The sequence below is a fragment of the Staphylococcus sp. SM3655 genome (genome assembly GCF_016917315.1).
In the GTDB taxonomy this organism is placed as follows: domain Bacteria; phylum Bacillota; class Bacilli; order Staphylococcales; family Staphylococcaceae; genus Staphylococcus; species Staphylococcus aureus.
The window spans coordinates 2191513-2249183 of record NZ_CP070305.1 but is presented as its reverse complement, the minus strand read 5'-3'; the positions used below and the strand labels follow the sequence as shown (position 1 = coordinate 2249183).

The 57671-nt window shown below is 34.1% G+C and carries 32 protein-coding genes (2 of these 32 only partly in view); 28 read left to right on the top strand and 4 right to left on the bottom strand.

Features of this window, described 5'->3' with window-relative positions:
* Positions 1 to 29857: the 3' portion of a hyperosmolarity resistance protein Ebh gene (ebh, locus tag JQN76_RS10935; protein WP_205397774.1), read on the top strand. Its footprint begins 1550 nt before the window's first position; only the last 29857 of its 31407 coding nucleotides appear in the window; its start codon lies off the left edge, out of view; the stop codon is at positions 29855 to 29857.
* A gap of 58 nt (positions 29858 to 29915) precedes the next feature.
* Here the strand turns inward: ebh and JQN76_RS10930 are convergent, their stop codons facing one another.
* The gene (locus tag JQN76_RS10930) at positions 29916 to 30317 is read right to left on the bottom strand and encodes a ribonuclease HI family protein (RefSeq protein WP_205397773.1); all 402 of its coding nucleotides are present in this window, start codon (positions 30315 to 30317) and stop codon (positions 29916 to 29918) included.
* A 330-nt stretch (positions 30318 to 30647) separates the two neighbouring features.
* On the opposite strand from JQN76_RS10930, the gene JQN76_RS10925 reads away from it, so the two are divergent.
* The gene (locus JQN76_RS10925; RefSeq protein ID WP_001263731.1) at positions 30648 to 30851 is read left to right on the top strand and encodes a hypothetical protein; all 204 of its coding nucleotides are present in this window, start codon (positions 30648 to 30650) and stop codon (positions 30849 to 30851) included.
* A gap of 64 nt (positions 30852 to 30915) precedes the next feature.
* Here the strand turns inward: JQN76_RS10925 and JQN76_RS10920 are convergent, their stop codons facing one another.
* Positions 30916 to 31620 carry a queuosine precursor transporter gene (locus JQN76_RS10920; protein ID WP_000282171.1) on the bottom strand — a complete coding sequence of 235 codons (705 nt, stop codon included), beginning with the start codon at positions 31618 to 31620 and terminating at the stop codon, positions 30916 to 30918.
* Positions 31621 to 31864: 244 nt separating this feature from the next.
* Between JQN76_RS10920 and JQN76_RS10915 the strand changes: the two genes are divergently transcribed.
* The 26 genes from JQN76_RS10915 to brnQ3 all read left to right on the top strand — a co-directional run bounded on the left by JQN76_RS10915 (position 31865) and on the right by brnQ3 (position 56150).
* The gene (locus JQN76_RS10915) at positions 31865 to 32059 is read left to right on the top strand and encodes a zinc-finger domain-containing protein (RefSeq protein ID WP_001795441.1); all 195 of its coding nucleotides are present in this window, start codon (positions 31865 to 31867) and stop codon (positions 32057 to 32059) included.
* Positions 32060 to 32070: 11 nt separating this feature from the next.
* Positions 32071 to 32322: a NifU N-terminal domain-containing protein gene (locus JQN76_RS10910; RefSeq protein WP_000691943.1), complete on the top strand. Its 252-nt coding sequence runs from the start codon at positions 32071 to 32073 to the stop codon at positions 32320 to 32322.
* 37 nt (positions 32323 to 32359) lie between these two features.
* Positions 32360 to 33484, top strand: a complete 1125-nt coding sequence (locus JQN76_RS10905; protein ID WP_000404641.1) for a virulence factor — start codon at positions 32360 to 32362, stop codon at positions 33482 to 33484.
* Positions 33485 to 33499: 15 nt separating this feature from the next.
* Positions 33500 to 33937: a bacilliredoxin BrxA gene (brxA, locus tag JQN76_RS10900; protein ID WP_000995287.1), complete on the top strand. Its 438-nt coding sequence runs from the start codon at positions 33500 to 33502 to the stop codon at positions 33935 to 33937.
* A 423-nt stretch (positions 33938 to 34360) separates the two neighbouring features.
* Positions 34361 to 35317, top strand: coding sequence for a thymidylate synthase (locus tag JQN76_RS10895; RefSeq protein WP_000934885.1), 957 nt, complete (start codon positions 34361 to 34363; stop codon positions 35315 to 35317).
* A 199-nt stretch (positions 35318 to 35516) separates the two neighbouring features.
* Positions 35517 to 35996, top strand: a complete 480-nt coding sequence (locus JQN76_RS10890; RefSeq protein WP_000175746.1) for a dihydrofolate reductase — start codon at positions 35517 to 35519, stop codon at positions 35994 to 35996.
* 14 nt (positions 35997 to 36010) lie between these two features.
* Positions 36011 to 36850 (top strand): fatty acid kinase binding subunit FakB2, encoded by an 840-nt coding sequence (gene fakB2, locus JQN76_RS10885; protein WP_000166059.1) that lies wholly within the window; start codon positions 36011 to 36013, stop codon positions 36848 to 36850.
* A gap of 85 nt (positions 36851 to 36935) precedes the next feature.
* Positions 36936 to 37469: a peptide-methionine (S)-S-oxide reductase MsrA gene (msrA, locus tag JQN76_RS10880; protein ID WP_000159902.1), complete on the top strand. Its 534-nt coding sequence runs from the start codon at positions 36936 to 36938 to the stop codon at positions 37467 to 37469.
* Positions 37462 to 37890, top strand: a complete 429-nt coding sequence (gene msrB, locus JQN76_RS10875; protein WP_000913315.1) for a peptide-methionine (R)-S-oxide reductase MsrB — start codon at positions 37462 to 37464, stop codon at positions 37888 to 37890. Before msrA ends, msrB begins: the two co-directional genes overlap by 8 nt.
* Before the next feature lie 11 nt (positions 37891 to 37901).
* The gene (locus JQN76_RS10870; protein ID WP_000473652.1) at positions 37902 to 38402 is read left to right on the top strand and encodes a PTS sugar transporter subunit IIA; all 501 of its coding nucleotides are present in this window, start codon (positions 37902 to 37904) and stop codon (positions 38400 to 38402) included.
* Positions 38402 to 38623: a YozE family protein gene (locus tag JQN76_RS10865; RefSeq protein ID WP_000801007.1), complete on the top strand. Its 222-nt coding sequence runs from the start codon at positions 38402 to 38404 to the stop codon at positions 38621 to 38623. Before JQN76_RS10870 ends, JQN76_RS10865 begins: the two co-directional genes overlap by 1 nt.
* A 191-nt stretch (positions 38624 to 38814) precedes the next feature.
* Positions 38815 to 40305: a S41 family peptidase gene (locus JQN76_RS10860; RefSeq protein WP_000342125.1), complete on the top strand. Its 1491-nt coding sequence runs from the start codon at positions 38815 to 38817 to the stop codon at positions 40303 to 40305.
* A 399-nt stretch (positions 40306 to 40704) separates the two neighbouring features.
* Entirely contained in the window at positions 40705 to 41214 is a 510-nt protein-coding gene (locus JQN76_RS10855) for a GNAT family N-acetyltransferase (RefSeq protein WP_000620194.1), read from the top strand.
* Between the two features lie 11 nt (positions 41215 to 41225).
* Positions 41226 to 42296 carry an undecaprenyldiphospho-muramoylpentapeptide beta-N-acetylglucosaminyltransferase gene (locus tag JQN76_RS10850; protein WP_000160904.1) on the top strand — a complete coding sequence of 357 codons (1071 nt, stop codon included), beginning with the start codon at positions 41226 to 41228 and terminating at the stop codon, positions 42294 to 42296.
* A gap of 16 nt (positions 42297 to 42312) precedes the next feature.
* Positions 42313 to 42927: a phosphatase PAP2 family protein gene (locus JQN76_RS10845; protein WP_000084780.1), complete on the top strand. Its 615-nt coding sequence runs from the start codon at positions 42313 to 42315 to the stop codon at positions 42925 to 42927.
* A 116-nt stretch (positions 42928 to 43043) separates the two neighbouring features.
* The gene (locus tag JQN76_RS10840; RefSeq protein WP_000184336.1) at positions 43044 to 43244 is read left to right on the top strand and encodes a hypothetical protein; all 201 of its coding nucleotides are present in this window, start codon (positions 43044 to 43046) and stop codon (positions 43242 to 43244) included.
* A 76-nt stretch (positions 43245 to 43320) separates the two neighbouring features.
* Positions 43321 to 43452 (top strand): hypothetical protein, encoded by a 132-nt coding sequence (locus JQN76_RS10835; protein WP_001788795.1) that lies wholly within the window; start codon positions 43321 to 43323, stop codon positions 43450 to 43452.
* A gap of 261 nt (positions 43453 to 43713) precedes the next feature.
* Positions 43714 to 44373: a response regulator transcription factor ArlR gene (arlR, locus tag JQN76_RS10830; RefSeq protein WP_000192137.1), complete on the top strand. Its 660-nt coding sequence runs from the start codon at positions 43714 to 43716 to the stop codon at positions 44371 to 44373.
* Entirely contained in the window at positions 44370 to 45725 is a 1356-nt protein-coding gene (gene arlS / locus JQN76_RS10825; protein ID WP_000166802.1) for a sensor histidine kinase ArlS, read from the top strand. Before arlR ends, arlS begins: the two co-directional genes overlap by 4 nt.
* Before the next feature lie 283 nt (positions 45726 to 46008).
* On the top strand, positions 46009 to 48807 hold the full coding sequence (locus JQN76_RS10820; RefSeq protein ID WP_000180679.1) for a 2-oxoglutarate dehydrogenase E1 component: 2799 nt from the start codon (positions 46009 to 46011) through the stop codon (positions 48805 to 48807).
* Between the two features lie 13 nt (positions 48808 to 48820).
* Complete coding sequence (sucB, locus tag JQN76_RS10815; protein WP_001115439.1) at positions 48821 to 50089, top strand: dihydrolipoyllysine-residue succinyltransferase; 1269 nt, start codon at positions 48821 to 48823, stop codon at positions 50087 to 50089.
* Positions 50090 to 50668: 579 nt separating this feature from the next.
* A complete protein-coding gene (locus JQN76_RS10810; protein WP_000334518.1) occupies positions 50669 to 51478 on the top strand; it encodes a VOC family protein in 810 nt (269 codons plus the stop codon).
* A gap of 28 nt (positions 51479 to 51506) precedes the next feature.
* Positions 51507 to 51710 (top strand): DUF6501 family protein, encoded by a 204-nt coding sequence (locus tag JQN76_RS10805; RefSeq protein WP_000902175.1) that lies wholly within the window; start codon positions 51507 to 51509, stop codon positions 51708 to 51710.
* A 180-nt stretch (positions 51711 to 51890) separates the two neighbouring features.
* Positions 51891 to 52682: an ATP-binding protein gene (locus JQN76_RS10800; RefSeq protein WP_001185421.1), complete on the top strand. Its 792-nt coding sequence runs from the start codon at positions 51891 to 51893 to the stop codon at positions 52680 to 52682.
* A 13-nt stretch (positions 52683 to 52695) separates the two neighbouring features.
* On the top strand, positions 52696 to 54582 hold the full coding sequence (locus JQN76_RS10795) for a nitric oxide reductase activation protein NorD (RefSeq protein ID WP_001283685.1): 1887 nt from the start codon (positions 52696 to 52698) through the stop codon (positions 54580 to 54582).
* Between the two features lie 224 nt (positions 54583 to 54806).
* Positions 54807 to 56150, top strand: coding sequence for a branched-chain amino acid-like transporter carrier protein BrnQ3 (gene brnQ3, locus JQN76_RS10790; RefSeq protein ID WP_001039275.1), 1344 nt, complete (start codon positions 54807 to 54809; stop codon positions 56148 to 56150).
* A gap of 72 nt (positions 56151 to 56222) precedes the next feature.
* On the opposite strand, the gene JQN76_RS10785 is transcribed toward brnQ3, so the two are convergent.
* Positions 56223 to 57359 carry a toxic anion resistance protein gene (locus tag JQN76_RS10785; protein ID WP_000138420.1) on the bottom strand — a complete coding sequence of 379 codons (1137 nt, stop codon included), beginning with the start codon at positions 57357 to 57359 and terminating at the stop codon, positions 56223 to 56225.
* Between the two features lie 31 nt (positions 57360 to 57390).
* Positions 57391 to 57671 carry the 3' end of a 5-bromo-4-chloroindolyl phosphate hydrolysis family protein gene (locus JQN76_RS10780; protein WP_001788788.1) on the bottom strand. It continues 349 nt past the right edge of the window, so only the last 281 of its 630 coding nucleotides appear in the window; its start codon lies beyond the right edge, outside the window; the stop codon is at positions 57391 to 57393.

Here is a 57671-nt window from a genome sequence, read left to right as displayed (position 1 = left end):
CAATCAATTATTTATGTACAGTCAACTATACGTCGAATCAACGCAAGACCATCAACAACGTCTTAATGGTTTAAGACAAGTGGTTAATCGTACATATCGCATAGGTACAACTAAACGTGTAGAAGTGAGTCAAGGAAATGTACAAACGAAAAAGGTATTAGAAAGTACAAACCTAAATATAGATGATTTTGTTGATGATCCATTAAGTTATGTTAAGACGCCGAGTAATAAAGTGTTAGGTTTTTACCCAACTAATGCAACTACTAACGCTTTTAGACCGGGGGGCGTTCAGGAATTAAATGAATATCAATTAAGTCAATTATTTACTGATCAAAAATTACAAGAAGCAGCAAGAACTAGAAACCCAATAAGATTAATGATTGGTTTCGACTATCCTGATGGTTATGGTAATAGTGAAACTTTAGTTCCTGTTAACTTAACGGTATTACCTGAAATCCAACATAATATTAAATTCTTTAAAAATGACGATACTCAAAATATTGCTGAAAAACCATTTTCAAAACAAGCTGGGCATCCAGTTTTCTATGTATATGCAGGTAACCAAGGGAATGCTTCCGTGAATTTAGGTGGTAGCGTAACATCTATTCAACCATTACGTATTAATTTAACAAGTAATGAGAACTTTACAGATAAAGATTGGCAAATTACAGGTATTCCGCGTACATTACACATTGAAAATTCGACAAATAGACCTAATAATGCCAGAGAACGCAATATTGAACTTGTTGGTAACTTATTACCAGGGGATTACTTTGGTACGATACGTTTTGGACGTAAAGAACAATTATTCGAAATTCGTGTTAAACCACATACACCAACAATTACAACGACAGCTGAGCAATTAAGAGGTACAGCATTACAAAAAGTGCCTGTTAATATTTCGGGAATACCGTTGGATCCATCGGCATTGGTTTATTTAGTTGCACCAACAAATCAAACTACGAATGGTGGTAGTGAGGCAGATCAAATACCATCTGGTTATACGATACTTGCGACTGGTACACCTGATGGGGTGCATAATACAATTACTATACGACCGCAAGATTATGTTGTATTCATACCACCTGTAGGTAAACAAATTAGAGCAGTAGTTTATTATAATAAAGTAGTTGCATCTAATATGAGTAATGCTGTTACTATTTTGCCAGATGACATTCCACCAACAATCAATAATCCTGTTGGAATAAATGCCAAATACTATCGAGGCGACGAAGTCAACTTTACAATGGGAGTCTCTGATAGACATTCTGGTATAAAAAATACAACTATTACTACTTTGCCGAATGGTTGGACATCAAATTTAACTAAATCCGACAACAAAAACGGCTCATTAGCTATTACAGGTAGAGTCTCTATGAATCAGGCGTTTAACAGTGATATTACATTTAAAGTATCAGCGACAGATAATGTCAATAATACGACAAATGATAGTCAATCTAAACATGTGTCAATTCATGTAGGTAAAATTAGTGAAGATGCTCATCCGATTGTATTAGGAAATACTGAGAAAGTTGTAGTAGTCAATCCGACTGCTGTATCTAATGATGAAAAGCAAAGAATAATTACTGCCTTTATGAATAAAAACCAAAATATAAGAGGATATTTAGCATCAACTGATCCAGTAACTGTCGATAATAATGGTAATGTCACATTACATTACCGTGATGGCTCATCGACAACGCTTGATGCTACAAATGTGATGACATACGAACCAGTTGTGAAACCTGAATACCAAACTGTCAATGCTGCTAAAACAGCAACGGTAACGATTGCTAAAGGACAATCATTTAATATTGGTGATATTAAACAATATTTTACTTTAAGTAATGGACAAGCTATTCCAAATGGCACATTTACAAATATTACATCTGATAGAACTATTCCAACTGCACAAGAAGTTAGTCAAATGAATGCAGGTACGCAGTTATATCATATAGTTGCTTCAAATGCATATCATAAAGACACTGAAGATTTCTATATTAGTTTAAAAATCGTTGATGTGAAACAACCTGAAGGCGATCAACGTGTATATCGTACGTCAACATATGATTTAACTACTGATGAAATCTCAAAAGTAAAACAAGCATTTATTAATGCAAATAGAGATGTAATTACGCTTGCCGAAGGTGATATTTCAGTTACAAATACACCTAATGGTGCTAATGTAAGTACTATTACAGTAAATATTAATAAAGGTCGATTAACGAAATCATTCGCGTCAAACCTAGCTAATATGAATTTCTTGCGTTGGGTTAATTTCCCACAAGATTATACAGTGACATGGACGAATGCAAAAATTGCAAACAGACCAACAGATGGTGGTTTATCATGGTCTGATGACCATAAATCTTTAATTTATCGTTATGATGCTACATTAGGTACTCAAATTACGACGAATGACATTTTAACAATGTTAAAAGCAACAACTACAGTGCCTGGATTGCGAAATAACATTACTGGTAATGAAAAATCACAAGCAGAAGCTGGCGGAAGACCTAACTTTAGAACGACTGGTTATTCACAATCAAATGCGACAACTGATGGTCAACGTCAATTTACGTTGAATGGTCAAGTGATTCAAGTGTTAGACATCATCAACCCTTCAAACGGTTATGGTGGGCAACCTGTTACAAATTCAAATACTCGTGCAAACCATAGTAATTCAACTGTTGTTAACGTAAACGAACCGGCAGCTAATGGTGCTGGCGCATTTACAATTGACCACGTTGTAAAAAGTAATTCTACACATAATGCAAGTGATGCAGTTTATAAAGCACAGTTATACTTAACGCCATATGGTCCAAAACAATATGTTGAACATTTAAATCAAAATACAGGAAATACTACTGACGCTATTAACATTTATTTTGTACCAAGTGATTTAGTGAATCCAACAATTTCAGTAGGTAATTACACTAATCATCAAGTGTTCTCAGGTGAAACATTTACAAATACGATTACAGCGAATGATAACTTTGGTGTGCAATCTGTAACTGTACCAAATACATCACAAATTACAGGTACTGTTGATAATAACCATCAACATGTTTCTGCAACGGCACCAAATGTGACATCAGCAACTAGTAAGACAATCAATTTATTAGCAACTGATACAAGTGGTAATACAGCTACAACTTCATTCAATGTAACAGTGAAACCTTTGCGTGATAAATATCGAGTTGGTACTTCATCAACGGCTGCTAATCCTGTGAGAATTGCCAATATTTCGAATAATGCGACAGTATCACAAGCTGATCAAACGGCAATTATTAATTCATTAACGTTTACTGAAACAGTACCAAATAGAAGTTATGCAAGAGCAAGTGCGAATGAAATCACTAGTAAAACAGTTAGTAATGTCAGTCGTACTGGAAATAATGCCAATGTTACAGTAACTGTTACTTATCAAGATGGAACAACATCAACAGTGACTGTACCTGTAAAGCATGTCATTCCAGAAATCGTTGCACATTCGCATTACACTGTACAAGGCCAAGACTTCCCAGCAGGTAATGGTTCTAGTGCATCAGATTACTTTAAGTTATCTAATGGTAGTGCCATTCCAGATGCGACGATTACTTGGGTAAGTGGTCAAGCGCCAAATAAAGATAATACACGTATTGGTGAAGATATAACAGTAACTGCACATATCTTAATTGATGGTGAAACAACGCCGATTACGAAAACAGCAACATATAAAGTAGTAAGAACTGTACCGAAACATGTCTTTGAAACAGCCAGAGGTGTTTTATACCCAGGTGTTTCAGATATGTATGATGCGAAACAATATGTTAAGCCAGTAAATAATTCTTGGTCGACAAATGCGCAACATATGAATTTCCAATTTGTTGGAACATATGGTCCTAACAAAGATGTTGTAGGCATATCTACTCGTCTTATTAGAGTGACATATGATAATAGACAAACTGAAGATTTAACTATTTTATCTAAAGTTAAACCTGACCCACCAAGAATTGACGCAAACTCTGTGACATATAAAGCAGGTCTTACAAACCAAGAAATTAAAGTTAATAACGTATTAAATAACTCGTCAGTAAAATTATTTAAAGCAGATAATACACCATTAAATGTCACAAATATTACTCATGGTAGTGGTTTTAGTTCGGTTGTGACAGTAAGTGACGCGTTACCAAATGGCGGAATTAAAGCAAAATCTTCAATTTCAATGAACAATGTGACGTATACGACGCAAGACGAACATGGTCAAGTTGTTACAGTAACAAGAAATGAATCTGTTGATTCAAATGACAGTGCAACAGTAACAGTGACACCACAATTACAAGCAACTACTGAAGGCGCTGTATTTATTAAAGGTGGCGACGGTTTTGATTTCGGACACGTAGAAAGATTTATTCAAAACCCGCCACATGGGGCAACGGTTGCATGGCATGATAGTCCAGATACATGGAAGAATACAGTCGGTAACACTCATAAAACTGCGGTTGTAACATTACCTAATGGTCAAGGTACGCGTAATGTTGAAGTTCCAGTCAAAGTTTATCCAGTTGCTAATGCTAAGGCGCCATCACGTGATGTGAAAGGTCAAAATTTGACTAGTGGAACGGATGCGATAAACTACATTACATTTGATCCAAATACTAACACGAATGGTATTACAGCGGCTTGGGCAAATAGACAACAACCAAATAATCAACAAGCTGGCGTTCAAAACTTAAATGTCGATGTAACATATCCAGGCATTTCAGCTGCGAAACGTGTTCCTGTAACTGTAAACGTATATCAATTTGAATTCCCTCAAACTAGTTATACGACAACAGTTGGTGGCACTTTAGCAAGTGGTACACAAGCCTCTGGTTATGCACATATGCAAAATGCTACAGGTTTACCAACAGATGGATTTACGTATAAATGGAATAATGCAGCAACAGGTACAAATGACGCAAACTGGGCAGCTATGAATAAACCGAATGTGGCTAAAGTCGTTAATGCAAAATATGACGTCATCTATAACGGACATACATTTGCAACATCTTTACCAGCGAAATTTGTAGTAAAAGATGTCCAACCGTCGAAACCAACTGTGACTGAAACAGCGGCAGGAGCGATTACTATTGCACCTGGTGCGAACCAAACAGTCAATACACATGCTGGTAATGTTACGACATATGCTGACAAATTAGTTATTAAACGTAATGGAAGTGTTGTAACGACATTTACACGTCGTAATAATACGAGCCCATGGGTGAAAGAAGCATCAGCAGCTAATGTAACAGGTATTGTTGGAACTAATAATGGTATTACTGTTGCAGCAGGTACTTTCAATCCTGCTGATACAATTCAAGTTGTTGCAACACAAGGTAGTGGCGAAACAATCAGTGACGAGCAACGTAGTGATGATTTCACAGTTGTCGCACCACAACCGAACCAAGCGACTACGAAAATTTGGCAAAATGGTAATATTGATATCACGCCTAATAACCCATCAGGTCATTTAATTAATCCAACTCAAGCAATGGATATTGCTTACACTGAAAAAGTGGGTAATGGTGCAGAACATAGTAAGACACTTAGTGTTGTTCGTGGTCAAAATAATCAATGGACAATAGCTAATAAACCTGACTATGTAACGTTAGATGCACAAACTGGTAAAGTGACGTTTAATGCCAACACTATCAAGCCGAATTCAACAATCACAATTACACCGAAAGCAGGTACTGGTCACTCAGCAAGCAGTAATCCAAGTACATTAACTGCACCGGCAACACATACTGTCAATACAACTGAAATTGTGAAAGATTATGGTTCAAATGTAACAGCTGCTGAAATCAACAATGCAGTTCAAGTATCAGAAAAACGCAATGCAACGATTAAAAACGGCACAGCAATGCCTACAAATTTAGCTGGTGGTAGTACAACGACGATTCCTGTAACAGTAACTTACAATGATGGCAGTACTGAAGAAGTGCAAGAGTCAATTTATACAAAAGCGGATAAACGTGAGTTAATCACAGCTAAAAATCATTTAGATGATCCAGTAAGCACTGAAGGTAAAAAGCCAGGTACAATTACGCAGTACAATAATGCAATGCATAATGCGCAACAACAAATCAATACTGCGAAAACAGAAGCACAACAAGTGATTAATAATGAGCGTGCAACACCACAACAAGTTTCTGACGCACTAACTAAAGTTCGTGCAGCACAAACTAAGATTGATCAAGCTAAAGCATTACTTCAAAATAAAGAAGATAATAGCCAATTAGTAACGTCTAAAAATAACTTACAAAGTTCTGTGAACCAAGTACCATCAACTGCTGGTATGACGCAACAAAGTATTGATAACTATAATGCGAAGAAGCGTGAAGCAGAAACTGAAATAACTGCAGCTCAACGTGTTATTGACAATGGCGATGCAACTGCACAACAAATTTCAGATGAAAAACATCGTGTCGATAACGCATTAACAGCATTAAACCAAGCGAAACATGATTTAACTGCAGATACACATGCCTTAGAGCAAGCAGTGCAACAATTGAATCGCACAGGTACAACGACTGGTAAGAAGCCGGCAAGTATTACTGCTTACAATAATTCGATTCGTGCACTTCAAAGTGACTTAACAAGTGCTAAAAATAGCGCTAATGCTATCATTCAGAAGCCAATAAGAACAGTGCAAGAGGTACAATCTGCGTTAACAAATGTAAATCGTGTCAATGAGCGATTAACGCAAGCAATTAATCAATTAGTACCTTTAGCTGATAATAGTGCTTTAAGAACTGCTAAGACGAAACTTGATAAAGAAATCAATAAATCAGTAACTACTGATGGTATGACACAATCATCAATCCAAGCATATGAAAATGCTAAACGTGCGGGTCAAACAGAATCAACAAATGCACAAAATGTTATTAACAATGGTGACGCGACAGACCAACAAATTGCCACAGAAAAAACAAAAGTAGAAGAAAAATATAATAGCTTAAAACAAGCAATTGCTGGATTAACTCCAGACTTGGCACCATTACAAACTGCGAAAACTCAGTTGCAAAATGATATTGATCAGCCAACGAGTACGACTGGTATGACAAGCACATCTGTTGCTACATTTAATGAAAAACTTTCAGCAGCTAGAACTAAAATACAAGAAATTGATCGCGTACTGGCATCTCATCCAGATGTTGCAACGATTCGTCAAAACGTGACAGCAACAAATGCTGCTAAAACAGCACTTGATCAAGCACGTAATGGCTTAACAGTCGATAAAGCACCTTTAGAAAATGCGAAAAATCAACTACAACATAGTATTGACACGCAAACAAGTACAACTGGTATGACACAAGACTCTGTAAATGCTTATAATGCGAAGTTAACGGCTGCACGTAATAAGGTTCAACAAATCAGTCAAGTATTAGCAGGTTCACCGACTGTAGATCAAATTAATACAAATACGTCTGCAGCAAATCAAGCTAAATCTGATTTGGATAATGCACGTCAAGCTTTAACACCAGATAAAGCGCCGCTTCAAAATGCGAAAACGCAATTAGAACAAAGCATTAATCAGCCAACAGATACAACAGGTATGACGACCGCTTCGTTAAATGCGTACAACCAAAAATTACAAGCAGCGCGTCAAAAGTTAACTGAAATTAATCAAGTGTTGAATGGCAATCCAACGGTCCAAAATATCAATGATAAAGTGGCAGAGGCAAACCAAGCTAAGGATCAATTAAATACAGCACGTCAAGGTTTAACATTAGATAGACAACCAGCGTTAACAACATTACATGGTGCATCTAACTTAAACCAAGCACAACAAAATAATTTCACGCAACAAATTAATGCTGCTCAAAATCATGCTGCGCTTGAAACAATTAAGTCTAACATTACGGCTTTAAATACTGCGATGACGAAATTAAAAGACAGTGTTGCGGATAATAATACAATTAAATCAGGTCAAAATTACACTGACGCAACACCAGCTAATAAACAAGCGTATGATAATGCAGTTAATGCGGCTAAAGGTGTCATTGGAGAAACGACTAATCCAACGATGGATGTTAACACAGTGAACCAAAAAGCAGCATCTGTTAAATCGACGAAAGATGCTTTAGATGGTCAACAAAACTTACAACGTGCGAAAACAGAAGCAACAAATGCGATTACGCATGCAAGTGATTTAAACCAAGCGCAAAAGAATGCATTAACACAACAAGTGAATAGTGCGCAAAATGTTCAAGCAGTAAATAATATTAAACAAACAACTCAAAGCTTAAACACTGCAATGACAGGTCTAAAACGTGGCGTTGCTAATCATAACCAAGTCGTACAAAGTGATAATTATGTCAACGCAGATACTAACAAGAAAAATGATTATAACAATGCATACAACCATGCGAATGACATTATTAATGGTAATGCACAACATCCAGTTATAACACCAAGTGATGTTAACAATGCCTTATCAAATGTCACAAGTAAAGAACATGCATTGAATGGTGAAGCTAAGTTAAATACTGCGAAACAAGAAGCGAACACTGCATTAGGTCAATTAAATAACTTGAATAATGCACAACGTCAAAACTTACAATCGCAAATTAATGGTGCGCATCAAATCGAGACAGTTAATACGATTAAGCAAAATGCAACAAACTTAAATAGTGCAATGGGTAATTTAAAACATGCTGTTGCAGATAAAGATCAAGTCAAACGTACAGAAGATTATGCGGATGCAGATTCATCTAAACAAAATGCATATAATAGTGCCGTTTCAAGTGCCGAAACAATCATTAATCAAACAACAAATCCAACGATGTCTGTTGATGATGTTAATCGTGCAACTTCAGCTGTTACTACTAATAAAAATGCATTAAATGGTGATGAAAAATTAGCACAATCTAAAACAGATGCTGCAAGTGCAATAGATGCATTACCACATTTAAATAATGCACAAAAAGCAGATGTTAAATCTAAAATTAATGCTGCATCAAATATTGCTGGCGTAAATACTGTTAAACAACAAGGTACAGATTTAAATACTGCGATGGGTAACTTGCAAGGTGCGATCAACGATGAACAAACGACATTAAATAGTCAAAATTATCAAGATGCGACACCAAGTAAGAAAACAGCATACACAAATGCGGTACAAGCTGCGAAAGATATTTTAAATAAATCAAATGGTCAAAATAAAACGAAAGATCAAGTTACTGAAGCGATGAATCAAGTGAATTCGGCTAAAAATAACTTAGATGGTACGCGTTTATTAGATCAAGCGAAGCAAACAGCGAAACAGCAGTTAAATAATATGACGCATTTAACAACTGCACAAAAAACGAATTTAACAAACCAAATTAATAGTGGTACTACTGTCGCTGGTGTTCATACGGTTCAATCAAATGCCAATACATTAGATCAAGCCATGAATACGTTAAGACAAAGTATTGCCAACAAAGATGCGACTAAAGCAAGTGAAGATTACGTAGATGCTAATAATGATAAGCAAACAGCATATAACAACGCAGTAGCTGCTGCTGAAACGATTATTAATGCAAATAGTAATCCAGAAATGAATCCAAGTACGATTACACAAAAAGCAGAGCAAGTGAATAGTTCTAAAACGGCACTTAACGGGGATGAAAACTTAGCTACGGCAAAACAAAATGCGAAAACGTACTTAAACACATTAACGAGTATTACAGATGCTCAAAAGAACAATTTGATTAGTCAAATTACTAGTGCGACAAGAGTGAGTGGTGTTGATACTGTAAAACAAAATGCACAACATCTAGATCAAGCTATGACTAACTTACAAAATGGTATTAACAACGAATCTCAAGTGAAATCATCTGAGAAATATCGTGATGCTGATACAAATAAACAACAAGAGTATGATAATGCTATTACTGCAGCGAAAGCGATTTTAAATAAACAACATGGTCCAAACACTGCGCAAAATGATGTTGAAGCAGCATTACGACGTGTGAATACTGCGAAAAATGCATTGAATGGCGATGCAAAATTAATTGCAGCTCAAAACGCAGCGAAACAACATCTAGGTACTTTAACGCATATCACTACAGCACAACGTAATGATTTAACAAATCAAATTTCACAAGCTACAAACTTAGCTGGTGTTGAATCTGTTAAACAAAGTGCGAATAGTTTAGATGGTGCAATGGGTAACTTACAAACTGCTATCAACGATAAATCTGGAACATTAGCAAGCCAAAACTTCTTGGATGCTGATGAGCAAAAACGTAATGCTTACAATCAAGCTGTATCGGCTGCCGAAACCATTTTAAATAAACAAACTGGACCGAATACAGCGAAAACTGCAGTCGAACAAGCACTTAATAATGTTAATAGTGCGAAACATGCATTAAATGGTACGCAAAACTTAAATAATGCAAAACAAGCTGCGATTACAACAATCAATGGGGCATCTGATTTAAATCAAAAACAAAAAGATACATTAAAAGCACAAGCTAATGGTGCTCAACGCGTTTCTAATGCACAAGATGTACAGCGCAATGCGACTGAACTGAACACAGCAATGGTCTCATTAAAACAAGCCATCGCAGATAAGACGAATACGTTAGCAAGCAGTAAATATGTTAACGCCGATAGCACAAAACAAAATGCATACACAACTAAAGTTACCAATGCTGAACATATTATTAGCGGTACGCCAACGGTTGTTACAACTCCTTCAGAAGTAACAGCTGCAGCTAATCAAGTAAACAGCGCGAAACAAGAATTAAATGGTGACGAAAGATTACGTGAAGCAAAACAAAACGCCAATACTGCTATTGATGCATTAACACAATTAAATACACCTCAAAAAGCTAAATTAAAAGAACAAGTGGGACAAGCCAATAGATTAGAAGACGTACAAACTGTTCAAACAAATGGACAAGCATTGAACAATGCAATGAAAGGCTTAAGAGATAGTATTGCTAACGAAACAACAGTCAAAGCAAGTCAAAACTATACAGACGCAAGTTCGAATAACCAATCAACATATAATAGCGCTGTGTCAAATGCGAAAGGTATCATTAATCAAACTAACAATCCGACTATGGATGCTAGTGCGATTACCCAAGCTACAACACAAGTGAATAATGCTAAAAATGGTTTAAACGGTGCTGAAAACTTAAGAAATGCACAAAACACTGCTAAGCAAAACTTAAATACATTATCACACTTAACAAATAACCAAAAATCTGCAATCTCAACACAAATTGATCGCGCAGGTCATGTGAGTGAGGTAACAGCTGCTAAAAATGCAGCAACTGAGTTAAATACGCAAATGGGCAACTTGGAACAAGCTATCCATGATCAAAACACAGTTAAACAAGGTGTTAACTTCACTGATGCAGATAAAGCTAAACGTGATGCGTATACAAATGCGGTAAGCAGAGCAGAAACAATTTTGAACAAAACGCAAGGTGCAAATACGTCTAAACAAGATGTTGAGGCGGCTATTCAAAATGTTTCAAGTGCTAAAAATGCATTGAATGGTGATCAAAACGTTACAAATGCGAAGAATACAGCTAAACATGCATTAAATAACTTAACGTCAATTAATAATGCTCAAAAACGTGACTTAACAACTAAAATTGATCAAGCAACAACAGTAGCTGGTGTTGAAGCGGTATCTAATACAGGTACACAATTGAATACAGCGATGGCTAACTTGCAAAATGGTATTAATGATAAAGCGCATACTTTAGCGAGCGAAAACTATCATGATGCTGATTCAGATAAGAAAACTGCTTATACTCAAACCGTTACGAACGCAGAAAATATTTTAAATAAAAATAGTGGATCAAATTTAGATAAAGCTGCCGTTGAAAACGCGTTGTCACAAGTGACAAATGCGAAAGGTGCCCTAAATGGTAACCATAATTTAGAGCAAGCTAAATCAAATGCAAACACTACTATAAACGGCCTTCAACATTTAACAACTGCACAAAAAGATAAATTGAAACAACAAGTGCAACAAGCACAAAATGTTGCAGGTGTAGATACTGTTAAATCAAGTGCCAACACATTAAATGGTGCTATGGGTACGTTAAGAAATAGCATTCAAGATAACACAGTTACGAAAAATGGCCAAAACTATCTTGATGCTACAGAAAGTAACAAAACAAACTATAACAATGCTGTTGATAGTGCTAATGGTGTCATTAACGCAACAAGCAATCCAAATATGGATGCTAATGCAATTAACCAAATCGCTACACAAGTGACATCAACGAAAAATGCATTAGATGGTACACATAATTTAACGCAAGCGAAACAAACAGCAACAAATGCCATCGATGGTGCTACTAACTTAAATAAAGCGCAAAAAGATGCGTTAAAAGCACAAGTGACAAGTGCGCAACGTGTTGCAAATGTAACAAGTATCCAACAAACTGCAAATGAACTTAATACAGCTATGGGTCAATTACAACATGGTATTGATGATGAAAATACAACAAAACAAACTCAAAAATATCGTGACGCTGAACAAAGTAAGAAAACTGCTTATGATCAAGCTGTAGCTGCTGCGAAAGCAATTTTAAATAAACAAACTGGATCAAATTCAGATAAAGCAGCAGTTGACCGTGCATTACAACAAGTAACAAGTACGAAAGATGCATTGAATGGTGATGCGAAACTGGCAGAAGCGAAAGCGGCAGCTAAACAAAACTTAGGTACTTTAAACCATATTACAAATGCACAACGTACTGCGTTAGAAGGTCAAATCAATCAAGCGACGACTGTTGATGACGTTAATACTGTGAAAACAAATGCCAATACATTAGACGGCGCAATGAATAGCTTGCAAGGTTCAATCAATGATAAAGATGCTACATTAAGAAATCAAAATTATCTTGATGCGGATGAATCAAAACGAAATGCATATACTCAAGCTGTCACAACAGCTGAAGGCATTTTAAATAAACAAACTGGTGGTAACACATCTAAAGCAGACGTTGATAATGCATTAAATGCAGTTACAAGAGCGAAAGCGGCTTTAAATGGTGCTGAAAACTTAAGAAATGCGAAAACTTCAGCAACAAATACGATTAATGGTTTACAACACTTAACACAATTACAAAAAGACAACTTGAAGCATCAAGTTGAACAAGCGCAAAATGTAGCTGGTGTAAATGGTGTTAAAGATAAAGGTAATACGTTAAATACTGCCATGGGTGCATTACGTACAAGTATCCAAAATGATAATACGACGAAAACAAGTCAAAATTATCTTGATGCATCTGATAGCAACAAAAATAATTACAATACTGCTGTAAATAATGCAAATGGTGTTATTAATGCAACGAACAATCCAAATATGGATGCTAATGCGATTAATGGCATGGCAAATCAAGTCAATACAACAAAAGCAGCGTTAAATGGTGCACAAAACTTAGCTCAAGCTAAAACAAATGCGACGAACACAATTAACAACGCACATGACTTAAACCAAAAACAAAAAGATGCATTAAAAACACAAGTTAACAATGCACAACGTGTGTCTGATGCAAATAACGTTCAACGTACAGCTACTGAATTGAACGGCGCGATGACAGCACTTAAAGTAGCTATTGCTGATAAAGAAAGAACAAAAGCAAGCGGTAATTATGTCAATGCTGATCAAGAAAAACGTCAAGCGTATGATTCAAAAGTGTCGAACGCTGAAAATATTATTAGTGGTACACCGAATGCGACATTAACAGTCAATGACGTAAATAGTGCGGCATCACAAGTCAATGCGGCTAAAACAGCATTAAATGGTGATAACAACTTACGTGTAGCGAAAGAGCATGCCAACAATACAATTGACGGCTTAGCACAATTGAATAATGCACAAAAAGCAAAATTAAAAGAACAAGTTCAAAGTGCAACTACATTAGATGGCGTTCAAACTGTTAAAAATAGTTCTCAAACGTTGAATACAGCGATGAAAGGCTTAAGAGATAGTATTGCGAATGAAGCAACAATTAAAGCAGGTCAAAACTACACTGACGCAAGTCCAAATAATCGTAACGAGTACGACAGCGCAGTTACTGCAGCAAAAGCAATCATTAAACAAACATCGAACCCAACGATGGAACCAAATACTATTACGCAAGCAACATCACAAGTGACAACTAAAGAACATGCATTAAATGGTGCGCAAAACTTAGCTCAAGCTAAGACAACTGCGAAAAACAACTTAAATAACTTAACATCAATTAACAATGCACAAAAAGATGCGTTAACGCGTAGCATTGATGGTGCAACAACAGTAGCTGGTGTAAATCAAGAAACTGTCAAAGCAACAGAATTAAATAACGCAATGCATAGTTTACAAAACGGTATCAATGATGAGACACAAACAAAACAAACTCAGAAATACCTAGATGCAGAGCCAAGTAAGAAATCAGCTTATGATCAAGCTGTAAATGCAGCGAAAGCAATTTTAACAAAAGCTAGTGGTCAAAATGTAGACAAAGCAGCAGTTGAACAAGCATTACAAAATGTAAACAGTACGAAGACGGCGTTGAACGGTGATGCGAAATTAAATGAAGCTAAAGCCGCTGCGAAACAAACGTTAGGTATATTAACACACATTAATAATGCACAACGTACAGCGTTAGATAATGAAATTACACAAGCAACAAATGTTGAAGGTGTTAATACAGTTAAAGCCAAAGCGCAACAATTAGATGGTGCTATGGGTCAATTAGAAACATCAATTCGTGATAAAGACACGACGTTACAAAGTCAAAATTATCAAGATGCTGATGATGCTAAACGAACTGCTTATTCTCAAGCAGTAAATGCAGCAGCTACAATTTTAAATAAAACAGCTGGCGGTAATACACCTAAAGCAGATGTTGAAAGAGCAATGCAAGCTGTTACGCAAGCAAATACTGCATTAAACGGTATTCAAAACTTAGAACGTGCGAAACAAGCTGCTAACACAGCGATTACAAATGCTTCGGACTTAAATACAAAACAAAAAGAAGCATTAAAAGCACAAGTAACAAGTGCAGGACGCGTATCTGCAGCAAATGGTGTTGAACATACTGCGACTGAATTAAATACAGCGATGACAGCTATAAAACGTGCCATTGCTGATAAAGTTGAGACAAAAGCTAGTGGTAACTATGTCAATGCTGATGCGAATAAACGCCAAGCATATGATGAAAAAGTGACAGCTGCAGAACATATCGTTAGTGGTACATCAACACCAACGTTAACACCGTCAGATGTTACAAATGCAGCAACACAAGTAACGAATGCGAAGACGCAGTTAAACGGTAATCATAATTTAGAAGTAGCGAAACAAAATGCTAACACTGCAATTGATGGTTTAACTTCTTTAAATGGTCCGCAAAAAGCAAAACTTAAAGAACAAGTGGGTCAAGCGACGACGTTGCCAAATGTTCAAACTGTTCGTGATAATGCACAAACATTAAACACTGCAATGAAAGGTCTACGAGATAGCATTGCGAATGAAGCAACGATTAAAGCAGATCAAAACTACACAGATGCAAGTCAAAACAAACAAAATGACTACAACAATGCAGTCACTGCAGCAAAAGCAATCATTGGTCAAACAACTAGTCCATCAATGAATGCGCAAGAAATTAATCAAGCGAAAGACCAAGTGACAGCTAAACAACAAGCGTTAAATGGTCAAGAAAACTTAAGAACTGCGCAAACAAATGCGAAGCAACATTTGAATGGCTTAAGTGACTTAACTAATGCACAAAAAGATGCAGCGAAACGCCAAATCGAAGGTGCAACGCATGTTAATGAAGTAACACAAGCGCAAAATAATGCGGACACATTAAATACAGCTATGACGAACTTGAAAAATGGTATTCAAGATCAAAATACGATTAAGCAAGGTGTTAACTTCACTGATGCAGATGAAGCGAAACGTAATGCATATACAAATGCAGTGACGCAAGCTGAACAAATTTTAAATAAAGCACAAGGTCCAAATACTGCAAAAGACGGTGTCGAAACTGCGTTACAAAATGTACAACGTGCTAAAAACGAATTGAACGGTAATCAAAATGTTGCGAACGCTAAGACAACTGCGAAAAATGCATTGAATAACCTTACATCAATTAATAATGCACAAAAAGCAGCATTGAAATCACAAATTGAAGGTGCGACAACAGTTGCAGGTGTAAATCAAGTGTCTACAATGGCATCTGAATTAAATACTGCAATGAGCAACTTACAACGTGGTATTAATGACGAAGCAGCTACAAAAGCAGCTCAGAAATATACTGATGCAGATAGAGATAAACAAACTGCATACAATGATGCTGTAACAGCAGCTAAAACGTTATTAGATAAAACAGCTGGTTCAAATGACAATAAAGTAGCCGTTGAACAAGCATTACAACGTGTGAATACTGCTAAAACAGCATTAAATGGTGACGCGCGATTAAATGAAGCGAAGAACACAGCTAAACAACAAGTAGCGACAATGTCACATTTAACTAATGCTCAAAAAGCAAACTTAACAGAACAAATTGAACGCGGTACAACTGTTGCTGGTGTTCAAGGCATCCAAGCAAATGCTGGTACTTTAAATCAAGCAATGAATCAATTAAGACAAAGTATTGCTTCTAAAGATACGACTAAATCAAGCGAAGATTATCAAGACGCGAATGCAGATCTACAAAATGCATACAACCATGCAGTATCTGATGCTGAGGGTATTATTAGTGCAACGAATAATCCTGAAATGAATCCAGATACGATTAATCAAAAAGCGAGCCAAGTTAATAGTGCGAAGTCAGCATTGAACGGTGATGAAAAATTAGCAGCTGCAAAACAAACTGCGAAAACAGATATCGGTCGTTTGACAGACTTGAACAATGCACAACGAACTGCGGCAAATGCTGAAGTGGATCAAGCACCAAATCTTGCAGCTGTCACAGCGGCTAAAAATAAAGCAACATCGTTAAACACAGCGATGGGTAATTTGAAACATGCACTTGCTGAAAAGGATAATACGAAACGTAGTGTCAATTACACAGATGCGGATCAACCAAAACAACAAGCGTATGATACTGCAGTTACACAAGCAGAAGCAATTACTAATGCAAATGGCATTAACGCGAATGAAACACAAGTTCAAGCAGCGCTTAACCAATTGAATCAAGCTAAAAACGACTTGAATGGTGATAATAAAGTTGCTCAAGCGAAAGAAACAGCAAAACGTGCATTAGCTTCATATAGTAACTTGAATAACGCGCAATCAACTGCAGCAACTAGTCAAATTGACAATGCAACGACAGTAGCAGACGTAACTGCTGCACAAAATACTGCTAATGAATTAAATACAGCAATGGGTCAACTTCAAAATGGTATTAATGACCAAAACACTGTTAAACAACAAGTGAACTTTACAGATGCTGACCAAGGTAAGAAAGATGCTTACACAAATGCTGTTACGAATGCTCAAGGTATTTTAGATAAAGCAAACGGTCAAAATATGACAAAAGCACAAGTTGAAGCTGCATTAAATCAAGTAACGACTGCTAAGAATGCTTTAAACGGTGATGCAAATGTAAGACAAGCAAAATCAGATGCGAAAGCAAACTTAGGTACATTAACACACTTAAATAATGCACAAAAACAAGATTTAACATCACAAATCGAAGGTGCAACAACAGTCAACGGTGTAAATAGTGTTAAAACGAAAGCACAAGACTTAGATGGTGCAATGCAACGATTAGAGTCAGCAATCGCAAATAAAGATCAAACTAAAGCGAGCGAAAACTACATTGACGCAGATCCAACTAAGAAAACAGCATTTGATAATGCCATCACACAAGCTGAATCTTACTTAAATAAAGATCATGGTACGAATAAAGATAAGCAAGCTGTTGAACAAGCAATTCAAAGTGTAACGTCTACTGAAAATGCTTTGAACGGTGACGCGAACTTACAACGCGCTAAAACTGAAGCTACACAAGCTATCGATAACTTGACACAATTGAATACACCGCAAAAAACAGCATTGAAACAACAAGTGAATGCTGCACAACGCGTATCAGGTGTAACTGATCTGAAAAATAGTGCTACATCACTTAATAATGCGATGGATCAATTAAAACAAGCAATTGGTGATCATGACACAATTGTAGCTGGTGGTAATTACACTAACGCAAGTCCTGATAAACAAGGTGCTTACACTGATGCATATAATGCTGCGAAGAATATCGTAAATGGTTCACCTAATGTGATTACAAATGCAGCAGATGTTACTGCGGCAACACAACGTGTCAATAATGCTGAAACAAGTTTAAATGGTGATACAAACTTAGCAACTGCGAAGCAACAAGCTAAAGATGCATTACGTCAAATGACACATTTATCTGATGCACAAAAACAAAGTATTACTGGTCAAATTGATAGCGCGACACAAGTAACTGGTGTACAAAGTGTGAAAGACAATGCAACAAATCTTGACAATGCAATGAATCAACTTCGAAATAGTATTGCGAATAAAGATGAAGTAAAAGCGAGTCAACCATATGTTGATGCAGATACAGATAAACAAAATGCATACAATACAGCAGTTACAAGTGCTGAAAATATCATTAATGCAACGAGTCAGCCAACACTTGATCCATCTGCAGTAACACAAGCAGCTAATCAAGTGAACACTAACAAAACGGCGCTTAATGGTGCGCAAAACTTAGCAAATAAAAAGCAAGAAACAACTGCTAACATCAACCGATTAAGTCATTTAAACAATGCTCAAAAGCAAGATTTAAATACACAAGTGACAAATGCACCAAATATTAGCACAGTAAATCAAGTGAAAACTAAAGCTGAACAATTAGATCAAGCAATGGAACGTTTAATCAACGGAATCCAAGACAAAGATCAAGTGAAACAAAGTGTTAACTTTACAGATGCAGATCCAGAAAAACAAACAGCATACAACAATGCGGTAACTGCTGCTGAAAATATTATTAATCAAGCAAATGGTACAAATGCGAACCAATCACAAGTTGAAGCAGCACTTTCAACTGTAACAACTACTAAACAAGCGTTGAATGGTGATAGAAAAGTAACAGATGCTAAAAACAATGCAAACCAAACATTATCTACGTTAGATAACTTAAACAATGCACAAAAAGGTGCTGTTACTGGAAACATCAATCAAGCGCACACTGTAGCTGAAGTAACGCAAGCCATTCAAACCGCTCAGGAACTGAATACAGCGATGGGTAACTTGAAAAATAGCTTGAATGATAAAGACACTACACTTGGCAGTCAAAACTTTGCAGATGCAGATCCAGAGAAGAAAAATGCATACAATGAAGCGGTTCGTAATGCTGAAAATATTTTAAATAAATCTACAGGTACGAACGTGCCTAAAGATCAAGTTGAAGCAGCTATGAATCAAGTGAATACTACAAAAGCAGCGCTTAATGGTACTCAAAACCTTGAAAAAGCGAAACAACACGCAAATACAGCAATTGACGGTTTAAGCCATTTAACAAATGCACAAAAAGAGGCATTAAAACAATTGGTACAACAATCGACTACTGTTGCAGAAGCACAAGGTAATGAACAAAAAGCAAACAATGTTGATGCAGCAATGGACAAATTACGTCAAAGTATTGCAGATAATGCGACAACAAAACAAAACCAAAATTATACTGATGCAAGTCCGAATAAAAAGGATGCGTACAATAATGCTGTCACAACTGCACAAGGTATTATTGATCAAACTACAAATCCAACTTTAGATCCGACTGTTATCAATCAAGCTGCTGGTCAAGTAAGCACAACTAAAAATGCATTAAATGGTAATGAAAACCTAGAGGCAGCGAAACAACAAGCGACACAATCATTAGGTTCATTAGACAACTTAAATAATGCGCAAAAACAAGCTGTTACTAATCAAATTAATGGCGCGCATACTGTTGATGAAGCAAATCAAATTAAACAAAATGCGCAAAACTTAAATACAGCGATGGGTAACTTGAAACAAGCGATAGCTGACAAAGATGCTACGAAAGCAACAGTTAACTTCACTGATGCAGATCAAGCCAAACAACAAGCATATAACACTGCTGTTACAAATGCTGAAAACATTATTTCAAAAGCTAATGGTGGCAATGCAACACAAACTGAAGTTGAACAAGCAATCCAACAAGTTAATGCAACAAAACAAGCATTAAATGGTAATGCCAACGTTCAACATGCAAAAGACGAAGCAACAGCATTAATTAATAGCTCTAATGACCTTAACCAAGCACAAAAAGACGCATTAAAACAACAAGTTCAAAATGCAACTACTGTAGCTGGTGTAAACAATGTTAAACAAACAGCACAAGAGTTAAACAATGCGATGACACAATTAAAACAAGGCATTGCAGATAAAGAACAAACAAAAGCTGATGGTAACTTTGTCAATGCAGATCCTGACAAGCAAAATGCATATAATCAAGCAGTAGCAAAAGCTGAAGCATTAATTAGTGGTACGCCTGATGTAGTCGTTACACCTAGCGAAATTACTGCAGCTTTAAATAAAGTTACGCAAGCTAAAAATGATTTGAATGGTAATACGAACTTAGCAACGGCGAAACAAAATGTTCAACAAGCTATTGATCAATTGCCAAACTTGAATCAAGCGCAACGTGATGAATACAACAAACAAATTACGCAAGCAACTCTTGTACCAAACGTCAATGCTATTCAACAAGCGGCGACAACGCTTAATGACGCGATGACACAATTGAAACAAGGTATTGCGAATAAAGCACAAATTAAAGGTAGCGAGAACTATCACGATGCTGATACTGACAAGCAAACAGCATATGATAATGCAGTAACAAAAGCAGAAGAATTGTTAAAACAAACAACAAATCCAACAATGGATCCAAATACAATTCAACAAGCATTAACTAAAGTGAATGACACAAATCAAGCACTTAACGGTAATCAAAAATTAGCTGATGCCAAACAAGATACTAAGACAACACTTGGTACACTAGATCATTTAAATGATGCTCAAAAACAAGCGCTAACAACTCAAGTTGAACAAGCACCAGATATTGCAACAGTTAATAATGTTAAGCAAAATGCTCAAAATCTGAATAATGCTATGACTAACTTAAACAATGCATTACAAGATAAAACTGAGACATTAAATAGCATTAACTTTACTGATGCAGATCAAGCTAAGAAAGATGCTTATACTAATGCGGTAGCAAATGCAGAAGGTATTTTATCTAAAGCAAATGGCAGCAATGCAAGTCAAACTGAAGTGGAACAAGCGATGCAACGTGTGAACGCAGCGAAACAAGCATTGAATGGTAATGACAATGTACAACGTGCAAAAGATGCAGCGAAACAAGTGATTACAAATGCAAATGATTTAAATCAAGCGCAAAAAGATGTATTAAAACAACAAGTTGATGCTGCGCAAACTGTTGCAAATGTAAACACGATTAAGCAAACAGCACAAGATTTAAATCAAGCAATGACACAATTGAAACAAGGTATTGCAGATAAAGACCAAACTAAAGCAAATGGTAACTTTGTCAATGCTGATACTGATAAGCAAAATGCATATAACAATGCGGTAGCGCATGCTGAACAAATCATTAGTGGTACACCAAATGCAAACGTGGATCCACAACAAGTGGCTCAAGCGTTACAACAAGTGAATCAAGCTAAGGGTGATTTAAACGGTAACCATAACTTACAAGTTGCTAAAGACAATGCAAATACAGCCATTGATCAGTTACCAAACTTAAATCAACCACAAAAAACAGCATTAAAAGACCAAGTGTCGCATGCAGAACTTGTTACAGGTGTTAATGCTATTAAGCAAAATGCTGATGCGTTAAATAATGCAATGGGTACGTTGAAACAACAAATTCAAGCGAATAGTCAAGTACCACAATCAGTTGACTTTACACAAGCGGATCAAGACAAACAACAAGCTTATAACAATGCAGCTAACCAAGCGCAACAAATCGCAAATGGCACACCAACACCTGTATTGGCGCCTGATACAGTAACACAAGCAGTTACAACTATGAATCAAGCGAAAGATGCATTAAACGGTGATGAAAAATTAGCGCAAGCGAAACAAGATGCTTTAGCAAATCTTGATACGTTACGTGACTTAAATCAACCACAACGTGATGCATTACGAAACCAAATCAATCAAGCACAAGCTTTAGCTACAGTTGAACAAACTAAACAAAATGCACAAAATGTGAATACAGCAATGGGTAACTTGAAACAAGGTATTGCAAATAAAGATACTGTGAAAGCAAGTGAGAACTACCACGATGCTGATGTCGATAAGCAAACAGCATATACAAATGCAGTGTCTCAAGCGGAAGGTATTATCAATCAAACGACAAATCCAACGCTTAACCCAGATGACATTACTCGTGCATTAACTCAAGTGACTGATGCTAAAAATAGCTTAAACGGTGAAGCTAAATTAGCCACTGAAAAGCAAAATGCTAAAGATGCCGTAAGTGGAATGACGCATTTAAACGATGCTCAAAAACAAGCATTAAAAGGTCAAATCGATCAATCGCCTGAAATTGCTACAGTGAACCAAGTTAAACAAACAGCAACGAGCCTAGATCAAGCAATGGATCAATTATCACAAGCTATTAATGATAAAGATCAAATATTAGCGGACGGTAATTACTTAAATGCAGATCCTGACAAACAAAATGCGTATAAACAGGCAGTAGCAAAAGCTGAAGCATTATTGAATAAACAAAGTGGTACTAATGAAGTACAAGCACAAGTTGAAAGCATCACTAATGAAGTGAACGCAGCGAAACAAGCATTAAATGGTAATGACAATTTGGCAAATGCAAAACAACAAGCAAAACAACAATTGGCGAACTTAACACACTTAAATGATGCACAAAAACAATCATTTGAAAGTCAAATTACACAAGCGCCACTTGTTACAGATGTCACTACGATTAATCAAAAAGCACAAACGTTAGATCATGCGATGGAATTATTAAGAAATAGTGTTGCGGATAATCAAACGACATTAGCGTCTGAAGATTATCATGATGCAACTGCGCAAAGACAAAATGACTATAACAAAGCTGTAACAGCTGCTAATAATATCATTAATCAAACTACATCGCCTACGATGAATCCAGATGATGTTAATGGTGCAACGACACAAGTGAATAATACGAAAGTTGCATTAGATGGTGATGAAAACCTTGCAGCAGCTAAGCAAGAAGCGAACAACAGACTTGATCAATTAGATCATTTGAATAATGCGCAAAAGCAACAGTTACAATCACAAATTACGCAATCATCTGATATTGCTGCAGTTAATGGTCACAAACAAACAGCAGAATCTTTAAATACTGCGATGGGTAACTTAATTAATGCGATTGCAGATCATCAAGCCGTTGAACAACGTGGTAACTTCATCAATGCTGATACTGATAAACAAACTGCTTATAATACAGCGGTAAATGAAGCAGCAGCAATGATTAACAAACAAACTGGTCAAAATGCGAACCAAACAGAAGTAGAACAAGCTATTACTAAAGTTCAAACAACACTTCAAGCGTTAAATGGAGATCATAATTTACAAGTTGCTAAAACAAATGCGACGCAAGCAATTGATGCTTTAACAAGCTTAAATGATCCTCAAAAAACAGCATTAAAAGACCAAGTTACAGCTGCAACTTTAGTAACTGCAGTTCATCAAATTGAACAAAATGCGAATACGCTTAACCAAGCAATGCATGGTTTAAGACAGAGCATTCAAGATAACGCAGCAACTAAAGCAAATAGCAAATATATCAACGAAGATCAACCAGAGCAACAAAACTATGATCAAGCTGTTCAAGCCGCAAATAATATTATCAATGAACAAACTGCAACATTAGATAATAATGCGATTAATCAAGCAGCGGCAACTGTGAATACAACGAAAGCAGCATTACATGGTGATGTGAAATTACAAAATGATAAAGATCATGCTAAACAAACGGTTAGTCAATTAGCACATCTAAACAATGCACAAAAACATATGGAAGATACGTTAATTGATAGCGAAACAACTAGAACAGCAGTTAAGCAAGATTTGACTGAAGCACAAGCATTAGATCAACTTATGGATGCATTACAACAAAGTATTGCTGACAAAGATGCAACACGTGCGAGCAGTGCATATGTCAATGCAGAACCGAATAAAAAACAAGCCTATGATGAAGCAGTTCAAAATGCTGAGTCTATCATTGCAGGATTAAATAATCCAACTATCAATAAAGGTAATGTATCAAGTGCGACTCAAGCAGTAATATCATCTAAAAATGCATTAGATGGTGTTGAACGATTAGCTCAAGATAAGCAAACTGCTGGAAATTCTCTAAATCATTTAGATCAATTAACACCAGCTCAACAACAAGCGCTAGAAAATCAAATTAATAATGCAACAACTCGTGATAAAGTGGCTGAAATCATTGCACAAGCGCAAGCATTAAATGAAGCGATGAAAGCATTAAAAGAAAGTATTAAGGATCAACCACAAACTGAAGCTAGTAGTAAATTTATTAACGAGGATCAAGCGCAAAAAGATGCTTATACGCAAGCAGTACAACACGCGAAAGATTTGATTAACAAAACAACTGATCCTACATTAGCTAAATCAATCATTGATCAAGCGACACAGGCAGTGACTGATGCTAAAAACAATTTACATGGTGATCAAAAACTAGCTCAAGATAAGCAACGTGCAACAGAAACGTTAAATAACTTGTCTAACTTGAATACACCACAACGTCAAGCACTTGAAAATCAAATCAATAATGCGGCAACTCGTGGCGAAGTAGCACAAAAATTAACTGAAGCACAAGCACTTAACCAAGCAATGGAAGCTTTACGTAATAGCATTCAAGATCAACAGCAAACGGAAGCGGGTAGCAAGTTTATCAATGAAGATAAACCACAAAAAGATGCTTACCAAGCAGCAGTTCAAAATGCAAAAAATTTAATTAATCAAACTAACAATCCAACGCTTGATAAAGCACAAGTTGAACAATTGACACAAGCTGTTAACCAAGCTAAAGATAACCTACACGGTGATCAAAAACTTGCGGACGATAAACAACATGCGGTTACTGATTTAAATCAATTAAATGGTTTGAATAATCCGCAACGTCAAGCACTTGAAAGCCAAATAAACAACGCAGCAACTCGTGATGAAGTAGCGCAAAAATTAGCTGAAGCAAAAGCGCTTGATCAAGCAATGCAAGCATTACGAAATAGTATTCAAGATCAACAACAAACAGAATCTGGTAGCAAGTTTATTAATGAAGATAAACCGCAAAAAGATGCTTACCAAGCAGCAGTTCAAAATGCAAAAGATTTAATTAACCAAACAGGTAATCCAACACTCGACAAATCACAAGTAGAACAATTGACACAAGCAGTAACAACTGCAAAAGATAACCTACATGGTGATCAAAAACTTGCTCGTGATCAACAACAAGCAGTAACGACTGTTAATGCATTGCCAAACTTAAATCATGCACAACAACAAGCATTAACTGATGCTATAAATGCAGCGCCTACAAGAACAGAGGTTGCACAACATGTTCAAACTGCTACTGAACTTGATCACGCAATGGAAACATTGAAAAATAAAGTTGATCAAGTGAACACAGATAAGGCTCAACCAAATTACACTGAAGCATCAACGGATAAAAAAGAAGCAGTTGATCAAGCGTTACAAGCTGCTCAAAGCATTACAGATCCAACTAATGGTTCAAATGCAAATAAAGATGCTGTAGAACAAGCATTAACGAAGCTGCAAGAAAAAGAAAATGAGTTGAATGGTAATGAGAGAGTCGCTGAAGCTAAAACACAAGCGAAACAAACTATTGACCAATTAACACATTTAAATGCTGATCAAATTGCAACTGCTAAACAAAACATTGATCAAGCGACGAAACTTCAACCAATTGCTGAATTAGTAGATCAAGCAACGCAATTGAATCAATCTATGGATCAATTACAACAAGCAGTTAATGAACATGCTAACGTTGAGCAAACTGTAGATTACACACAAGCAGATTCAGATAAGCAAAATGCTTATAAACAAGCTATTGCTGATGCTGAAAATGTATTGAAACAAAATGCGAATAAGCAACAAGTGGATCAAGCACTTCAAAATATTTTAAAAGCAAAACAAGCATTAAATGGTGATGAACGTGTAGCACTTGCTAAAACAAATGGTAAACATGACATCGACCAATTGAATGCATTAAACAATGCTCAACAAGATGGATTTAAAGGTCGCATCGATCAATCAAACGATTTAAATCAAATCCAACAAATTGTAGATGAGGCTAAGGCACTTAATCGTGCAATGGATCAATTGTCACAAGAAATCACTGGCAATGAAGGACGCACGAAAGGTAGCACGAACTATGTCAATGCAGATACACAAGTCAAACAAGTATATGACGAAGCGGTTGATAAAGCGAAACAAGCACTTGATAAATCGACTGGTCAAAACTTAACTGCAGAACAAGTTATCAAATTAAATGATGCAATCACTGCAGCTAAGAAAGCATTAAATGGTGAAGAAAGACTTAATAATCGTAAAGCTGAAGCATTACAAAGATTGGATCAATTAACACATCTAAACAATGCTCAAAGACAATTAGCAATCCAACAAATTAATAATGCTGAAACGCTAAATAAAGCATCTCGAGCAATTAATAGAGCAACTAAATTAGATAATGCAATGGGTGCAGTACAACAATATATTGACGAACAGCACCTTGGTGTTATCAGCAGCACAAATTACATCAATGCAGATGACAATTTGAAAGCAAATTATGATAATGCAATTGCGAATGCAGCACATGAGTTAGATAAAGTGCAAGGTAATGCAATTGCAAAAGCTGAAGCAGAGCAATTGAAACAAAATATTATCGATGCTCAAAATGCATTAAATGGAGACCAAAACCTTGCAAATGCCAAAGATAAAGCAAATGCGTTTGTTAATTCGTTAAATGGATTAAATCAACAGCAACAAGATCTTGCACATAAAGCAATTAACAATGCCGATACTGTATCAGATGTAACAGATATTGTTAATAATCAAATTGACTTAAATGATGCAATGGAAACATTGAAACATTTAGTTGACAATGAAATTCCAAATGCAGAGCAAACTGTCAATTACCAAAACGCTGACGATAATGCTAAAACAAACTTCGATGATGCCAAACGTCTAGCAAATACATTGCTAAATAGTGATAACACAAATGTGAATGATATTAACGGCGCAATTCAAACAGTCAATGATGCAATCCATAATCTTAATGGTGATCAACGACTACAAGATGCTAAAGACAAGGCAATTCAATCTATTAATCAAGCTTTAGCTAATAAGCTAAAAGAAATCGAAGCTTCAAATGCGACGGATCAAGACAAGCATATTGCGAAAAATAAAGCAGAAGAATTGGCAAACAGCATCATCAACAACATTAATAAAGCAACAAGTAATCAGGCTGTATCTCAAGTTCAAACAGCAGGCAAGCACGCGATTGAACAAGTGCATGCCAATGAAATACCAAAAGCTAAAATTGATGCCAATAAAGATATTGATAAACGTGTACAAGCTTTAATTGACGAAATCGATCAAAATCCAAATCTAACAGATAAGGAAAAACAAGCACTTAAAGATCGAATTAATCAAATACTTCAACAAGGTCATAACGACATTAACAATGCGCTGACTAAAGAAGAAATTGAGCAGGCAAAAGCACAACTTGCGCAAGCATTACAAGACATCAAAGATTTAGTGAAAGCTAAAGAAGATGCGAAAAATGCAATAAAAGCCTTAGCTAATGCGAAGCGTGATCAAATCAATTCAAATCCAGATTTAACACCTGAGCAAAAAGCAAAAGCGCTCAAAGAAATTGACGAAGCTGAAAAACGAGCACTACAAAACGTTGAGAATGCTCAAACTATAGATCAATTAAATCGAGGATTAAACTTAGGTTTAGATGACATTAGAAATACACATGTATGGGAGGTTGATGAACAACCTGCTGTAAATGAAATTTTTGAAGCAACACCTGAGCAAATCCTAGTTAATGGTGAACTCATTGTACATCGTGATGACATCATTACAGAACAAGATATTCTTGCACACATAAACTTAATTAATCAGCTTTCAGCAGAAGTTATCGATACACCATCAACTGCAACGATTTCTGATAGCTTAACAGCAAAAGTTGAAGTTACATTGCTTGATGGATCAAAAGTGATTGTTAATGTTCCTGTAAAAGTTGTAGAAAAAGAATTGTCAGTAGTCAAACAACAGGCAATTGAATCAATCGAAAATGCGGCACAACAAAAGATTGATGAAATCAATAATAGTGTGACATTAACACTGGAACAAAAAGAAGCTGCAATTGCAGAAGTTAATAAGCTTAAACAACAAGCAATTGATTATATTAACAATGCACCTGATGTTCATTCAGTTGAAGAAATTCAACAACAAGAACAAGCGCATATTGAACAATTTAATCCAGAACAATTTACGATTGAACAAGCAAAATCAAATGCAATTAAATCGATTGAAGATGCAATTCAACATATGATTGATGAAATCAAAGCTCGTACTGATCTAACAGATAAAGAGAAGCAAGAAGCTATTGCTAAGTTAAATCAATTAAAAGAACAAGCAATTCAAGCGATTCAACGTGCGCAAAGCATCGATGAAATAAGTGAGCAATTGGAACAATTTAAAGCTCAAATGAAAGCAGCTAATCCAACAGCAAAAGAACTAGCTAAACGCAAGCAAGAAGCAATTAGTAGAATTAAAGACTTTTCAAATGAAAAAATAAATAGTATTCGAAATAGTGAAATTGGCACAACTGATGAAAAACAAGCAGCAATGAATCAAATTAACGAAATTGTGCTTGAAACAATTAGAGATATTAATAATGCGCATACATTACAGCAAGTTGAGGCTGCATTGAACAATGGTATTGCTCGAATTTCAGCAGTACAAATTGTAATATCTGATCGTGCTAAACAATCGTCAAGTACTGGAAATGAATCTAATAGCCATTTAACAATTGGTTATGGAACTGCAAATCATCCATTTAACAGTTCGACTATTGGACATAAAAAGAAAATTGATGAAGATGATGACATTGATCCACTTCATATGCGTCACTTTAGTAATAATTTCGGTAATGTTATTAAAAACGCTATTGGTGTGGTGGGTATCTCTGGCTTACTAGCTAGTTTCTGGTTCTTCATTGCCAAACGTCGTCGTAAAGAAGATGAAGAGGAAGAATTAGAAATAAGAGATAATAATAAAGATTCAATAAAAGAGACTTTAGACGATACAAAACATTTACCACTTTTATTTGCGAAACGTCGCAGAAAAGAAGATGAAGAAGATGTTACTGTTGAAGAAAAAGATTCGCTAAATAATGGCGAGTCACTCGATAAAGTTAAACATACGCCGTTCTTCTTACCAAAACGTCGTCGTAAAGAAGATGAAGAAGATGTGGAAGTTACAAATGAAAACACAGATGAAAAAGTGTTGCAAGATAACGAACATTCACCAATCTTAATCGCAAAACGACGCAAAGATAAAGAGGTAGATGTTGAAACAACAACTAGTATTGAATCTAATGAAGATGACGCACCTTTATTATTGGCTAAAAAGAAAAATCAAAAAGATAACCAATCCAAAGGGAAAAAGTCGGCATCAAAAAAACCTTCTAAAAAGCTAGCAGCTAAAAAGAAGAAAAAGAAATCTAAAAAAAATAAAAAGTAATTTGTTTCTTCGATAAAAAGAGGAGCACCGATTGAAATTATGTCAGTCGGTGCTCCTTTTATTTGTTCTTTTTAATTAATTTGTACAATGCTTGCTGTGCGTGTTGATTCGCTTCTTTGTTTTGTTCTCTCGGAATCCATTTAACAAATAATAAATCAAAATCTTGTTCAAATATTTCCAATTGATCAAAATAAGGTTTAAATTTTGCATTTTTTACATAACCAGCGTTAACACTATCCGCAATTAACTTAGAGTCAGTGTACAACAACGCATTGCTAACGTTTAATTCACGGGCGTGTTTCAATGCATAGATACAAGCAGCCCATTCTGCAGTGTGGTTATCCATTTCGCCTAACTCATGTGTATATGTATAATGCTGCTCATCTTCATTGATTACAATGGCACATGTACTTATGCCTGGATTTCCTTTCGTCGCAGCATCAAAATTTATTTTCGCCATAATAAACCTACTTTCTATTCAATACTTAGTTAAAGTTACTATTACTGTAATACAAAATATGTTGGGTAATCCATTAAAAAACACGCATCACTTAAATAAGTAACACGTGTTTAAAATACTCGCTGATTCAAAGATGATTTTCTAATACGTAGTACTGTAATATACTTCCTAAAAAAATCATCTTCAGGCTGGGACATAAATCAATGTTCTATGCTCTACGATGTTATATTGGCAGTAGTTGACTGAACAAAAATGCGCTTGTAACAAGCTTTTTTCAATTCTAGTCAGGGGCCCCAACACAGAGAATTTCGAAAAGAAATTCTACAGGCAATGCGAGTTGGGGTGTGGGCCCCAACACAGAGAATTTCGAAAAGAAATTCTACAGGCAATGCGAGTTGGGGTGTGGGCCCCAACACAGAAGATGACGAAAAGTCAGCTTACAATAATGTGCAAGTTGGGGATGGGCCCCAACAAAGAGAAATTGGATTCCCAATTTCTACAGACAATGCAAGTTGGGGTGGGACGACGAAATAAATTTTGCGAAAATATCATTTCTGTCCCACTCCCTTAAAACTTATTCTTTTGTGTAGTAAGTGCGTTAATAGCCTTGATCTAACTTATCAATCTTACCTTTACGATAAAATGATTTAGCAATATATCCAAATGGTACATTGAAAACTGTTGAAGCTAATTTTAATACGTACGTTGTAATAAATATTTCAAATACAACTGTACCAGGTAAACTTCCGATAAATGCGATAGCTACAAATAAAGCTGTATCAATTATTGAGCTTAAAAATGTACTACCATATGCACGGATGAAAAACGTTTTATCAGAACTAAATACTTTTTTAATTAGTGAAAAGATAAATACATCAATATGTTGACCAATAATATATGCGACGATTGAGCCTAAAGCAATGCGTGGCACAACATCAAAGATTGCGTGTAATGCTTTTTGTGCCATATCTTCTGGTGCAGGAATAAAATGTAATGACAATTGCATAACAATAATCATAATTAATGTTGATGAAAAGCCTAACCAAACTGCTCTTTTTGCAACTCTACGCCCATAAATATCGTTTAATATATCTGTTGCTAAATAAATAGAAGCAAACATGACATTACCTAAAGTTGCTGAAATACCAAAGATTTCTACAGTTTTAATCACTTGTATGTTGGCAATGATTGTGCCAATTGCAACCCATGCAATTAAACCTTGTTTACCAAAAAAGCGATACATAAGTACCATAAGCACGAATGTTGCAATAAACGTAACTAGTCCTAAAATTTCATTATACATATTAAAATGTCCTCCTAAATTTTGATCATGCGGGTGTTTAGAAACCGCTCAATAAATAACTAACTCATTTTACTGAAAAATCGTTTGCGATGCAATAGCATTTGAATATAAATACATTTTACGTATAGAATTGTAAAAGGTTTCATTCAAATCTTAGGGTCAAAAATGTTATAATATTTTTATGTCAAATTTAAAACAGTAACACTTATTTACAAGGTTGCAATATTTTGAAGTAATAAAGGAAGTGTCGCGTATTTTAACTTTTTCAGAGCAAAATGCACTCGCGAAAATAGATGATTTAATGAATACTTATTGCAATCAATGTCCAATCAAAACTCGTCTGCGTAAATTAGAGGGGAAAACGAAGGCGCATCATTTTTGTATCAATGAGTGTTCAATAGGGAAAGAAATAAAACAATTAGGAAATGAACTTCAATAGGAGGAAGTCAAATGAAAATTATATCTATATCAGAAACACCGAACCACAACACAATGAAGATTACACTTAGTGAAAGCAGAGAAAGTATGACATCAGATACGTATACTAAAGTTGATGATTCACAGCCAGCATTTATTAATGACATCTTAAAGGTTGAAGGCGTTAAATCAATTTTCCATGTTATGGACTTTATTTCAGTAGATAAAGAAAATGACGCAAATTGGGAAACAGTATTGCCAAAAGTAGAGGCTGTATTCGAATAAATTTTTCATCAACTAGTATTCGGGGGGAATAAAGTATATGGAAATTTTACGTATAGAGCCAACACCAAGTCCAAATACAATGAAAGTTGTTTTGTCATATACAAGAGAAGACAAGTTATCTAATACTTATAAAAAAGTAGAAGAAACACAACCAAGATTTATAAATCAGTTGTTATCTATAGATGGTATCACTTCCATTTTTCATGTCATGAACTTCTTAGCTGTTGATAAGGCACCAAAAGCTGATTGGGAAGTCATATTACCTGATATTAAAGCTGCTTTTTCTGATGCGAATAAGGTTTTAGAATCTGTAAATGAACCTCAAATTGACAATCATTTTGGTGAAATTAAAGCTGAATTATTAACTTTTAAGGGTATACCGTATCAAATTAAGCTAACTTCTGCTGACCAAGAATTAAGAGAACAATTACCACAAACATATGTTGATCATATGACTCAAGCGCAAACAGCACATGACAATATTGTTTTTATGCGTAAATGGCTAGATTTAGGAAATCGCTATGGAAATATTGAAGAAGTAATGGATGGTGTCCTAGAAGAAGTGCTAGCTACCTATCCAGAATCACAGTTACCCGTATTGGTAAAACATGCTTTAGAAGAAAATCACGCAATTAATAATTATCATTTCTATCGACATGTCTCTTTGGATGAATATCATGCAACTGATAATTGGAAGACTCGATTACGAATATTAAACCATTTTCCAAAGCCGACTTTTGAAGATATACCGCTGCTTGATTTAGCTTTATCTGATGAAAAAGTACCGGTTAGACGTCAAGCGATTGTATTATTAGGTATGATTGAAAGTAAAGAAATTTTACCGTATTTATATAAGGGGCTTCGTGATAAAAGTCCTGCTGTAAGAAGAACAGCAGGGGATTGCATAAGCGATTTAGGGTATCCAGAGGCACTACCAGAAATGGTGCTACTATTAGATGATCCACAGAAAATCGTTAGGTGGCGTGCTGCTATGTTTATCTTTGATGAAGGTAATGCAGAGCAGCTTCCCGCACTAAAAGCCCATATTAATGACAATGCGTTTGAAGTTAAATTACAAATTGAAATGGCCATATCTCGTATTGAAAACGGAGATGAAGCACTTGGTTCAGTATGGAAACAAATGGCAAACAGAACAATTTAATTGGAGGAATTAAATATGAATGCATATGATGCTTATATGAAAGAAATTGCGCAACAAATGCGTGGCGAATTAACTCAAAATGGTTTTACAAGTTTAGAAACGAGCGAAGCAGTATCGGAGTATATGAACCAAGTAAATGCTGATGACACTACTTTTGTAGTTATTAACTCTACATGCGGCTGTGCAGCTGGATTAGCAAGACCAGCTGCAGTAGCAGTTGCAACACAAAATGAACATAGACCTACAAATACAGTTACAGTTTTTGCTGGGCAAGATAAAGAAGCAACTGCTACAATGCGAGAATTCATTCAGCAAGCACCATCTAGTCCTTCGTATGCTTTATTCAAAGGTCAAGATTTAGTTTATTTTATGCCTAGAGAATTTATCGAAGGTAGAGATATTAATGACATTGCAATGGACTTAAAGGATGCCTTTGACGAAAATTGTAAATAGTACACATAAATAAATATAAAGGTTAACACATTTTATAATATTAAAAATGGTGTCTGTCATTGAAAATAGAGAATATAGTTGTATTCTATTTGTTAAATAAAGTCCGTTTTTACCAACTATATTTTCTAGAAATTTAACTGTTTTAATAGGACATCAAACATAATATTCAAATCATGTGTTAACCTCTTTTTTAAAATTTTTTAGCATTAAAGTTATAGATTTGGGTAAACAATTACCAATTGGAAACATATATCACGTTACGATGGGGTAGGTACTTAATCAGCATTTTATAAATAAAGTAACGGAATTCATGATATTAATATCATATTCCTAAAATGAGTGATAACAAAATGCTACATAAAGTTAAGTTATATCAAACTAAATATACATACTATAAATAATGAAAATGAGGTGTTATCGCATATGTTGAATTCATTTGATGCAGCATATCACAGTCTTTGTGAAGAAGTTTTAGAAATAGGAAATACACGAAATGATCGCACAAATACAGGTACGATTTCGAAATTTGGTCATCAACTTCGCTTTGACTTATCTAAAGGATTTCCACTATTAACGACAAAGAAAGTTTCTTTTAAATTAGTAGCAACCGAATTATTATGGTTCATTAAAGGAGATACAAACATCCAATACTTATTAAAATATAATAATAATATATGGAACGAATGGGCTTTTGAAAATTATATCAAATCAGACGAGTATAAAGGTCCAGATATGACAGATTTCGGGCATCGTGCATTGAGTGATCCTGAATTTAACGAACAATATAAAGAACAAATGAAACAATTTAAGCAACGTATTCTTGAAGATGATACATTTGCGAAGCAATTCGGGGATTTAGGAAATGTTTATGGTAAACAATGGCGAGATTGGGTTGATAAAGATGGTAATCATTTTGATCAACTTAAAACAGTAATTGAACAAATTAAGCATAATCCAGATTCAAGGCGACACATCGTATCTGCATGGAATCCAACAGAAATTGATACAATGGCACTTCCGCCTTGTCATACCATGTTCCAGTTTTATGTCCAAGATGGTAAGTTAAGTTGCCAGTTATACCAACGTAGCGCAGATATCTTTTTAGGTGTGCCATTTAATATCGCAAGCTACGCTTTATTGACACACCTTATTGCCAAAGAATGTGGACTTGAAGTGGGTGAATTTGTGCATACATTTGGAGATGCACATATTTATTCAAATCATATTGATGCGATTCAAACACAATTAGCACGTGAAAGCTTCAATCCTCCAACATTAAAAATTAACAGTGACAAGTCTATTTTCGACATAAATTATGAAGATTTGGAAATTGTTGACTATGAATCACATCCAGCAATAAAAGCTCCAATAGCAGTGTAGTCATTGCATAGTTAGCTAACCATATAGACATCAAAATGACATCATAGTATTTTCAAGTGCAAAAAAGTACTTTTTTGTGTTAAACGTTTTCATAAATTATGCAAAATCATTATTTCTATCACACTTTATGATAAAAATTGTGTTAAATTAAAGATAACTTAGTAATAAAAAATGAAATGATAGAAGAAGGAGGATAATTATGACTTTATCCATTCTAGTTGCACATGACTTGCAACGAGTAATTGGTTTTGAAAATCAATTACCTTGGCACCTACCAAATGATTTGAAGCATGTTAAAAAATTATCAACAGGTCATACTTTAGTAATGGGTCGTAAGACATTTGAATCGATTGGTAAACCACTACCGAATCGTCGAAATGTTGTACTTACTTCAGATACAAGTTTCAACGTAGAGGGCGTTGATGTAATTCACTCTATTGAAGATATTTACCAACTACCGGGCCATGTTTTCATATTTGGAGGGCAAACATTATTTGAAGAAATGATTGATAAAGTGGACGACATGTATATTACTGTTATTGAAGGTAAATTCCGTGGTGATACGTTCTTTCCACCTTATACATTTGAAGACTGGGAAGTTGCCTCTTCAGTTGAAGGTAAACTAGATGAGAAAAATACAATTCCACATACCTTTCTACATTTAATTCGTAAAAAATAAGGGGGAAAACGACCATGACAAAACAGATTATAGTAACAGACTCAACATCCGATTTATCTAAAGAATACTTAGAAGCAAACAACATTCATGTAATTCCTTTAAGTTTAACTATTGAAGGAGCTTCATACGTTGACCAAGTAGATATTACATCAGAAGAATTTATTAATCATATTGAAAATGATGAAGATGTAAAGACAAGTCAGCCAGCCATAGGTGAATTTATATCTGCTTATGAAGAACTAGGAAAAGATGGCTCTGAAATCATAAGTATTCATCTTTCTTCAGGATTAAGTGGTACATATAACACTGCTTACCAAGCAAGTCAAATGGTAGATGCTAATGTAACTGTTATTGATTCAAAATCTATTTCTTTTGGTTTAGGGTATCAAATACAACACCTAGTAGAGCTTGTAAAAGAAGGTGTCTCAACTTCTGAAATAGTTAAAAAGTTAAATCATTTAAGAGAAAACATTAAATTATTTGTAGTTATAGGGCAATTGAATCAATTAATTAAAGGTGGCAGAATTAGTAAAACAAAAGGTTTGATTGGTAATCTTATGAAAATTAAACCAATTGGTACACTAGATGATGGTCGCTTAGAGCTTGTGCACAATGCGAGAACTCAAAATTCTAGTATCCAATACTTGAAAAAGGAAATTGCTGAATTTATAGGAGATCATGAAATCAAATCCATTGGTGTCGCACATGCTAACGTCATTGAATATGTTGATAAATTGAAGAAAGTTTTTAATGAAGCTTTTCATGTGAATAATTACGATATAAATGTAACTACACCAGTTATTTCTGCACATACTGGTCAAGGTGCGATTGGCCTCGTAGTCCTTAAGAAGTAAATTTAATCTTTTCAGTGTTAATTACTTCCATTTCAATCCTTTATAGACTAAATTTATAATTAGATAGATAGAGGAGGTAATTCATATGACAAAAGAATATGCAACATTAGCAGGAGGATGTTTCTGGTGCATGGTTAAACCATTTACATCATATCCAGGCATCAAGTCAGTCGTATCTGGTTATAGTGGCGGTCATGTTGACAACCCAACTTATGAACAGGTATGTACGAATCAAACCGGCCATGTCGAAGCAGTACAAATTACGTTTGATCCAGAGGTTACTTCCTTTGAAAATATATTAGACATATATTTCAAAACATTTGACCCAACTGATGATCAAGGGCAATTTTTCGATAGAGGCGAAAGCTATCAACCAGTCATTTTCTATCATGATGAACATCAGAAAAAGGCTGCTGAGTTTAAAAAGCAACAATTAAATGAACAAGGTATTTTCAAGAAACCAGTGATTACACCTATTAAACCATATAAAAATTTCTATCCAGCTGAAGACTACCATCAAGATTATTACAAAAAGAACCCGGTACATTATTACCAATATCAACGTGGTTCAGGTAGAAAAGCGTTTATAGAATCACATTGGGGGAATCAAAATGCTTAAAAAAGATAAAAGTGAACTAACAGATATAGAATATATTGTTACACAAGAAAACGGCACTGAACCACCATTTATGAATGAATATTGGAATCATTTTGCTAAAGGAATTTATGTAGATAAAATTTCTGGTAAACCTTTATTTACATCTGAAGAAAAGTTTCATTCTGAATGTGGATGGCCTAGCTTTTCCAAAGCGCTTGATGACGATGAAATTATAGAATTAGTCGACAAATCATTTGGTATGTTGAGAACTGAAGTGCGTTCAGAAGAATCAAATAGTCATTTAGGACATGTCTTTAATGATGGACCTAAAGAAAGTGGCGGCTTAAGATACTGTATCAATTCCGCTGCAATTCAATTTATTCCATATGAAAAGTTAGAAGAATTGGGTTATGGCGATTTAATATCACATTTTGATAAGTAGGAGTGGAAAGTATGTTTAAAAAATTATTCGGAAAAGGCAAAGAAGTTCAGAAAGATATCGCAATTTATGCACCATTAACTGGAGAATTCGTGAAAATTGAAGATATTCCAGATCCTGTATTCGCACAAAAAATGATGGGCGAAGGTTTTGGTATTAATCCAACTGAAGGAGAAGTTGTGTCTCCAATTGCAGGACGTGTTGACAATGTCTTTCCAACTAAGCATGCGATTGGGTTAAAAGCAGATAACGGATTAGAATTATTAGTTCATATCGGTTTAGACACAGTTCAATTAGACGGTGAAGGATTTGAAGTGTTAGTGTCTAGTGGTGACGAAGTTAACGTCGGAGATCCATTAGTAAGATTCAACCTTGAATATATTAATAATAACGCTAAATCTGTAATTTCACCAATTATAATTACTAACACTGATCAAGCAGCTTCAATTAATATTTATGATGAAAATGCTGTGATTAAAGGTGAAACAAAAGTGATTGATGTGACAATGAACTAATGAAAAACTATTCGTTTTATCAATTTGTCATGACAGTTCGTGGTCGACACGACGATAAAGGTCGTCTAGCAGAAGAGATATTTGACGATCTTGCTTTCCCAAAACACGATGATGATTTTAACATACTGTCTGATTATATTGAGACACATGGTGATTTCACATTGCCAATGTCTGTATTTGATGATTTATATGAAGAATATACGGAATGGCTAAAATTTTAATATAATTTTTAATAATAATAGTTAGAACCAGGGTGATGCAATTCGTTATCCTGGTTTTAATTTAAAATAAACTAAGTTGTGACTAAAAATTAATCAATTATAGTGAAATATGGTGCGCTATCTTGCATAAATTGATATGATTAACTACACAGAATTTAAAAGTACATAATACATAATAAGGAAGTGATACAATGGATGATAAGCAACACACATCTTCATCCGATGATGAACGCGCTGAAATTGCAACAAGCAATCAAGACCAAGAAACTAATTCATCGAAACGCGTTCACTTAAAACGTTGGCAATTCATATCAATATTAATTGGTACAATCCTAATAACAGCTGTCATCACAGTTGTTGCATATATTTTTATAAATCAAAAAATAAGTGGTTTAAACAAAACTGATCAAGCAAACTTAAATAAAATTGAAAATGTGTATAAAATCTTAAATAGTGATTATTACAAAAAACAGGACTCTGACAAGTTAAGTAAAGCTGCAATTGATGGCATGGTCAAAGAATTAAAAGATCCTTATTCTGAATATTTAACAAAAGAACAAACGAAATCCTTTAATGAAGGTGTTTCAGGTGATTTTGTAGGTATTGGTGCAGAAATGCAAAAGAAAAATGATCAAATTATGGTTACTAGTCCTATGAAGGGATCTCCAGCAGAACGTGCTGGCATTCGTCCTAAAGATGTCATTACTAAAGTAAATGGAAAATCAATTAAAGGTAAAGCATTAGATGAAGTTGTCAAAGATGTTCGTGGTAAAGAAAACACTGAAGTCACTTTAACTGTTCAACGAGGTAGTGAAGAAAAAGACGTTAAGATTAAACGTGAAAAAATTCATGTTAAAAGTGTTGAGTATAAGAAAAAAGGTAAAGTTGGAGTTATTACTATTAATAAATTCCAGAATGATACATCAGGTGAATTGAAAGATGCAGTTCTAAAAGCTCACAAAGATGGTTTGAAAAAGATTGTTTTAGATTTAAGAAATAATCCAGGTGGACTACTAGATGAAGCTGTTAAAATGGCAAATATTTTTATCGATAAAGGAAAAACTGTTGTTAAACTAGAAAAAGGTAAAGATACTGAAGCAATTCAAACTTCTAATGATGCGTTAAAAGAAGCGAAAGACATGGATATATCCATCTTAGTGAATGAAGGTTCAGCTAGCGCTTCTGAAGTGTTTACTGGTGCGCTAAAAGACTATAATAAAGCTAAAGTTTATGGGTCAAAAACATTCGGCAAAGGTGTCGTACAAACTACAAGAGAGTTTAAGGATGGTTCATTGTTAAAATATACTGAAATGAAATGGTTAACGCCAGATGGTCATTATATTCACGGTAAAGGCATTAAACCAGACGTTACTATTGACACACCTAAATATCAATCTTTAAATGTCATTCCTAATACGAAAACATTTAAAGTTGGAGACGATGATAAAAATATTAAAACTATTAAAATTGGTTTATCAGCTTTAGGTTATAAAGTTGATAATGAATCAACGCAATTTGATAAAGCTTTAGAAAATCAAGTTAAAGCTTTCCAACAAGCGAATAAACTTGAGGTAACTGGTGAATTTAATAAAGAAACGAATAATAAATTTACTGAGTTATTAGTTGAAAAAGCTAATAAACATGATGATGTTCTCGATAAGTTGATTAATATTTTAAAATAAGCGATACACACTACTAAAATTGTATTATTATTATGTTAATGACACGCCTCCTAAATTTGCAAAGATAGCAATTTAGGAGGCGTGTTTATTTTTATTGACGTCTAACTCTAAAAGATATAAATTAGACATTTACAAATGATGTAAATAACGCAATTTCTATCATCGCTGATAACAATTCATGGTTTAATATGCAATGAGCATATACTTTTTAAATAGTATTATTCACTAGTTTTAACAATCAATTAATTGGTATATGATACTTTTATTGGTTATTTTTATCCCATAGTGTGATAATTACTATTTTTCATTCATAATAAAGGTTTAAAGCATGTTAATAGTGTGTAAGATTAACATGTACTGAAAAACATGTTTAACATAATGATATAAGGAGTGACGTACATGATCCGTCTAGGTAAAATGTCAGATTTAGATCAAATCTTAAATCTAGTAGAAGAAGCAAAAGAATTAATGAAAGAACACGACAACGAGCAATGGGACGATCAGTACCCACTTTTAGAACATTTTGAAGAAGATATTGCTAAAGATTATTTGTACGTATTAGAGGAAAATGACAAAATTTATGGCTTTATTGTTGTCGACCAAGACCAAGCAGAATGGTATGATGACATTGACTGGCCAGTAAATAGAGAAGGCGCCTTTGTTATTCATCGATTAACTGGTTCGAAAGAATATAAAGGAGCTGCTACAGAATTATTCAATTATGTTATTGATGTAGTTAAAGCACGTGGTGCAGAAGTTATTTTAACGGACACCTTTGCGTTAAACAAACCTGCACAAGGTTTATTTGCCAAATTTGGATTTCATAAGGTCGGTGAACAATTAATGGAATATCCGCCATATGATAAAGGTGAACCATTTTATGCATATTATAAAAATTTAAAAGAATAGAGGTAATATTAATGACGAAAATCGCATTTACCGGAGGGGGAACAGTTGGACACGTATCAGTAAATTTAAGTTTAATTCCAACTGCATTATCACAAGGTTATGAAGCGCTTTATATTGGTTCTAAAAATGGTATTGAAAGAGAAATGATTGAATCACAACTACCAGAAATTAAGTATTATCCTATTTCGAGTGGTAAATTAAGAAGATATATTTCTTTAGAAAATGCCAAAGACGTATTTAAAGTATTGAAAGGTATTCTTGATGCTCGTAAAGTTTTGAAAAAAGAAAAACCTGATCTATTATTTTCAAAAGGTGGATTTGTATCTGTGCCTGTTGTTATTGCAGCCAAATCATTAAATATACCAACTATTATTCATGAATCTGACTTAACACCAGGATTAGCGAATAAGATAGCACTTAAATTTGCCAAGAAAATATATACAACATTTGAAGAAACGCTAAACTACCTACCTAAAGAGAAAGCTGATTTTATTGGAGCAACAATTCGAGAAGATTTAAAAAATGGTAATGCACATAATGGTTATCAATTAACAGGCTTTAATGAAAATAAAAAAGTTTTACTCGTTATGGGTGGAAGCTTAGGAAGTAAAAAATTAAATAGCATTATTCGCGAAAACTTAGATGCATTATTACAACAATATCAAGTGATACATTTAACTGGTAAAGGATTAAAAGATGCTCAAGTTAAAAAATCAGGATATATACAATATGAATTTGTTAAAGAGGATTTAACAGATTTATTAGCAATTACGGATACAGTAATAAGTAGAGCTGGATCAAATGCGATTTATGAGTTCTTAACATTACGTATACCAATGTTATTAGTACCATTAGGTTTAGATCAATCCCGAGGCGACCAAATTGACAATGCAAATCATTTTGCTGATAAAGGATATGCTAAAGCGATTGATGAAGAACAATTAACAGCACAAATTTTATTACAAGAACTAAATGAAATGGAACAGGAAAGAACTCGAATTATCAATAATATGAAATCGTATGAACAAAGTTATACGAAAGAAGCTTTATTTGATAAGATGATTAAAGACGCATTGAATTAATGGGGGGTAATGCTTTATGAGTCAATGGAAACGTATCTCTTTGCTCATCGTTTTTACATTGGTTTTTGGAATTATCGCGTTTTTCCACGAATCAAGACTTGGGAAATGGATTGATAATGAAGTTTATGAGTTTGTATATTCATCAGAGAGCTTTATTACGACATCTATCATGCTTGGGGCTACTAAAGTAGGTGAAGTCTGGGCAATGTTATGTATTTCATTACTTCTTGTGGCATATCTCATGTTAAAGCGCCACAAAATTGAAGCATTATTTTTTGCATTAACAATGGCATTATCTGGAATTTTGAATCCAGCATTAAAAAATATATTCGATAGAGAAAGACCTACATTGCTGCGTTTAATTGATATAACAGGATTTAGTTTTCCTAGCGGTCATGCTATGGGATCAACTGCATATTTTGGAAGTGGTATCTATCTATTAAATCGATTAAATCAAGGTAATTCAAAAGGTATTCTTATAGGGTTATGTGCAGCTATGATTTTATTGATTTCCATATCACGTGTATATCTAGGTGTACATTATCCAACAGATATTATTGCCGGCATTATTGGTGGATTATTTTGCATTATTTTATCAACGTTATTACTTAGAAATAAATTAATAAATTAAATAGTAAAAAAACAAAAGCAGTAAACCTAAAGTGTCGTAAGGGTTTACTGCTTTTATAAAACGTTGTTATAACGTATATTGTCTTTTACGGGCATATAAAAGGGGAATATTTGAAAATGACCAATCCAACAAGAACGAAACGTTGTGGGGGGGATGTTCTATGTGGTATTGATAATCATTTTCAACTACTATTATACATTAGTGAGAATCATTGTCAATTAGAAACTAAAACTTTTTTTGAATATTTTTTAAGAATAGTAAATAAAACGCATGATTACGCTATTTTAGAAAATAAAAAAATTTGTATTTCTCATTAGAATTAGAATATTTAAAAGTGATGAGGTTTAAACATTATATTGTTTACATACTCCTTTTGAATTCATACATTATGAAATGTTACTTCCAAGTTCAAAATCGCACATTGAAATGATGTGTGAAATGTTTAAACTACGGTCATTTTGTGAAAATAAAGATAATAACTATTCATTTTACAATAGTGAAAAGTCAGTATATGACAACAATTAATATTGCGGTAAGGCCTTGTGTTACAGTATTCTATATTTAAGTACTGCAATCAGAATTAACAGAATGCCATTAACTGATTATTAAATATTTGAGTTAATAAATAATTAATGATTGTAGCTTGAAAAATTTAAAACATGGTTATTGATTTGTGATAAAATTTAAACGTAAACAAACTAATTTAAAAAGCAACTATTGTATAGAAAAATACAAAATTTAAAATATATTACCTTATTAGAAAAAGTCGTAATATGAGGTGTACAAATGACGCAAATTTTAATAGTAGAAGATGAACAAAACTTAGCAAGATTTCTTGAATTGGAACTCACACATGAAAATTACAATGTGGACACAGAGTATGATGGACAAGACGGTTTAGATAAAGCGCTTAGCCATTACTATGATTTAATCATATTAGATTTAATGTTGCCGTCAATTAATGGCTTAGAAATTTGTCGCAAAATTAGACAACAACAATCTACACCTATCATTATAATTACAGCGAAAAGTGATACGTATGACAAAGTTGCTGGGCTTGATTACGGTGCAGACGATTATATAGTTAAGCCGTTTGATATTGAAGAACTTTTAGCAAGAATTCGTGCAATTTTACGTCGTCAGCCACAAAAGGATATTATCGATGTCAACGGTATTACAATTGATAAGAACGCTTTTAAAGTGACGGTAAATGGCGCAGAAATTGAATTAACAAAAACAGAGTATGATTTACTATATCTTCTAGCTGAAAATAAAAACCATGTTATGCAACGGGAACAAATTTTAAATCATGTATGGGGTTATAATAGTGAAGTAGAAACAAATGTCGTAGATGTTTATATAAGATATTTACGAAACAAGTTAAAACCATACGATCGTGACAAAATGATTGAAACAGTTCGTGGCGTTGGGTATGTGATACGATGACAAAACGTAAATTGCGCAATAACTGGATTATTGTTACCACGATGATTACGTTTGTCACGATATTTTTGTTTTGTTTAATTATTATTTTTTTCTTGAAAGATACACTGCATAATAGTGAGCTTGATGATGCAGAACGAAGCTCAAGCGATATTAATAATTTATTTCATTCTAAGCCTGTTAAAGATATATCTGCATTAGACTTGAATGCATCTTTAGGTAATTTTCAAGAGATAATTATTTATGATGAGCATAATAATAAATTATTTGAGACATCGAATGATAACACAGTGAGAGTTGAACCAGGTTATGAACACCGTTATTTTGACCGCGTAATAAAAAAACGCTATAAAGGCATTGAATATTTAATTATTAAAGAACCAATTACAACGCAAGATTTCAAAGGGTATAGCTTGTTAATTCATTCACTAGAAAATTATGATAACATCGTAAAATCATTGTATATCATTGCGCTGGCATTTGGAGTGATTGCAACAATTATAACTGCCACAATCAGTTATGTATTTTCAACACAAATTACTAAACCGCTTGTCAGTTTATCAAATAAAATGATTGAGATTCGACGAGATGGTTTTCAAAATAAATTGCAATTAAATACAAATTATGAAGAAATAGATAATTTAGCAAATACGTTTAATGAGATGATGAGCCAAATTGAAGAATCATTTAATCAACAAAGACAATTTGTTGAAGATGCGTCACATGAATTACGAACACCATTACAAATTATTCAAGGTCATTTAAATTTGATTCAGCGATGGGGAAAAAAAGACCCAGCAGTATTAGAAGAATCGTTAAATATTTCTATTGAAGAAATGAATCGTATCATAAAATTAGTCGAAGAATTACTTGAATTGACTAAAGGAGATGTAAATGACATTTCTTCTGAAGCGCAGACCGTGCATATTAATAATGAAATTCGCTCGCGAATACACTCATTAAAACAATTGCATCCTGATTATCAATTTGATACGGATCTGACATCTAAAAATCTAGAAATTAAAATGAAACCTCATCAATTCGAACAATTATTTTTAATCTTTATTGATAATGCAATCAAATATGATGTGAAGAATAAGAAAATTAAAGTTAAGACAAGGTTAAAAAATAAGCAAAAAATAATTGAAATTACAGATCATGGAATTGGTATTCCAGAGGAAGATCAAGATTTCATTTTTGATCGCTTTTATCGAGTGGATAAATCTCGTTCAAGAAGTCAAGGCGGTAATGGACTCGGATTATCTATTGCTCAAAAAATCATTCAATTAAACGGAGGATCGATTAAAATTAAAAGTGAAATTAACAAAGGAACAACGTTTAAAATCATATTTTAATCATGACTGAGACGTCAATCAAAGTCATAGGATCAATTTTTTAAGTACACACTAGCTGTGACTAATGTATAAGAACAACTATAAAACAAATAAACAGTGGTTCTTTATCAATTCTGTTGTACTCCCAAAATTTACAATAAAATACATCTATAAACCTAGAAGAATCAACGCTTTTGTTGATTCTTCTTTTTAGCAGATAAATAGGTAAATCTACTTTAACAAATAACTAAATAGTGATATTATTACATTGTAAGCGTTTCAACATTTTTGTGGAGGGTGTAAAATGACTAACGAAAGAAAAGAAGTTTCAGAGGCTCCTGTAAACTTCGGTGCGAATTTAGGTCTAATGTTAGATCTATATGATGACTTTTTACAAGATCCATCATCTGTACCAGAAGATTTACAAGTCTTATTCAGCACAATTAAGAATGATGACTCAATTGTACCAGCTTTAAAAAGTACAAGTAGTCAAAATAGCGACGGCACAATTAAGCGTGTCATGCGTTTAATTGATAATATTCGCCAATACGGGCATCTTAAAGCCGATATTTATCCTGTAAATCCTCCAAAAAGGAAACATGTACCTAAATTAGAGATTGAAGACTTTGATTTAGATCAACAGACTTTGGAAGGTATATCAGCAGGAATTGTTTCAGATCACTTTGCCGACATTTATGATAATGCTTATGAAGCAATTTTAAGAATGGAAAAACGTTACAAAGGACCAATTGCATTTGAGTATACACATATTAATAACAATACCGAACGTGGTTGGTTAAAAAGAAGAATTGAAACGCCATATAAAGTAACGTTAAATAATAACGAAAAAAGGGCACTATTCAAACAATTAGCGTATGTTGAAGGGTTTGAAAAATATCTTCATAAAAACTTCGTTGGTGCAAAGCGTTTTTCAATTGAAGGGGTAGACGCACTTGTACCGATGTTACAACGTACTATTACGATTGCTGCGAAAGAAGGTATTAAAAATATACAAATAGGCATGGCTCACCGTGGACGTTTAAACGTTTTAACGCATGTCTTAGAAAAACCGTACGAAATGATGATTTCAGAATTTATGCATACAGATCCAATGAAATTCTTACCTGAAGATGGTAGCTTGCAGTTAACTGCTGGATGGACTGGTGATGTGAAATATCACCTTGGTGGCATTAAAACTACTGATTCATATGGTACAATGCAGCGTATTGCACTGGCTAACAATCCAAGTCACTTGGAAATTGTTGCACCTGTTGTTGAGGGGCGTACGAGAGCAGCACAAGATGATACACAACGTGCTGGGGCTCCGACGACTGATCATCATAAAGCAATGCCAATTATTATACATGGCGATGCTGCTTATCCTGGTCAAGGAATTAACTTCGAAACAATGAACTTAGGAAACTTGAAAGGCTATTCTACGGGTGGTTCATTGCATATTATTACTAACAATAGAATTGGATTTACTACAGAACCAATTGATGCACGTTCAACAACTTATTCTACAGATGTGGCCAAAGGTTATGATGTGCCAATATTCCATGTCAATGCTGATGACGTTGAAGCTACTATTGAAGCAATTGATATTGCAATGGAATTTAGAAAAGAGTTTCATAAAGACGTCGTTATTGATTTAGTAGGTTATCGTCGTTTCGGTCATAACGAAATGGATGAACCATCAATTACTAATCCAGTTCCTTATCAGAATATTCGCAAACATGACTCTGTTGAATATGTGTTTGGTAAAAAGCTTGTTAATGAAGGTGTCATTTCAGAAGATGAAATGTATTCATTTATAGAACAAGTCCAAAAGGAACTAAGACAAGCACATGATAAAATTAATAAAGCTGATAAAATGGATAATCCAGATATGGAAAAACCTGCAGAACTTGCATTACCGTTACAAGCAGACGAACAATCATTTACGTTTGATCATTTGAAAGAAATAAATGATGCATTGTTAACATATCCGGATGGCTTTAACATTTTGAAAAAGTTAAACAAAGTTCTTGAGAAGCGTCATGAGCCGTTTAATAAAGAAGATGGTTTAGTTGATTGGGCACAAGCAGAACAACTTGCATTTGCGACAATTTTACAAGATGGTACACCGATTCGCTTAACTGGTCAAGATAGTGAACGTGGTACATTCAGTCATAGGCATGCCGTGTTACATGATGAGCAAACAGGTGAAACATATACACCTTTACATCATGTTCCTGATCAAAAAGCGACATTTGATATACACAATTCTCCGCTTTCAGAAGCAGCAGTAGTTGGTTTTGAATACGGCTATAATGTGGAAAACAAAAAAAGCTTCAATATTTGGGAAGCGCAATATGGTGATTTTGCAAATATGTCACAAATGATTTTTGACAACTTCTTATTCAGTTCTCGCTCAAAATGGGGAGAACGTTCAGGATTAACATTATTCTTACCTCATGCATATGAGGGTCAAGGACCTGAACATTCATCAGCAAGATTAGAGCGATTTTTACAATTAGCTGCTGAAAATAATTGCACAGTTGTCAACTTATCTAGTTCAAGTAATTATTTCCACTTATTGCGTGCACAAGCAGCTAGTTTAGATTCTGAACAAATGCGACCATTGGTTGTTATGTCACCAAAAAGCTTATTGAGAAATAAAACAGTTGCCAAACCAATTGATGAGTTTACTTCTGGTGGATTTGAGCCAATTTTGACAGAATCATATCAAGCGGATAAGGTTACAAAAGTTATTTTAGCAACTGGTAAAATGTTCATTGATTTAAAAGAAGCATTAGCTAAAAATCCAGACGAATCAGTGTTACTCGTTGCGATTGAAAGATTGTATCCATTCCCAGAGGAAGAGATTGAAGCATTACTAGCACAATTGCCAAACCTTGAAGAAGTGTCATGGGTACAAGAAGAACCTAAAAATCAAGGTGCATGGTTATATGTCTATCCATATGTTAAAGTGCTAGTTGCAGATAAATATGATTTAAGTTATCATGGCAGAATTCAAAGGGCTGCTCCAGCTGAAGGCGATGGAGAAATTCATAAACTTGTTCAAAATAAAATTATAGAAAATGCATTAAAAAATAACTAGGGGGAAATAAGTCATGCCAGAGGTTAAAGTTCCAGAATTAGCAGAATCTATTACAGAAGGTACCATTGCAGAATGGTTGAAAAACGTAGGGGATAGCGTAGAAAAAGGTGAAGCTATTCTTGAATTAGAAACTGATAAAGTTAATGTCGAAGTTGTATCTGAAGAAGCAGGTGTATTATCTGAACAACTTGCAAGTGAAGGCGACACTGTAGAAGTTGGACAAGCAATTGCTATCATCGGCGAAGGTAGTGGCAATGCTTCTAAAGAAAATAGTAACGACAATACTCCACAACAAAATGAAGAAACAAATAATAAAAAAGAAGAAACAACAAATAATTCGGTAGATAAAGCTGAAGTCAATCAAGCAAATGATGACAATCAGCAACGTATTAATGCTACGCCTTCTGCGCGTCGATATGCTCGTGAAAATGGTGTGAATCTTGCTGAAGTAAGTCCGAAAACAAATGATGTGGTTCGTAAAGAAGATATTGATAAGAAACAACAGGCACCGGCATCAACACAAACAACACAACAAGCACCTGCAAAAGAAGAGAAAAAATACAATCAATATCCTACAAAACCAGTGATTCGTGAAAAAATGTCACGCAGAAAGAAAACAGCTGCCAAAAAATTATTAGAGGTATCTAATAATACAGCTATGTTAACAACATTTAACGAAGTTGACATGACAAATGTTATGGAATTGCGTAAACGTAAGAAAGAACAATTTATGAAAGATCATGATGGTACTAAATTAGGATTTATGTCATTCTTTACTAAAGCTTCTGTAGCAGCTTTGAAAAAGTATCCAGAAGTTAATGCAGAAATCGATGGCGACGACATGATTACGAAACAATATTATGATATTGGTGTAGCTGTTTCTACAGATGATGGATTATTAGTACCATTTGTAAGAGATTGTGATAAAAAGAATTTTGCAGAAATCGAAGCAGAAATTGCTAATTTAGCAGTTAAAGCACGAGAGAAAAAACTTGGCTTAGATGATATGGTTAATGGTTCATTTACGATTACAAATGGCGGTATTTTTGGATCAATGATGAGTACGCCAATTATCAATGGTAATCAAGCTGCAATCTTAGGCATGCATTCAATTATTACAAGACCAATTGCGATTGATCAAGATACAATCGAAAATCGTCCAATGATGTATATTGCATTAAGCTATGATCATAGAATTATTGACGGTAAAGAAGCAGTTGGATTCTTAAAAACAATTAAAGAATTAATTGAAAACCCAGAAGACTTATTATTAGAATCTTAATCCACAACACAAAATAGTTTACTATTCCTAAAAACGTAATCAAATCAATAACAAACAGCAGTAAGATTATTTTCTAGTCGAAATATCTTACTGCTGTACTTTATTTTTATAATGCTTCGTATTAAAATGTGAGTTTAATTTTGACAACTTAAAAAATATATCATTTTTATTGAAATAGACTCACAATAGAAATATAGGTGGAATGGCGTGTTTCAATATGCTAATGAAATCATTTTAGATAATAACAAGCGATGAAATTTATGAATTCTATAAGCGCCTTTAGTTAATTTAAAATCATCTGAACAAGATGTAAATTCACTTTATGGATACGACATGTATATGTTTTTTATGTACTACATAAAACGAAATATTCAATTGCTATATACAGATACTCATTAATGACATACTCAATAGCAACCATAACAATATTATGTTACCTATTTAAATGAAATAGTTCTTTTAAAGAAATACATTTTTCACATATTAATCTATAATCAAAATCAACTGACCGATATTCTATAATTTATGATTAAAATAAGTTATAATATAATAGTAAAGATAAAGATAGAGGTGGCTATAATGTGTGGACTTAGAAGTATAACATTAGGTACAACAAATATAGAACAGACAAAACATTTCATGGTTGACATATTAGGATTAAATTATGAAGAACTTCTTGAAAACTCAATTCGTTTCGGCGATGCAGATATAAGCCCAGGAACAAGACTTCAATTTATACAAGTTCCAAGTGAGCAATTAGAAGAATCTCACTTTGTGGGTATTGGATTACGTACACCAACTGACTCAGGTTTAGAGGAGTATGCGGAAATATTATCGAATAAGGATATTCCATTTACAACAGTTAAAGAATTAAATGGCAATAAATATTTCAGTCTCGAAGATAACAATGGTCATATTTTCTCAATATATTCAAACGAGAATAATTATGGCGTTGGTTTAGGTATGCCTTCTTTTGAGAGTGCGGTCAATCCGTTACATCAAGTGCAAGGTTTAGGACCAGTGATTCTTAAAGTGAATCATGTAGATATTACAGGTCAAATTTTAACAAATATATTCGGACTTGAAGTATTTGCAGAATACCAACCCTTCGACAATGCTGACTATCATGTCCAAGTATTCAAAGTTGGAACGGGTGGTCTAGGTGGCGAAATACATTTAATGCCTGTAGAAACAGAAATGACAATGCCGGAATATGGCGCAGTCGATCAAGTTGAGTTTGAAACGAAAGATGCAGATTTCTTTAATCAAGCGAAATCGCGCTTAGATGAAGTGGAAATACCATATCAAACGCTTGAGCAAGATGATATTGAATCAATTAGAATTACTGAAAACAGTGGATTATCGTTTATATTCACTTTACAAAAATAATTTTTTTACGATAGTGAGGACAAAATTTATGTTACATGAAACTTGGAAAGAACGTACACCAATCAAGAAAGTAGAAGTCATTAATACAGATGCAAAGAAATTTACAGTTTCTGACATGTTAACGGTTGGCAAACAATATGATGTTATCAACGAAACTGAAGAATATTATCAAATAATAGATAATTCTGGATTAGTTGGCGGTTACTATAAAACATATTTCAAAGAAGTTTAAACGCATAATTATTGAAATGAAGCCTAATATGAGATTTTCAATTAGTAAATTTGGTAAAATATAAACAATTCGCATACTAAGCATTGCGTTTTATATCAGAATAGAATAGTAAACTAAGGCATTTGGAGAACTTATTCCATGTCTTAGTTTTTTAATTTATTTAAAGGAGAACGTTTTAAAATGGCACTAAAACATTATAAGAATTCAGATTCAACAGTTTTCAATGATGCGAAGGCATTATTTGATTTAAATAAAAATATTTTACTTAAAGGTCCAACAGGTTCAGGGAAAACAAAGTTGGCAGAAACATTAAGTGAAGTTGTTGATACACCCATGCATCAAGTCAATTGTTCTGTTGATTTAGATACAGAAAGCTTATTAGGCTTTAAAACAATTAAAACAAATGCGGAAGGTCAACAAGAAATTGTCTTTGTAGATGGTCCAGTTATTAAAGCTATGAAAGAGGGGCATATTTTATATATTGATGAAATAAATATGGCTAAACCTGAAACATTGCCTGTATTAAATGGGGTCTTAGATTATCGTCGTCAAATTACGAATCCATACACTGGTGAAGTAATCAAAGCTGTACCAGGATTTAACGTTATAGCAGCGATAAATGAAGGTTATGTTGGTACTTTGCCAATGAATGAAGCACTAAAAAATCGCTTTGTTGTTATTCACGTTGATTATATTGACGGGGACATTTTAAAAAATGTGATTAAAGAGCAAAGTTTATTACAAGATGATAAACAAATCGAACAAATTATTAAGTTTAACGAAGATTTACGTACTATGTCTAAGCAGGGACAAATTTCTGAAGAAGCCGCTAGTATCCGTGCATTATTAGACTTGTGTGATTTAATCACTGTAATGCCAGTTGAACGTGCAATTAAACGTACAATTATTGATAAATTGGAAGATGAACGTGAACAACAAGCAATATATAATGCTGTAGAACTAAACTTTTAAAGAGGGATAAAACATGAGTGATCGTTTCATAAAATTTAACGACGAACAGTTAGATGCCAAGCAAGTAATGATGTTGCAAGACTTAGCTCGACTCTTATTAAAAAATGAACAAACACAAGTTAAAATCCAAAAATTCCCTTACTATAATCCTGTTCAAAATGTTTTGATTACGAGTTGGTTTTGGTCACATCGACCAAGCCATATCGAAATGGCTGGTTTAAAAACAGATGTTATGTTAGCTGCTTACGGTTATCATATGATGGATGTACAAATTGTAAATGAAGTAGTACAAGATAAAACTTTTAAACACCCTAAATTTTATCAACAACTTTTTAAATTATTAGAAGATATGCGCGTATTAAATTCTATTAAAGTTGAGCGCCCAAGTACTGCTAAATTAATTGATCTTCGCTTAGATACACGGGTATCATATACGGAATCTCAAATTAAAGTGTATCGTACTAAAACACAATATACAGATTTATTATTTTTGTATTTAGAACATGCATTTTTAAGTCAAGATTTCTTTGATATACCATCTATACATTCAGATTTAGATGATGTTGTAGTTAATATGTTCTTATATTTACCTAATTTTTTCCAAAATCAAAATTCTGAAGATAATATGTATCTGGCTCAAAGAATTATGTATCAAGTAGATGATATTTTAAAAGAAGATATGCTAAACGAATATTATTACTTACCTAAAACACTATATAATACATTAGCTAGTCCAGAGTTTGATGATTTAAAGAGAACTGATGCAAGTCAAGTCGATGGGCAAGATGATACTTCAGAAGATGATGATAACGAAAGTGAAAAAGCTGACTCTAAATCTGCAGATAGTGAGTCAAAAGGTGGCGCCTATTTAGAAATGGAGCTTCACGAAGGACAAAATAGTGAAACATTAGGTAATGATGAAGCACGTGAAGGCGATGCTACAGATGATATGACTGATATGATGACCAAAAAGGGCAAAGGATCAAACGATACGCTAAATCGTGAAGAAGGCGATGCTGTTGGTCAAAGCCAAGCATTTCAACTTGATGGTGTGAACAAAAATGTAGAAATAAAATGGCAAATTCCTGAAATTGAGCCACAATATGTTTTAGAATATCAAGAATCGAAACAAGACGTACAATATGAAATCAAAGACTTAATTCAAATTATAAAGAAAACGATTGAACGAGAACAACGAGATGCACGTTTTAATTTAACAAAAGGGCGATTACAAAAGGATTTAATTAATTGGTTTATCGACGATCAATATAAATTGTTTTACAAAAAACAAGATTTAAGTAAATCATTTGATGCGACATTTACATTGTTAATTGATGCGTCAGCAAGTATGCATGATAAAATGGCTGAAACGAAGAAAGGTGTAGTGTTATTCCACGAGACGTTAAAAGCATTGAACATTAAACATGAAATTTTATCATTCAGTGAGGATGCCTTTGATTCAGACGAGCATGCACAACCAAATATCATTAATGAAATTATTAACTATGATTACTCAACCTTTGAAAAAGATGGCCCACGTATTATGGCACTTGAACCTCAAGATGATAATCGTGATGGTGTTGCTATTAGAGTTGCAAGTGAACGATTAATGCGTCGAAATCAACATCAACGATTTTTAATCGTATTTTCAGACGGCGAACCGTCTGCATTTAATTATAGTCAAGATGGTATTATTGATACGTATGAAGCTGTAGAAATGTCACGTAAATTTGGTATTGAAGTATTTAATGTATTTTTGAGTCAAGATCCAATAACTGAAGATGTTGAACAAACAATTCATAATATTTATGGTCAATATGCTATTTTCGTTGAAGGTGTTGCGCATTTACCTGGACATCTCTCTCCATTATTAAAAAAATTACTACTTAAATCTTTATAAATAAATTTAAAATATGAGTTTATATGAAATTGTGAATAAAAGTCATCAGTTACTATTTAAAAAGTGGATTTGAAGAATTTTATTTTCTGACATAATTTGATTTAAACAACACATGTGTTTTGTTTCTGCTATGTACAACATATTTCATATAGACTCTTTATTATTTTTTGTGCTAAAATATTTACTTGTAAATTATTTCGTGTTTTAAAAAAAGGAGTAACTCTATGAATAAAAATACATGGGTCATTGGGTTTACGCTCTTCGCTATGTTTTTTGGCGCAGGCAATCTAATTTTTCCTCCTAATCTCGGATTGGATAGTGGTCAATTTTTCTGGCCCGCCATTTTAGCGTTTGTTCTAACTGGGATTGGTTTACCATTATTAGGTGTGATTGTAGGTGCACTTGATAAAGAAGGATATATTGGCGCATTAAATAAAATTTCACCTAAATTTTCAATATTGTTCTTAATCATCATTTATTTGACTATAGGACCACTTTTTGCAATACCTAGAACTGCATCTACATCTTTTGAAATGACAATTACACCAATTATACATAGCAATAGTAGTATCGCTTTATTTATATTTACGATTATCTACTTCATAGTCGTTTTGTATATTTGTTTAAATCCATCTAAGTTAATCGATCGTATTGGTTCATTATTAACACCATTATTATTGATTACTATTTTAGCGATGATTATTAAAGGATACTTAGACTTTAGCGGTAATAGTGCTGGAAAGGGCAATGAAGCACTATATCATTCTAATTTTTCAAGTTTTGCTGAAGGCTTTACACAAGGCTATTTAACAATGGATGCCATTGCAGCAATTGCTTTTTCAATGATTGTTGTTAATGCAGTAAAACTAACAGGCATTACTAAAACAAATCAAATATTCAAACAAACTTTGACTGCTGGTTTAATTGCAGCCGTAGCTTTAATTTTCATATATATTTCATTAGGTTATATTGGTAATCATATGCCAGTAAGTGACATGACGTTAGATCAATTGAAATCCAAAGATCGAAACATTGGGACATATTTATTAACGACAATGGCTTCAACAGGATTTGGTTCATTCGGAAAATATTTATTGGGCATCATTGTGGCGCTGGCATGTCTAACTACAGCATGCGGGCTTATTGTTGCAGTTTCTGAATATTTCCATAGAATCGTACCTAAAGTATCATACAAAGCATTTGTATTAGTTTTCATTTTAATGAGTTTTATTATTGCTAACCAAGGTTTAAATGCTGTTATCTCAATGTCAATTCCGGTATTAAGCATTGTATACCCAGTAGCAATAACTGTTGTATTATTAATTTTAATTGCCAAATTCATACCGACAAAACGCATTTCACAACAAATTCCAGTTATTATCGTATTTATATTGTCGATTTTCAGTGTTATTAGTAAGTTAGGTTGGCTGAAAATTAACTTTATAGAATCATTGCCTCTAAGAGCGTATTCTTTAGAGTGGTTCCCAGTAGCAATTATTGCAACGATATTAGGCTATCTAGTCGGCATATTTGTAAAACAAGATCCAATTAAATATCAACAGGAATAACGAATAATATAAAAGGAAGCATCTCCAATTTAATCGTAGGATGCTTCCTTTTTGTTATATCTAATTCGTAATTTATGATTGTTTATTCGGTCCTTTGATGTTCACTAAATGTGACTTTAAATCTTGTTCTAATTGTTGTAATTCTTTTTCAGCTAATTGTCGTTCTTCGCGACCGTGTTGTTGAATAATTAATGTTTCTTCAATTGTCTCAATAATGTTACGCTGTGTACGTTTCAATGTATCAAGATCAACAATGCCACGCTCATTTTCTGTTGCAGTTTCAATCGCATTTTGTTTCAACATTTCAGCATTTGCTGTTAATAAATCATTAGTTGTATCAGTGACAGCTCGTTGTGCAGCAACTGCATTACGCTGTCTCATTAATGTAAGCGCAATGGCCATTTGATTTTTCCATAGTGGAATACTTGTCAAAATTGAACTTTGTATCTTCTCGGCAAGTGCTTGATTAACATTTTGAATCATACGAATTTGTGGCGCAGTTTGCAAAGCTATTTGTCTTGAAAGCTGTAAGTCATATATGCGTTTATCTAGTCTATCTATAAATTGCTGCATATCTGCAACTTGTTGAATATCCATTTGATTAGTGGATTGCTGCGCTTGCTGTTGCAATTGTGGTAGCTTTTCATTTTCTAATTGCAACTTTTTTTGCTGTGCAGCAATGATATGCAATGATAAGTCATCAAAGTATTGTTTGTTTTTATCATATAGCGTATCTAATAATTCAATATCTCTTGTTAAATGTGTTTGATGTTTCTGCAGTTGAATCGTTATGCGATTGACTTGAGCACTAACTGATTGCATTCTTGAAAAGATTTCATTGATAGACGACTTTGCTCTGCTAAAAATTCTTTTTAACATAGATGGTTTATCAGTATTTAACTCATTTGGATTAACTGACTTTAGTTTTGACATTAGATCTGACAAAGTATCTCCAATAGGACCAACATCTTTACTTTGTACTTCATCCAACATTTGATGTGAAAATTGAGACATTTGTTTCTGTAAATCAGAACCAAACGCTAATAAACCTTCATTGTCTAAAGGGTTAATTTGTTTACTGATTGTGTCTACCTGTTTTTGTTGTTCAATTGTTAACTTTTCTTTTTGAATAGTAGTATTCGATAATTCTTTATCGCTTATAAAATCATCTAGTGGATGGCTTTCTTTGAAACTTTTATTTTCAGTCATCAATCATCTCTCCAATAGTTGCTATTTTACATCAATCTTGATGATGCTTTTGATGTAACTTATTTAATTCCATTTCAATATCTAAACGTTCATAATCATCTTCGTTGAGACGCTTTAAATCAGCGATTAATGTTCGTTTGACCTCATCCAAAGTAATTCGTGTTTGTTCTAATTTTTGCTGTTCATTAATTGATTTTTTGGGCATTTTTGCTAGACGTGTATATGCATCAACCAAATTTAAAGCATTATCAATATGAGAATAAAAAAAGCCTTCAACTTTATAAAATGATGCAGGTCTCTGTCTAACTGTCG

Bases quoted from the DNA above. Each gene is read 5' to 3' on its own strand.
- JQN76_RS10930 (WP_205397773.1), bottom strand. From the start codon at position 30,317: ATGGCGAAAATAAATTTTGATGCTGCGACGAAAGGAAATCCAGGCATA.
- JQN76_RS10925 (WP_001263731.1), top strand. From the start codon at position 30,648: ATGCGAGTTGGGGTGTGGGCCCCAACACAGAGAATTTCGAAAAGAAAT.
- JQN76_RS10920 (WP_000282171.1), bottom strand. From the start codon at position 31,620: ATGTATAATGAAATTTTAGGACTAGTTACGTTTATTGCAACATTCGTG.
- JQN76_RS10910 (WP_000691943.1), top strand. From the start codon at position 32,071: ATGAAAATTATATCTATATCAGAAACACCGAACCACAACACAATGAAG.
- JQN76_RS10905 (WP_000404641.1), top strand. From the start codon at position 32,360: ATGGAAATTTTACGTATAGAGCCAACACCAAGTCCAAATACAATGAAA.
- brxA (WP_000995287.1), top strand. From the start codon at position 33,500: ATGAATGCATATGATGCTTATATGAAAGAAATTGCGCAACAAATGCGT.
- JQN76_RS10895 (WP_000934885.1), top strand. From the start codon at position 34,361: ATGTTGAATTCATTTGATGCAGCATATCACAGTCTTTGTGAAGAAGTT.
- JQN76_RS10890 (WP_000175746.1), top strand. From the start codon at position 35,517: ATGACTTTATCCATTCTAGTTGCACATGACTTGCAACGAGTAATTGGT.
- fakB2 (WP_000166059.1), top strand. From the start codon at position 36,011: ATGACAAAACAGATTATAGTAACAGACTCAACATCCGATTTATCTAAA.
- msrA (WP_000159902.1), top strand. From the start codon at position 36,936: ATGACAAAAGAATATGCAACATTAGCAGGAGGATGTTTCTGGTGCATG.
- msrB (WP_000913315.1), top strand. From the start codon at position 37,462: ATGCTTAAAAAAGATAAAAGTGAACTAACAGATATAGAATATATTGTT.
- JQN76_RS10870 (WP_000473652.1), top strand. From the start codon at position 37,902: ATGTTTAAAAAATTATTCGGAAAAGGCAAAGAAGTTCAGAAAGATATC.
- JQN76_RS10865 (WP_000801007.1), top strand. From the start codon at position 38,402: ATGAAAAACTATTCGTTTTATCAATTTGTCATGACAGTTCGTGGTCGA.
- JQN76_RS10860 (WP_000342125.1), top strand. From the start codon at position 38,815: ATGGATGATAAGCAACACACATCTTCATCCGATGATGAACGCGCTGAA.
- JQN76_RS10855 (WP_000620194.1), top strand. From the start codon at position 40,705: ATGATCCGTCTAGGTAAAATGTCAGATTTAGATCAAATCTTAAATCTA.
- JQN76_RS10850 (WP_000160904.1), top strand. From the start codon at position 41,226: ATGACGAAAATCGCATTTACCGGAGGGGGAACAGTTGGACACGTATCA.
- JQN76_RS10845 (WP_000084780.1), top strand. From the start codon at position 42,313: ATGAGTCAATGGAAACGTATCTCTTTGCTCATCGTTTTTACATTGGTT.
- JQN76_RS10840 (WP_000184336.1), top strand. From the start codon at position 43,044: ATGACCAATCCAACAAGAACGAAACGTTGTGGGGGGGATGTTCTATGT.
- JQN76_RS10835 (WP_001788795.1), top strand. From the start codon at position 43,321: ATGTTACTTCCAAGTTCAAAATCGCACATTGAAATGATGTGTGAAATG.
- arlR (WP_000192137.1), top strand. From the start codon at position 43,714: ATGACGCAAATTTTAATAGTAGAAGATGAACAAAACTTAGCAAGATTT.
- arlS (WP_000166802.1), top strand. From the start codon at position 44,370: ATGACAAAACGTAAATTGCGCAATAACTGGATTATTGTTACCACGATG.
- JQN76_RS10820 (WP_000180679.1), top strand. From the start codon at position 46,009: ATGACTAACGAAAGAAAAGAAGTTTCAGAGGCTCCTGTAAACTTCGGT.
- sucB (WP_001115439.1), top strand. From the start codon at position 48,821: ATGCCAGAGGTTAAAGTTCCAGAATTAGCAGAATCTATTACAGAAGGT.
- JQN76_RS10810 (WP_000334518.1), top strand. From the start codon at position 50,669: ATGTGTGGACTTAGAAGTATAACATTAGGTACAACAAATATAGAACAG.
- JQN76_RS10805 (WP_000902175.1), top strand. From the start codon at position 51,507: ATGTTACATGAAACTTGGAAAGAACGTACACCAATCAAGAAAGTAGAA.
- JQN76_RS10800 (WP_001185421.1), top strand. From the start codon at position 51,891: ATGGCACTAAAACATTATAAGAATTCAGATTCAACAGTTTTCAATGAT.
- JQN76_RS10795 (WP_001283685.1), top strand. From the start codon at position 52,696: ATGAGTGATCGTTTCATAAAATTTAACGACGAACAGTTAGATGCCAAG.
- brnQ3 (WP_001039275.1), top strand. From the start codon at position 54,807: ATGAATAAAAATACATGGGTCATTGGGTTTACGCTCTTCGCTATGTTT.
- JQN76_RS10785 (WP_000138420.1), bottom strand. From the start codon at position 57,359: ATGACTGAAAATAAAAGTTTCAAAGAAAGCCATCCACTAGATGATTTT.